The following is a 57,671-nucleotide window of genomic DNA, read 5'->3' on the forward strand; positions in this document are numbered from 1 at the left end:
AGGATAGTTTCACCGAAACCATCTTCAACTGCATCCAGAGCTACGTCGATTTCGTCGCCAACTTGGATTTCTAGCTCACCCTGAGCATTTTTGAATTGTTCTACTGGGATAGCAGATTCAGATTTCAGACCTGCGTCAACCAGAACAACGTCTTTATCGATGGCAACAACAGTACCACGGACGATAGAACCAGGACGGGTTTCAATATTCTGCAGGGATTCTTCAAAGAGTTGAGCAAAAGATTCTGTCATATTAATGATCTTCAAGAGTTTTAAATTAACGTCCATTCAGCTTCCGGCCAAATGGGGTTGTTTTACATACCCCACAACTTTCCTTGTCATAAGGTGATTACCATGTTAAGCGAAAAAATCAACATAGTATTAGATGCGTATACTATCTACATTATAAGCTAAAATACAGCCAATTATTAAGATAATTGCAGAATTTTTTTCGCGTAGGCTTGTGCTTTTTCAATGACTTCCTCAATTGACATACTTGTGGAGTCCAAAATCAAAGCATCCTTCGCGGCAACTAAAGGTGCAACCGAACGGTTACGATCACGATAGTCGCGTTCTTGTATTTCGGTTAAAAGTCGTTCAAAGTTAACATCAAACCCTTTTTCCTGCAACTGCTTCATGCGCCGATGAGCGCGCTCTTCTGCGGAAGCGTCAAGAAAAATTTTGACGGGAGCGTCAGGAAAAACAACGGTTCCCATATCACGACCATCTGCAATCAAACCAGGCATCGCTCTAAATGCGCGTTGCCGGCGTAATAGCGCTTCCCTTACACGCGGAAAAGCTGCTATTTGCGAGGCGGTTTTACCCACATCTTCCGTGCGAATTTGATTTGAAACATCTTCGCCTTCTAAAATCACTTTTAACTGGTTTTCTTCTGGCACAAAGCGTACATCTAGGTTTGCCGCTAAAGGTACTAACGCATCTTCAGACTGAATGTCTACATGATGATGTAAAGCCGCTAATGCGAGAACACGATAAATCGCACCAGAATCTAAGAGTTGCCATCCAAACTGGTTTGCCAGCGCTTGGCATAATGTACCTTTACCAGCACCACTTGGTCCATCAACGGTTATTACAGGGGCAATTGCCACCATAAAAGGTCTCCTTCTCTGCACGTGGTTTCACCACCTGCAATTAAAATCTGTAGTGGTATTATACCTACTCGACGATTTTGTGAAATAAGCAGGTTCTGATGAGTCGCAGAAAAATGGTTATGCAGATATATAAATGGCGGCTAATTATGGATACTGACTGACATTGCCTCAATGCAAAGTCAGTCAGTCGAATGATTAAAATTTAGCTCAGACGGGCTAATTGTTGGAAGTAATCTGGGAATGTTTTTGCCGTGCACCCTGGATCTAAAATCGTAACAGGGGTATCAGACAAGGCAACGAGCGAAAAACACATAGCAATTCGGTGATCGTTATAGGTTTCAATTTCAGCATGCTGTAATTGCGCTGGCGGAACAATACGGATGAAATCGTGCCCCTCTTCGACTTCAGCACCGACCTTACGCAGTTCAGTCGCCATAGCATACAGTCTATCCGTCTCTTTCACGCGCCAATTATAGATATTACGGATCACCGTTTCCCCTTGCGCAAACAGTGCCACAGTACCAATGGTCATCGCCGCATCTGGGATAGCGTTCATGTCCATATCGATTCCGTTTAACGTACCTCGTTGGCATTCAATAAAGTCATCCCCCCAACGAATTGTTGCCCCCATTTTCTCCAGTACATTGGCAAACTTGGTATCGCCTTGGAGACTATTACGACCAATACCTGTCACTCTGACAGTACCACCTTTAATAGCTGCCGCGGCAAGAAAATAGGATGCTGATGACGCATCACCTTCGACTAAGTATTCACCGGGTGATTGATACTGCTGTTGCCCTTTAATAACAAAGCGTTGATATTGGTGATTATCCACTTCAACGCCAAACGTTGCCATCAAAGCTAAGGTGATATCGATATAAGGTTTTGAAACCAATTCACCTGAGATAGTAATGATTGTCTCTTTCTCAGCCAACGGCGCGGCCATCAAAAGTGCGGTCAAAAATTGGCTAGAGACAGAGCCATCAACCGATATTTCACCACCAGAAAAACCACCACGTAAGCGAAGGGGTGGATAATTTTCTTGTTCTAGGTAATCAATCGTAGCGCCACCTTCACGTAAAGCATCAACTAAATGCCCTATTGGGCGCTCTTTCATGCGAGGCTCGCCTGTTAACACAATATTGTTATTCGCTAACGACAATGCTGCGGTCAATGGGCGCATTGCCGTACCCGCATTACCCAGAAAAATTTCCAGTTCGTCAGTATGGCATAACCGCCCACCGACTCCTTGAACACGGCAACGTGTTTTATCTTCAGACAATTGGTAATTAACACCAAGCTGGCTTAATGCATTCAGCATATGGCGAATATCATCACTATCCAGTAAGTTTGTCAGTAACGTTGTGCCATTAGCCATCGCCGCTAATAACAGCGCTCGGTTCGATACACTTTTAGACCCTGGCAGGTTGATCGTTCCGTTAATTGAAGAGATAGGTTGTAATGTCAGGGATTGCATAAAGCGCAGGTTCTCCAGTACTGTTTGCCTAATTATTTATTATCGTTTTCAAAAATGAAGATAGTTAAACCCGACCCAATGCGCGGATTGGGTCGGGAAGATGATTATGCGTGGCGACGTTCAAAGTCTGCCATGAAATCAACAAGTGCTTGGACACCGGCTAATGGCATCGCATTGTATATTGATGCACGCATCCCACCTGAAACGCGGTGACCTTTTAGTGACAATAGCCCTTGTGCTTTCGCTTCTTCAAGGAATTTGTCATCCAACGCAGGATTTTGCATTTGGAAAGGTACGTTCATCCAAGAACGGTTTTCGACCGCAACGCGGTTAATATAAAATTCACTATCATCGATTGCGTTATACAACAATTGTGATTTTTCATAGTTGCGTTTTGCCATTTCCTGCAAGCCGCCCTGCTCTTTCAACCACTTAAAGACCATGCCTGATAAATACCAAGCAAAAGTCGGCGGTGTATTAAACATCGAGTCATATTTTGCTAAGGTTGTATAATCAAATATTGAGGGTGTCTGCTTTGAAGCTTTGCCCAAGAGATCTTCACGGATAATAACAATGGTAAGACCCGCTGGACCAATATTCTTTTGTGCTCCTGCATAAATCACGCCATAACGGCTAATATCAATAGGTTTAGACAGAATCGAAGATGAATAGTCCGCAATGATCACTTTGTCTTTCGGGAAATCAGGTTCTTCATGGATAGCTAGGCCATCAATAGTTTCATTAGGGCAATAGTGAACATAAGCCGCATCTGAGCTTAATTGCCATTCGCTCATCGGTTTCACACCCACAACACCGTCTTTTTCTTGTTTGACTTGGATAATGTTAGGAGTGCAATATTTTTGTGCTTCTTCTGCCGCAGATTCCGCCCAATAGCCACCAACAATATAGTCTGCCGTGGTTTTATCGCCCAACAGATTCAGCGGTAATGCAGCGAAATGACCGCGAGCACCACCATGGCAAAATAGTACTTTATAATTTTGCGGAATATTTAATAAATCACGTAAATTTTGCTCTGCTTCCTCCGCTATCGCAATAAAATCCTTGCCGCGATGGCTAACTTCCATAACAGAAACGCCTAAGCCTTTCCAGTTACAAAATTCCTGTTCAGCACGACGCATGACTTCAACAGGTAGCATGGCAGGACCCGCACTGAAATTATAAACCTGACTCATTGATTTCACCCTATCTTCAATTTCAACAATGTTTGTTAAATTAACTCAGTAACTATGGTTGTATCATCACCTGTCACTTGCTGCAACGGTTATTGTCGAGTTGATGGGAAATACGATAAGTTGAATTTATTGATAAAAAAGAGAGGAATTTTGTTAATCCCGTCACAACAAATACCACCACAATATTATGAAGCGATAGTGGACGAATAAAAAATATAATCCCGATTATGGCCTGTTTTGCATAATCGGGGTTTGAAAATATTTTGCTCTAGCCAGTTAGGCAATAATGATACGGCTGATTAAGCAATAACCTTATTCACAATCTCTATTGCTTCTTGTTCAATTTGGCGTAAATGCTCTTCGCCACGGAAACTTTCACAATAGATTTTGTACGCTTCTTCCGTGCCGGATGGACGAGCGGCAAACCAACCATAATCGGTCATGATTTTTAGCCCGCCAATAGAAGCGCCATTACCCGGTGCCGTCGTTAAACGTTGAGTGATCTTATCGCCCGCTAAAGAGTCCGCAGTGACCATCTCTGGAGACAACTTACTGAGTTTCGCTTTTTGCTCATGGGTGGCTTTGGCTTGAATACGACTATAAATAGGCGCACCAAATTTTTCGGCGAGTTTGTTATAACGTTGCTGAGGGTTTTCCCCTGTCACCGCGGTAATTTCCGCCGCTAGCAAACATAAAATGATACCGTCTTTATCTGTCGACCAAGGTGTGCCATCAAATTTAAGGAAAGACGCTCCGGCACTCTCTTCGCCGCCGAAACCCAATTTTCCGTTAAACAAGCCATCGACGAACCATTTAAAACCAACGGGTACTTCGACAAGTTCACGTCCAATATCGGCAACAACACGGTCAATCATGGCACTTGAAACGAGTGTTTTCCCGACAGCGACCTCTTTCCCCCATTGTGGGCGATGCTGGAATAGGTAATCGATCGCAACCGCAAGGTAGTGGTTTGGATTCATTAACCCTGCTGGGGTGACGATACCATGACGGTCATAATCAGGGTCGTTGGCGAATGCTAAGTCAAACTTTTCTTTCATCCCTAATAGGCCAGCCATCGCCCAACGCGATGAGCAATCCATGCGGATCACGCCATCATGATCAAGCGGCATAAAACGGAATGTTTGATCTAATTGATCATTCACCAGTTCAAGATCTAATTGATAATATTCAGCAATCTTGCGCCAATATTCGATGCCAGAACCACCGAGTGGGTCGACACCTAATTTTAAACCTGCTTTTTGAATCGCCTTCATATCCACCACTTCACCCAGTGCGGCGACATAAGGCATGACTAAATCTTGTTCGGTGACATAACCACTGACCAGCGCATCTTCAAAAGAAATACGCTTAACACCCGTAAGGCCGTTTGCGAGTAATTGATTTGCTTGCTTTTCGATAACCGATGTTAAATCGGTATCAGCAGGGCCACCATTTGAGGGATTATATTTTATACCGCCATCTTCCGGTGGGTTATGAGAAGGTGTAATGACAATTCCATCCGCAACATCTTGATAAGATTGATTATAACTGATAATCGCATGGGATATGGCAGGCGTCGGAGTAAACCCGTTATCGGCTTGGATAACCACATTGACTTGGTTTGCAGCTAACACCTCAATAACCGTAATAAATGCCGCTTCAGACAACGCGTGGGTGTCTTTGCCGACAAAGCATGGCCCTGTTAGCCCTTGCTTTTTACGTAAATCAGCAACCGCTTGAGCAATAGCAAGAATATGATTTTCGTTGAAATTTTTCCTACTTGCACTGCCTCGATGCCCCGATGTTCCAAACTTCACTGCATGTTCAGGGTTACCGACTTGTGGTTTTAGTTGATAATATTGAGCGGTTAGTTGTGCAACATTAATCAAATCTTTCTGAAACGGAAGCTGCCCTGCGCGTTCATGTATTGTCACTTGTTATCTCCCAATGCACTGGTGCCCTATTTGTGACACCAGCGATGCCTCAATTTTTCGATTAGATAGTATTACAAACTTTCTCAATCACATTGGCAGGGAACTGCATTTCCTGCATGATTGCTTCAACCATGCTGCGTTTGCGATTGGTATTTGTGTTGGTGATCACCCAAAATGGCGTTCCCGGAATATGCCGTGGTTTTGACTGCTTACCTGCGGCTAACAGTGTTTGCTCATCGCCAGCAAAATAGACACGCGTACGACCATGCATTGACTCTGTCGCATTAGCAAAAACAGTGGCGTCTAAGCTATAGAGTGTCGATAAAATTAGCATAAAGCGGTCGATGGCTTTGCTTTTTTCTGCATAAGCATCAGAGAGTAAAAGCTCCCTCATCACCCTAACTGGATTTTGCGGCGTAATGGCTGTTTTTTTTGTCTCGACCGCCTGCTGCGGCGGCTGTTCGTTGCCGAGTTCTTTAACGACTTGTACTGGCTGACCGGACTTTAAATTTAACATACGGCGCAAAATATCCGATGCACTTTCACCGATATGCAGTGTGTGGCTGGCAATATAGCGGTAAAGCTCTTCATCAACTTCTATCGTTTTCATTTTTTCCCAGTACTTTTTTAACTAAAATTTGCGTTGGGATTATAAGATAGATTTCAAGAAAACAAAACAATTAAAATTTCAATAACTTAAAGTAAACAGCACACTAAGTTCAACGATATTTCAGTAAGTTATCATCTGATTGGTGGTTTTATGTTTAATCAGAAAAAAATACAATAATGAGAAGAATGAGACCTTAATATTCCATTTATTCTTTTATTGATAGCATTGAATAATTAATCGACCCGTTTGGATTTTGCTAATGTACATGCCATCATATCGTTAAAGAAGATAAATAAGCTGAAAATGAACTATGACAAACCTGCTAAACCATACTATTCATAAACCTGAAACTCCGGTATCGTCTACCCCTGTCGTGCTGATCCACGGATTATTTGGTGATCTCAATAATCTCGGTGTATTAGCCCGCGATTTACAAAAATATTTTGTCACCATCCAAATTGATGTCAGAAACCATGGCGACTCATTCCGTGCCACGACAATGGAATATCGCCAAATGGCACAAGATGTCATGACACTCTTACAATCCCTTGGATATGAAAACGCCATTTTGATTGGTCACTCCATGGGCGGGAAAATTGCGATGGCAGCAACCGAAATTGCCCCTCATTTCGTAGAAAAAGTTGTGGCTATTGATATGGCGCCTGTCGCTTATCAAGTTCGCCGCCACGATACCATTATTGCGGCTCTCGAAGCGGTGACCCTCGCTGGCGTCAAAAGCCGCCAAGACGCGACGGTTGTCATGCGCGAATACCTTGATGAAGAGAGTGTCATTCAGTTTTTACTCAAATCATTCCGCCAAGGCGAGTGGAAATTTAACCTGCCTGCCATCAAAGAAAACTATGAGTCTATTATTGGCTGGGAAACCGTTCCGGCTTGGGATAAACCTGTTCTATTAATCCCCGGAGGTAACTCCCCTTATGTGCAAGCCGAATATAGAGAAGAGATTGCCGCACAGTTCCCAAATGCGAAAGCATGGGTCGTCGCGGATGCAGGGCATTGGGTTCATGCAGAGAAACCAGATCATGTACTTAGAGCCATACACCGTTTCTTAGACTTGCCCGAATACCAATAAATTCAAGCTTTATTTATAATGAAGGGAATATATAACCCTTCATTATAAACCAAATAAGAACCAATAATATATAAGACAAACTTCAATACACTGATAACTATTATTTCTGTATTATCTCTGTGAAAACTATCCATGCTATTTCATCTATTATTGCTAACATTATTTTATCAGCAATAAATATCAACCATCCTATATGACAAGCAATAACCCAAAGGAATATTCACAGAAAAAATGGAAAGTGAAAATACTCAGTCAACACTCTACTTTATTGGCATCATCATTAAGTTAACAAGTGATATTAGTCAAAACGAGTTTAATACCATCACCGCAGAGAAAGAAAGTTTCCGTGATACATTAAAAGCGCTTCAAAACAAGCTTAATATAAAGTGTAAATATAAAAATCAAACCAATAAAAACATTAGTAAGATAGATTCTCCTTCTATTATTTATGATAATGATAACGTAGCTTATCTATTAGCTAATTTTAATCATGAGCAAGTTCTTATTCAGCGATTTGGTAACCATCCTCCAGAATTATGGAGTATGGATAAGTTTATCCAAATGTGGAGTGGTAAATGGCTACAGGTTAAAACCAAACAAAGCCAATTTGATATTACTTGGTTTAAAACAGAATTTTTGAAATATAAATATATTATCGCTAGCGTTTTATTATTTTCATTTATTTTGCAAATACTCGCATTAGTGACACCAATTATTATCCAAGTCATTATGGATAAAGTGTTAGTGCATAATAGTATGATGACATTGGATCTGCTGATCTTTGGTCTTATTATTGCCGCCATCCTTGAAGTGACGCTTAAAGGGCTGCGTGAGTATGTTTATAACCATACCGTTAACCGTATCGATATGACTTTAGGGTTAAAGTTGGTCAATCATTTACTACATCTGCCCCTTTCGTTTTTTAAAACTCGGCAAATTGGTGCAATCGTTACACGCGTTAAAGAGCTAGAGACTATTCGCGAATTTTTGACAGGAAGTTTTTTTACACTCTGTGTTGATGTGCTCTTTTTATTTGTTTTTCTTTATGTCATGAGCCTATTATCCTCAACCTTAATGTTGGTTTTTTTATGCTCAATTCCTTTCTATTTATTAGTTGCTTGGTGGCTGACGCCTAAAATTGAGGCCGCGGCCCATAAGCAATTTGCAAATATTGCCATCAACACCTCATTTTTAACCGAAAGTATTAATGGTATTGAAACAGCCAAAAGCCTCTCAATAGAGCCCAATTTTACTCGCCGCTGGGATCAGCAAACTTCTGATATGAGTCATACGACATTTGCGGCAGGCCAAATCAACTCCCGCTCTGAACATATTGTGATGGTGATTGAGAAATTAACCAGCGCCGTTATTTTGTGGATTGGTGCCTCTGAAGTCTTAGCCTTACAGCTTACTATTGGTCAATTTATTGCATTTCATATGATGGTCAATCATGCAAGCCAGCCTCTTGTTAAGTTGGTTAAGCTCTGGGGGGATTATATTAGAACCAAAGTTGCCATCGAAAAATTAGCGCAAATTATCAATTTGCCGACAGAGCAAACAAAACAAGCGGATAATAATACCTTAAAAGGCCATATCCATTTGCGTAATATCTCTTTTCGCTATCAACCTGACATGCCTTATATTCTCGATAATTTTAATTTATCGATTCAGGCTGGTGAAACATTAGGCATTGTTGGTACATCTGGCTCAGGGAAAAGTACTCTTGCACGTTTATTACTCCGATTATATACCCCTGAGAAAGGAACGATCCTATTAGATGGCACTCCTCTTTCATCGATGAATATTCATTCGCTCAGAAGGCAAATTGGTATCGTATTACAAGAGAACTTTCTTTTTAACCAAACCGTTTTCGATAATATTGCGCAAACTTATCCCAATGCGTCAATGGATGAAGTCATACATGCGGCCAAAATGGCGGGGGCCCATGATTTTATCTTAAAATTACCGATGGGTTATGACACCATATTATCCGAAGGAGGCGCATCACTGTCTGGGGGACAACGCCAAAGAATTGCTATTGCACGTACACTGCTCGCCGACCCTAAAATTATTATTTTTGACGAAGCCACCAGCGCATTAGATGATGAGTCTCAAGCTATTATTCAAAAAAATATGCAGCTTATTGCTCAGGGCAGAACGGTAATTACGATTGCTCATCGCCTTTCTACTATTCGTCATCACCAACGTATTATCGTGATGCAACAAGGCAAAATTGTTGAACAAGGAAGCCATCAACAATTACTTGAGCAAGGCCAGTTTTATCAACATTTATGGGCGTTACAGCAATCTTTTAAATAATGACACGGATGTTAGTTATGAAACAAACAGCAGCAACGACACGGTATAACCATTTTTTACCGTCACATTTAGCACTATTAAAAAGCCCGCCGTCTTACCTAGCCTTAACAACGGCCATCATTATCAGTATTGGCATTTTATTTGCGATTATTTGGTCATATATCGGTAAATTAGATATTCAAGCGACGACACAAGGCCGATTGGTCGTTTCCGGGCGAACACAAGTTATTCAAGCCTTTGAGCTTAGCCGCTTACAACATATTTATGTGGCTGATGGACAACACGTCAAACAAGGCGACCCATTATTAAGTGTTAATGTCTTAGGGATCAATCAAGATATTCATAATCTTAATTATCAAATTCATTTTCAACAAATTGAAAAATGGGTACATCATGCGTTATTAAATCAAATCTCCCCTGAGCTCACTCCGGAGTTTGCTAAATTATTACCTACAGAGCAGCAACGCCTTTTAGAAAGCTATCAAAGCTTAAAAAATGAATATGATGCGTTACTCAATGAGATTGATAATGAAATAACATTGAATAGAACTCATTATTCGGCAAGAGAGCGTGAATTAAAAGACGTTAATACTTTGATCATCAATATACAAAAACGCCTTGATGCCCATCGGGTATTAAATAATCAGCAACTGATTAGCCAAAAAGAGTTTTTGGAGCAAGAGCGTGAACTGTTAATGGCGAAAAAAGAGAAAACCTCAAAATTATCCGAGCTAGCGATCCTCAATAGTCAACATTCCGCACTACATGAAAAACGTCACCGACTACAGACACAGAAAACCCAAGAGTGGTATGAAAAATATCGTCAAGCTGAATTTAAATTAGTTTCAGCGGAGCAGGAATTACTAAAAAACCAAGAAAGAGAGCAGTTAAAAATTATTCGTTCCCCTGTAGATGGTACAGTACAACAACTCGCGACCTATACTTTAGGTGCCGTATTACAGCCAGCTCAACAATTGATGGTGGTTGTTCCCAATAATGACGTGCAATTAGCCGAAGTCAAAATTCTCAATAAAGACATTGGATTTATTCGTGAAGGCCAATTAGCAACGGTCAAAATAGATGCTTTCCCCTACACACGCTATGGCACTATCGATGGTGAAGTCATTTCGATTTCTAGAGATAGCACCCAAGACGAGCAATTAGGTTTGGTTTTTTTAGGACAAATAGGTTTAAAGAAAAAAAGCCTATTGGTTGAAGGCAATCACATCGAATTAACCCCCGGTTTATCGGTCACTGCCGAAATTAAAACCGAAAAACGTCGCGTCATCGATTATTTACTTAGCCCTATTCAAGAATATACCACCACCGCCATGAGGGAAAAATAATCCATGACTGCGACTGAAACAAATTATGGTTTAGAGGCTTTAGTGTGGGTGGCAAACCATTATCAAAAAAATGTCACTAAAGACCAATTAATGCATGCTATTGGCATGAGCTCTGATTCACCGACCGACTGGGAGCTTAGAGAATGTGCCCACATTATAGGCTATGAAAGTGAGCTTGATGATTTAGACAAACGGCAAATCGCTAACCTTCCCCTTCCTGCACTAATTCGTATTCACGATGTTTGGTGGGTGCTGGCAAACAATCATGAGGGGGCGTTAGTGTTAATTCACCCCACACAAGGTGAGCTTTGTCTGTGGCATGAACATAATACAGAGGTAAATAGCCGCTTTGCCGTGTTATTAATCAAAGAACAATTTGAAGCCGAGCAAAAAAGAAAGTTTGGTATTGGCTGGTTTATCCCTTCAATATTACGTCAGCGCGCCCAATTAAAGAATGTTTTTATCCTTGCAGCTGTCGTGCAACTTTTTGCCTTAGTTAGCCCATTATTATTTCAAAATGTCATTGATAAGGTACTTGTTGGACGTAGTTTAAATAGCCTTCATGTCTTGGCAATAGGCATTATTAGTATTGCCTTTGCAGAGCCGCTTTATAGTTTTCTTCGGAATAAAATTTTTAGCCATACCAGTACACAAATTGGCGCTGAATTATCAGGAAAACTCTATCGGCACCTAATGGCACTACCATTGGGCTATTTTAAGCGGCGCCCTACAGGAAAAATTATCGCTCGAATTCGTGAAATGGCCCATATCCGCCAGTTTTTAACTGGCTCTACCTTGATGCTATTTATCGATTTACTCTTTGTTAGCCTTTTTATTGCCATTTTGTTTACCTATAGCGCCATTATGTCATGGCTTCTCATTGGCTCTTTGGTCATCTTTTTTATTTTATGGATGATACTCGGCCCCATTATTCGGCAACAAACAGAGAAGTCCTATCAAGCCGATGAAAATGGGCTAACCTTCTTAACAGAGGCTGTCACAGGGATTGAAACGATTAAAACGACAGCAACTGAAACCTATTTTTATCGTCGCTGGCAAAAGTTACTCAGTAAACAACTTATTCAAGGTTTTAAAGTCACCTTGCGTAGTGAGGTCGCCTCACAGCTAATGGCTCTCGTCAGTAAAATTACCACAGCGCTGTTGCTTTGGGTGGGTGTCAAAGAGGTGATGAATGGGGGGATCACCCCCGGTGAATTGGTTGCCTACAATATGTTAAGCGCTCATGTCACTCAACCTGTACTTCGATTAGCGCAAATATGGCAAGATTTTCAGCATACCATTATCTCTCTTCGCCGTGTGGGGGATATTTTGGATGAGCCTATTGAAAATGAACGAAAAGGCATTGTCAGTTCGGCATCTATTCAAGGCCGTATTGAGTTCCAAAATATTCGTTTTCGTTATCAACCCGAAGCCCCAGAAGTGCTGAGCCATCTTTCATTATCCGTTAAAGCGGGAGAGTTTATCGGTATTACTGGGCCTTCAGGCTCTGGAAAAAGTACCTTAACGAAACTACTGCAACGGTTATATATTCCACAACATGGTCAAGTGATTGTCGATGGGATGGATCTTGCGGTTAGCGATACGGTTGCTCTGCGTCGCCGTATGAGTGTCGTACTTCAAGAAAGTATGTTGTTTGTCGGTACTATTGAAGAAAACATTCGTTTGAGTAAACCACAAGCCAATCATGATGACGTTGTGGAAGCGGCTAAACTTGCAGGCGCCTATGACTTTATTATGTCACTTCCTGAGCAGTTTAACTCCCCTCTGTCAGAGCGTGGACTGAATCTTTCGGGAGGGCAGCGCCAGCGCATCGCACTCGCTAGAGCGTTACTGACAAAACCGGATATTTTGATTTTGGATGAAGCTACCTCGGCATTAGACTACGAGTCCGAAGCCGCCATCATGGCGAATATGCCTTTAATCACACAAGGACGGACAGTGATCAGTATTGCGCACCGTTTGAATACTATCATGCATGCGGATCGCATTTGTGTAATTTGCGACGGTAAGGTGGCTGAAATGGATAACCATCAAAATTTGCTTCAGCAAAATGGGTTATATGCACATTTATGGCGGCAGCAAACTCAATAATAGTACCGTCAAAGCACCAGCATGCGCTCGGCTGGTGCTTTTTCCAACAAACAGCTCTTTTTTTTACTATCAATAACTTTCGCTCGACATGCGCTATGGTACAAGGGAGTCAGCTAGGGTATTATTGCGCGCTGGATTATTGGTATACGCCCTTTAGCAGTAAAAATATATGGCAAAAGAACAAACTGATCGCACCACCCTTGATTTGTTCGCTGAGGAACGCAGGCCTGGGCGACCTAAAACAAGTCCGCTGTCGCGGGATGAACAATTAAGAATCAACAAACGTAATCAACTTAAGCGTGATAAGGTCAAAGGACTACGCCGCGTTGAATTAAAACTTAATGAAGATGCTGTCACGATATTGAATCAATTGGCGAATGAAAAAAACATGAGCCGTAGTGAGTTGATAGAAGAGATGTTAATGTCACAGCTAGCGCTAGTCTATGAGCCTTCTGGTCAATAGTTTCGTCTTCATAAACCACACAAATTCGACAGATTTATTCACGCTTTTTCGCCAAAATAGGGTCAAAATTCTAGGTACTTTAGTTCAAATTTAGCCCTATCTGGCTTTAGTAAACCAGATTGGAAAAACAAGAGGTTATTCACTTTATGGCAGTCATAGGCATTTTCTTCGGTAGTGACACTGGTAATACAGAAAATATTGCCAAGATGATCCAAAAGAGATTAGGCAACGAGAACGCGGAAGTTCATGATATTGCAAAGTGCAGTAAAGAAGATATTGAAGCATTCGATATTCTGCTTCTCGGTATCCCAACTTGGTACTATGGTGAAGCCCAATGTGATTGGGATGACTTCTTCCCAACACTCGAAGAAATTGACTTTGAAGGTAAACTTGTTGCTTTATTCGGCTGTGGCGACCAAGAAGACTATGCGGAGTACTTCTGTGATGCGATGGGAACCATTCGCGATATTATCGAGCCACGCGGTGCAGTGATCGTCGGTCATTGGCCAACTGATGGCTACCATTTTGAAGCATCTAAAGGAATGGCGGATGATAACCACTTTATCGGCCTTGCTATTGATGAAGATCGCCAGCCGGAACTCACCGAAGAACGTGTTGATGCATGGGTACAGCAAATTTCAGAAGAGATGTCTTTGTCTGAAATTTTAGGCTAATCGACTAATTAGAAATAGGCTTATTAATACTATTATAATAATGCGACAAAGCATGGTTTCTATTTTTTATTTCCATGCCTATAATTGTAAATCAGTTTAGAAGACAACTGAATTTATGTTAAAAACGTCTCATTATTGTTAAATTTATGATTTAAGATACAGGACAAACCCGCATGACAGACAACAATAAAGCATTGAAGAATGCTGGACTCAAAGTCACTCTTCCAAGATTAAAAATATTGGAAGTACTTCAGGAGCCTGAGTGCCATCACGTCAGTGCGGAAGATCTCTACAAAAAGCTGATTGATATGGGCGAAGAGATCGGTCTGGCTACAGTTTACCGCGTATTAAACCAGTTTGATGATGCAGGTATCGTGACACGTCATAACTTTGAAGGCGGTAAATCCGTTTTTGAGCTGACTCAACAGCACCATCATGACCACTTAATCTGCCTAGACTGTGGAAAAGTCATCGAGTTCTCTGACAAATCCATCGAAGAGCGCCAGACCAATATCGCTGCACGCCACGGTATTAAACTATCTAACCACAGTTTGTATCTTTATGGTCACTGTGCTGATGGCGATTGCCGTGAAAATGCGGATGCACACGATCCAAAAGAGTAATTACCGTAAATCTTTGCCTTTAACTGACTATAGATAGTTTTTAAAAAGGCTGTGGGATTTGAGTCCAGTACTCACTGGGCTCTAGCCTTCCCCACTTCATATTAATGCCTTACTTATCCTGTTTTGAGATCTTTCAAGAACCTAACGAGTCCCCTTCAATCCTTTGTCAGCTGAGTAAAGATTAAGTCGTATGGTTGATAGGGTTCTGATACCCAAGCTCGGCGGGTAATAGAACGTGATTATTGTATGGTGACGATAAAACCGTGAGGGAGCCTCTTCATTCGCTCCCTCACCACATACCCGTTATTTTTGAGTCACGATTTCTACACGACTCGCCCTCGCCCCATCTGGACTTTTCGCTCTTATTTTGACGTTCCCATTGACTTTGGGTGGGTTATCCGCCGAATAAACCTGCCAGTTATCGCTATCTGCCAATGCATACTCGATAATTAAGCTAGGGTAACTGATATTCGCCAGTAGCACACCGTTTTCAATTTTTGCACCAGGAACAGGGATACGGTAGGCAACTCCGGCTCTATCTAAGCGGCGAAGCTCTTTTTGCCCTACGATAGTCGCAAAACGGTTCCAATCATCTGCTAATTTTTGCTGTGAAACATATTGGGTTTTACCACCAATATATTCACGCCCTGATTGATAATCATTTTCCCATTGCGCCTTATGCCACGCTCTTTCTGCCAGCGGCAAAATGCGAGGGAATAACATGTATTCGACCTTATCATCCGTTCTGACGGCTTCACTCCACAATTGCCCTGAAAGACCATATACGCCCGGCCAAGGCTTGTCGCTTTTCGCACTGAAAGGATTCCCATCTCTATCCACTGAGGTTTCAGCATTTTGAGGGAGGTTATTCGGGGCAAAAGCAAAGACTTTTTGTTCATCACTCGCGCGTGTTGCCCAGTAGTAACCACTTTCACTTGGGTTAACTTCATAAGGCATATCAAAATAGACATAGTCTGGGTTGGAGATAACCACTTGGTAGCCTTTGTTTGCCCAATCATTTGCCGAGTCAAAGCCTCCCCAATAGAGAGTATCCCAGAAATTAACGCGAACATTGTCAGTGGCGAAATCTTTCGCACTCGAAGCGTCTTTTAAACCATCCTGCCATGCTTGCATTGTTGTAACGCCTTTTTGTTGCAAACTTTTACTCACCTGTTTAGCAAAATGGCTGGAAAGATGGTCAAAATCGCTGACATCCCCTTGCTGAATTAAAGCCTGACATGCTTTCGATTTTGCCCATGGCTTATCTTCGCGCTGTTTATCAATAATACCTTTGCCCGGCTCAATAGGGCCGCGTTTATCTTGGAAGCCTGCACCTAAGCGAATATTTTTCGCCTCATCACCACCAAAATGCCATGTTTTCAGTGGAACACCTGCTTCATCGTGCATCTGCATCACTTCACTGACGACTTTATTGACAAAGTTCTGTGATGAATCTAAGCAAGGGTTTAAATAACTACGCTTATCATAAAACTGTACCGATGTGGTTATTGAAGTATCTGATGGGTCAACTAAGCGGTACTCATTTGCCCCTTGTTCATCGCCCGCCGCGCTTAACTTATTATAACGCGCCTCCATAGCAACAACGGCTGCACGTGCATGGGCTGGCATATCAATTTCAGGGATCACCTCAATGTTGCGATCTTTGGCATAACGTAAAATTTCAATATAGTCATCACGCGTGAAATAGCCGCTCCCCATATTATTATTGTCAGCCCCCGACCCGAGTTGCGGCAATAAACATTTTTGCTCAGTTAAATCATGGCAACGCTGACTTCCCACTTCCGTTAATTCAGGTAAACCGGGGATCTCTATCCGCCAGCCTTCATCATCGGTTAAATGAAAATGGAATTTATTTAATTTATAGCGTGACATCTGGTCAATTAATCGCATCACCACCTGTTTACTGTGGAAATTTCGTCCAACGTCTAAAAAGACCCCACGATATTCCATACGTGGTTTATCATTCACGACCATTGTTGCCACTTTCGGTGTGTCACTTTCAGTTACCGCTGACAATAATGAACCTACACCATAAAATAACCCTATACGGTCATAACCAATAATTTCGGCTCGTTGCGGTGTGATCACTAATTTGTAAGCACCACTCACTTGATCTTCAGTAGAAAATTGCTTAGGTGCGATTTTTCCTTCAATGGGGAACCCGTGACTATTTTGTTTTAGCTTGCTCAGTTGTAAGTGTTGTTCAATAACAGCTAACTCACCTTTCGTTAGCCCATTTAGTTGTAATTTAACGCCTTTACTCAGATCAACATCCTCTGACTGCAAACTGATATCAAATGGAGTAGGTAAGATTTGCCCTCGCAATTGCTGCTCAGATAACGGTTTCATCGCTAAGTTTTTTTGATAGCGGTTTTCTGGTGTCATTAATAGATTGTTATCGGCGTCGGTTCGTTTCCAATTTTTCAGTTCAAAGGGGGTAACAAAGGTTGTTGGATCTTGAGTATCAGTGCTCTTAAGGTTGCGTGGGGATGCATCTCCCGATGTCGCGTACCACCTAGGCATAAAGTCTGAATAACTAACCTGCCAATATTCTCCCGTTAGCGGTAATACCACTTTTTCGTGGGCTTTAATCCCTTTAAATTGCTCTGTTGGTGTAATTTTATGAAGGTCGCCTGTAATATGTGTGATCTTAAATTGCGGGTTATCTTGTTTTAGAATCTGTCTAATACTATGAAAATAAAGCGCCCAATCGTTGGATTCAATCGCAGTATCGCCATTTGTTAAGGTAATATCGACACGGTTACATGCAGCCCAATCGGCACCCAGTGCAGCACAGTGAGTACCATGCTCACCAGCTTGGTTATCAAGCACATTTATTTTCACATCTATATCACTTAATGCATCGACGACTTGAGCCGATGATTGTTCAGCATTTACTGCGGTAGAAAAAAGTGTTGCTGATATGAATAATGCTAAAGGACTTAAATAATTCTTTTTCATTGTGACCTCAATATTAAATTCAAAATCAACCACTGCTATTTTATTTTTTAATAGCAGTGACCGCGCTATTAAAAAATAGTAAATGGCATCATGACCATAAACTTAATATCTTTTTCATCTTGAAATATATTGCCGAACCCACCACCATAGCTTGGAATATCTGTATGGTTGTCATATTTAGTAAAATGTAATTTAAATAAGGTATCTTTCGCCTTACCTGTCTGAACGGTATATAAAATATCAACGTTCCAAGCCGTTTCTTTTAATTTTACATCTTGAGCATATTGTGTATTCGTGCTGGGTTTAGCATCCCATCCATAAATATATGATGTTCCTACTTTCCAACCAGCAAGATCCCATTTAGCTAAATCGTACATCACCCCCGCAAAGAGCGCTTTTTCATTATTCGCGTTATAATCGGAGCGCCCATCCCACCAAATATCTAATCGCCCATTTGATGTCGCATACCCCGGGGTCATACGCTGTAAAAAATAGCCCTGATTCCCCTTTGCCTTCACATAAGTGCCTTCTAATCGAAAATCAAACTGATCATAGGTATAGCCAAACGTCACGGCTTGCAAGAACGCCAGTCCATCGTAAACATCATTAATGCCACCATTGGTTACCTTATCTTTTGCTCCATAAAATTGATAAGACATCCGCAGGTCACGGGTAGCCACAGGAACAGCATAAGAGGCCTTAGCAAAGTACTGGTCCATATAGCCTTTTGCTTGCCCATAAGCCGCCTCTAAAACAAGGTTATTTTTAAAATCATATTTAAAACCAAGGGATTGCAAATAACTGATCCCTGTTTGGCCATCCGCTTCACGGAAGTTATACATATCGCGATACCAAGGCGCTTTATAACGGTCTGTCCACATATATGACAGACTCAAGGCCCCTTGTTGTGCGAAATCAAATACCCCACCGATTTCGAAACCCCGATAAGTTCCGGGCATATAGCTCCAGTGAGAAGCTAATAGTGTTTGTCCTGTTGGTTGGATATAACCGCCTCTGCCCCAAAACGGACCATATTGCATTTTAGCCGCTGCTTTATAAACGCTGACACCACTTCGATCACCGGTCCATTTTTCATCCCAACGCGTTTTTGCATCACTAAAACCAATTTCATTAGGCGCCGCTGGGCCACTATTGGATAATTCTATGGCTGTAAATGCGGCTAAATCTAAACCGATGACATCCTGAAAATAACCTGAAGAATAATCAAGGCTGGCATTCACGGTTGAATGTTTAAGGTTGTCGACATATTTCTTATATTTATCGCTTTCTGGATTTAACTCTTTCCTCGAACGGTCACGTTGCCAATAATACAAACCGCCTTTAAGGGTTGAATCATCTAAAAATTGCTCAGAAAAACTTATTGGTTGATAACTAATAGGAAGGAGTGCTATTCCTATTTTAAGCACGAGTATTCCCCTGCCACGATTGACATTTTTATTAACCATTCGATGTTTCCTCAGTTTTTTATATTATTTTTCAGTGATAAATTTCAGTAGCCGCCCATTAAGTAATGATTAGTTTTGATAAACAAAATACGAGTACCTACTTAGCCTATTTTTCGCAACGCGAATTATCAAGACTAAAAATATATTTATTCCTAAAATATGAGCCAAGACACATTAATTTTTCTATTCATTTACAGTACTAATTATTCGAGTTTATGGTGTTTCTCGAATTAATATCCTGAATTTAGGATAAAATGCAGGCAAAACACTATGGACAGAATGGGCATTTTGGACTTATTTCAACATAAAAAATAACTACATTTGAATGTAATCGTTTCATTCAAACTTGCTAAGTTGATTCATAACTGCTTTAGTTGATGAATAGTTTTTCACTCATAAACAGATCAAGTGAATGATTTTAGTGAGGGAAAATAAGGCGATTCAATAAGAGAAATAAGAGGGATCCGTCACACGTGAATATAGAGAAAAGTCAGCAGGAAGGTTGGCGTAAACTACTCACCGGTAAGAATCTCTGTTTAACACTTGCCTTATCGGGGGGGATTTGCCTCCATGCGATTAATGTTTATATCACCATTACCACATTACCTTCCGTTGTACGGGATATTGGCGGCATTAATTTCTATGCTTGGAATACCACACTGTTTATTCTGTCTTCGATTATTTTGTCCGCCCTTACCTCACGGATCCTCAATTATTTTGGCCCCAAAAAAAGTTATGGGCTGGCGACGTTGATTTTTCTTGTAGGATCCGTTATCTGCGCTATCACCCCCTCAATGCCAGTGATGCTCCTTGGCAGAGTGATCCAAGGGGCTGGTGGCGGGATTTTACTCACCTTATCTTACTCAATGGTACACATTGTATTTCCTCAACATTTATGGTCGAGAGTGTTAGCGATGATGTCGAGTATGTGGGGAATGGCAACATTACTAGGGCCAGCACTGGGTGGCGTATTTGCAGAGTACGATATATGGCGAGGAGCATTTTGGTGTCTGGTCGTAGTCGGTATCCCTTATTTATGGCTGACTTGGCGGATTTTGCCGGCAAAAAATCCCCATGAAAACTGCCCTCAACAGCCGATTCCATTACAGGCCCTTTTACTGCTTTCTTGCGCCGTGCTCGCCATCTCTCTAGGCAGTTTGAGTCAAGACAAATTTATCCCTATTGGAGGGATGTTTATTGCCGTTTTACTGTGTGCTCGATTAATGGTTATTGAGCGTCGTGGTCATAATACGCTTTTTCCTTCGGGAACATTTCGCTTTTCTGCACAATTAGCGCCTATTTACCTCACGATGGCATTGTTGGGTCTAAGTGTACAAACAGAGGTTTTTGTTCCCTATTTTTTACAGATATTGCATGGTGTGGCTCCCTTGTTATCAGGCTATTTAGCGGCCCTAGTCGGTGCGGGTTGGTCAAGTGCCGCCATTGCTTCCTCATCACTAAAGCCGACGGTTGCCGTGCGAATTATTCGTTTCGCTCCACTATTCACACTGGTAGGCCTAACCACTCTTGCATTGTTCATAACAAAAATTATTGCTATTGAAGCATTTCAGGTATGGATTATTTGTATTGGTCTATTTATCACTGGCGCAAGTATTGGTGCAGCATGGCCACATTTGCTCACGCGAGTATTGCAAGTCTCGGCTGGAAGTGAATCTCAAAAAGCGTCGTCGGCAATTACGACCTTACAGCTATTTTCCACTGCTTTTGGTGCCTCTTTGGCAGGTATGATCGCTAACCTTGCAGGGCTTTCTTCACCTGGAGGGATTGAAGGTGCACAATCGGCATCAATATGGCTCTTTATACTCTTTTCCTTAGTACCTTGCTTTGCGCTAATTACCGCTAATATTGTCGCCAATAGGGTGGATTTATCTGCGAAAAGCTGCGAATAGAGGGTCATTCCCCCTATTCGCTAATTTTAGTGTGGGTTAGTATTTTTCAAAAAGTGCCTGAATACGTTTAGGATCTTTGGTTTCAGTCAAGGCTAATTGAAGTAAAACACGTGCTTTTTGCGGGTTTAAGCGCTCTGAAGCTACAAAGCCATATAAGTTATCATCCACTTCAGCATTACGAGTGGTGTAGCCTGTTGGTACACGGCTGGCACGAACGACAACCACATCCTCTTTAGCGGCAGTGGCCAATGCATCAAAAACCGTTTTATACATGTTGCCATTCCCAACCCCCGCACTCACTATTCCCTCAACTCCCTCATCACGTAACGCTTTCACTGGGGCAGCAGAGGCATTAGCATAGTTATAGACAATGCCAACTTGAGGTAATTTGTCTAATTTACTGACATCAAAGGCTGCTTTATTATCTCTAGGCTCTGCTGGTTTATAAAAAGTCACTTTGCCATCATGGATAAAACCTTGTGGGCCTGCATTTACTGCCTCAAACGCTTGCACTTCGGTTGTGTTCATCTTAACGACATCACGCCCTTGGATCACTTTATCATTCATTGCCATTAAGACACCGCGATCCCCCGCTGATTTATCCGTCGCTACCACCACCGCATTATATAGGTTGAGAGGGCCATCAGCCCCCAGTGCAGTCGATGGTCTCATTGCGCCAACCAATACAATAGGTTTTTGACATGATGTTGTTAAATCGAGGAAAAAGGCAGTTTCTTCTAACGTGTCTGTACCATGAGTGATCACAAATCCATCTGTTTTATCACACTCTTGGTTGATTTTTTTCGCTAACGTTAACCAGACTTGGTCATTCATATCTTGGGAGCCAATATTGACCACTTGCTCGCCATTAAGATTCGCTATTTTTTTGATTTCAGGCACTGCATTGATGAGTGCATCAATACCGACCTTTCCGGCTTGGTAGCTTGAAGATGTTGCTGATTCACCACCTCCTGCTATCGTTCCTCCGGTGGCTAATACGGTAATATTTGGTAGTGCAAAAACGGATGTACTTGCCAATGAGAGCGCTGTCGCCAGTAATATTTTATGACTCTGTTTCATCCTATAACCTCTCTTTAAATAAACTACCGTTATTATGTGGATTTGAAACTGCATTTCCGTGATACCGATAATTATTTTAGGCAAAATAGTGGGGATTAGGATAATTTTGCGTGAGGTGTGTAACAAAAATCCGTATCATAGCCCCCTATAATTCTCCCTATTGATAAGTAACAAAATCATGAGCCAAACATTTATTCCTGGCAAAGATGCCGCCCTTGAAGTTTCCATCGATGCATTTCAAACAAAATTGAAAAAGCTCGGTTTTGATATTGAAGAAGCCTCATGGCTGAATCCTGTTCCTAATGTTTGGTCAGTCCATATTCGAGACAAAGCATGCCCTCTGTGCTTTACGAACGGCAAAGGCGCGAGCAAAAAGGCCGCTTTAGCTTCTGCACTCGGTGAATATTTCGAGCGTTTATCAACTAACTATTTCTTTGCCGATTTCTATTTAGGAAAATCGATCGCTGAAGGTGATTTTGTTCATTATCCCAATGAAAAATGGTTTCCTCTTACCGAAGACGATAGCTTACCGGAAGGTATTTTAGACACTCGCTTACGTGAATTTTACGATCCTGATAATGCCTTGGCAGGCAGTCAGTTGATCGATTTACAATCGGGTAATGAAGAGCGTGGTATCTGTGCACTGCCTTTTACTCGCCAATCCGATAACCAAACGGTTTATATTCCTATGAATATTGTCGGCAACTTATATGTCTCTAATGGTATGTCGGCAGGCAACACGGCAAATGAAGCGCGTGTTCAAGGCTTATCTGAAGTCTTTGAACGTTTTGTGAAAAACCGCATTATTGCTGAACGAATCAGCTTGCCTACCATCCCAAATGAGATCATGGCTCGCTATCCTAATGTGGTTGAAGCTGTTGTCACACTTGAAAAAGAAGGTTTCCCTATTTTCTGTTATGACGCCTCTCTTGGTGGTCAATTCCCAGTCATTTGCGTGGTGCTATTTAACCCACAAAATGGAACCTGTTTTGCCTCTTTTGGTGCCCACCCTGATTTTGGTGTTGCTTTAGAGCGTACCGTAACAGAACTCTTGCAAGGCCGTAGCCTTAAAGATCTTGATGTGTTTAATGCGCCGACATTCGATGATGAGGAAGTGGCTGAGCAGACTAACCTAGAGACCCATTTTATCGACTCTAGTGGTCTTATTAGCTGGGATCTCTTTAAAGACGATGCCGATTACCCTTTCGTCGATTGGAATTTTAAAGGCACAACACAAGAAGAATTTGCAACACTTATGGGCATTTTTAATCAGCTCGACGCCGAGGTTTATATTGCTGATTATCACCACTTAGGGGTTTATGCCTGCCGTATTTTAGTGCCGGGTATGTCTGATATTTATCCTGTCGAAGACTTGCATATTGCCAACAATGCGATGGGGGCACATTTACGTCATACCATTATCGCGCTGCCTGATAGCCAATGGGAAAAGCAAGATTATCTGGCATTAATAGCGCAATTGGACGATGAAGGCCTCGATGATTTCACGCGTGTACGAGAGCTACTTGGCCTTGCCGTAGGTAAAGATAATGGCTGGAGTAACTTGCGTATTGGTGAGTTAAAATCCATGCTGGCGCTAGCAGGTGGTGACCTAGATCAGGCATTAGCCTGGGTAGAATGGACACAAGACTTTAATAGCTCCGTTTTTACCGCTGAACGAGCTAACTATTATCGTTGTTTGCATACCCTGCTACTACTGAGCCAAGAAGAACAACGTGATGCGTCACAATATTATAGCGCTTTTGTCCGTATGTATGGGCAAGAGACCGTCGATGCGGCATCCGCTGCTATTGCTGGCGAATCTTGTTTCTATGGTTTGTGGTCCATCGATGATGAGTTAACTGCGCTTCCATCTCACCAAGCGCTACTTGCAGCCTATGAAAAACTGCAAAAAGCAAAACGTGAACATGCCTAATTGTTTTCTAAATCATCATTTTTAGATAGTGGCCTTCGGGCCATTATCTTTATATAAGTTAAATTAATTAAAATCACCACTCATTTTGCAATATTTAAATAACAAATCACCGGTTTTATTTACCTATATTCCCTGAGCAAAGTCAGAATATAAAAATTTTTAATAAAATTTAAAAAATATTTAATTTATAAAAATCAATTAGATAAATCGAAATTTAACCATTTTTCAACAATTTACGTCGATTTCTTACGATGGTTCATGATCCATATCAAATTTCTTAGTTATGCCGTTTGTTACTATGATTGCGTGCTATAATTAATCAACTTAGTAAGAGAGTGTTAGTATGAAAGCTGACAACCCTTTTAATCTTTTGCCTCCCGCTGTAATGGCTCAAGTTGCAGATGACTCTGGTGTTTACAAAGCCAATAAACATCCTGCAATAACATACTTGTCAGCATTCACTGCCGGTATCTTTATCTCAATCGCATTCGTTTTTTATATTACTGCGACCACTGGCGCACAAGCCGCTCCTTTTGGTTTTACGAAACTTATCGGTGGTGTCTGTTTCTCTCTTGGGTTGATGCTCGTGGTTATTTGCGGTGCAGATCTATTTACATCCACGGTGTTGACCATTGTGTCAAAAGCTACAGGGCGGATCACTTGGGGGCAAATGTTCCTAAATTGGTTTAACGTCTATGTTGGCAACCTTATCGGCGCGCTCTTCTTTGTTGCTTTGATTTGGTTTGCTGGTCAATATACCGCGGCAAATGGTCAATGGGGGCTTAATGTCCTACAAACCGCAGACCATAAACTGCACCATACATTTATTGAGGCTGTTTGTTTAGGTATTTTAGCTAACTTAATGGTTTGTCTCGCTGTTTGGATGAGCTATTCAGGTCGTAGCCTAGCCGATAAGCTTTTGGTGCTTGTGCTCCCTGTCGCCATGTTCGTTGCGAGTGGCTTTGAACATAGCATTGCAAACATGTTTATGATCCCATTAGGTATCATGATCAAAGAGTTTGCTCCAGCTGAATTCTGGACTCAAATTGGCGTTTCACCAGAACACTTTTCTCAACTCAGTGTTAGCAACTTTGTTACAGACAACCTAATACCCGTTACTATCGGCAATATCATTGGCGGCGCACTTTTAGTCGGCCTAATTTACTGGTTCATGCATTTACGTGGTGGTCAAAAACATTAATAGCCACTACTTTCACGAAAAGATTTATTAAGATCCTTAAAAGATCCATTGTTAAAAGGTAAAAGTATCATGTCAGAATTAAATGAAAAATTCGCTTTAGCATGGCAAGGTTTTAACCAAGGTAACTGGAAAGAAAACGTCGATGTGCGTGACTTCATCCAGAAAAACTACACTCCATATGAAGGTGATGAATCTTTCTTAGCAGGCTCTACCCCAGCAACAGATGCGCTGTGGGAAAAAGTCATGGAAGGAATCAAAATCGAAAACCGTACTCATGCCCCCGTTGATTTTGACACTGATGTTGCATCAACGATCACTTCCCATGATGCGGGTTACATCGCCAAAGATTTAGAACAAATCGTTGGTCTGCAAACTGATGCACCTCTAAAACGTGGACTTATCCCATTCGGTGGGATCAAAATGGTGGAAAATTCATGTAAAGCCTATGATCGCACTTTAGATCCTAGCCTGAAAAAAATCTTTACTGAATACCGCAAAACCCATAACCAAGGCGTTTTCGATGTTTACACTCCAGACATCCTAAAATGCCGTAAATCAGGTATCTTAACCGGTCTGCCTGACGCATATGGTCGTGGTCGTATCATCGGTGACTACCGTCGTGTTGCTCTGTACGGTATTGATTTCCTGATGAAAGACAAATTTAATCAGTTCACTTCACTGCAAGAAAGATTAGAGAACGGTGAAGACCTGCAAATGACCATTCAATTGCGCGAAGAAATTGCTGAACAGCACCGTGCATTAGGCCAAATCAAAGAAATGGCTGCAAAATATGGTTATGACATTTCAGGTCCTGCGACTAACGCTAAAGAAGCGGTTCAGTGGACTTACTTCGCTTACCTAGCGGCAGTGAAATCACAAAACGGCGCGGCAATGTCATTTGGTCGTGTTTCAACCTTCTTAGACATTTATATCCAACGTGACCTTGAAGCTGGTAAACTGACAGAGCAAGAAGCACAAGAGCTGATTGACCACTTAGTCATGAAGCTACGTATGGTTCGTTTCCTACGTACTCCTGAATACGATGAGCTGTTCTCTGGTGACCCAATTTGGGCAACAGAATCTCTGGCAGGTATGGGTCTTGATGGCCGTACACTGGTGACTAAAAACACCTTCCGTTTCTTAAATACACTGTATACCATGGGCCCTTCTCCAGAGCCTAACATGACTATCCTGTGGTCAGAGAAACTGCCAATTAGCTTCAAAAAATTCGCTGCAAAAGTCTCTATCGATACTTCATCAGTTCAGTATGAAAACGATGACTTAATGCGCCCAGATTTCAACAACGATGACTATGCTATCGCATGTTGCGTCAGCCCAATGGTAGTTGGTAAACAAATGCAGTTCTTTGGTGCTCGCGCTAACTTAGCGAAAACCATGCTGTATACCATCAATGGTGGTATTGATGAAAAACTGAAAATGCAAGTAGGTCCTAAACACGCTCCTATCATGGACGAAGTACTTGACTTCGATACTGTGATGGATCGTATGGATCACTTTATGGATTGGTTAGCAACTCAGTATGTCACTGCATTGAATATCATTCACTATATGCATGACAAATACAGCTATGAAGCGGCTCTGATGGCACTGCATGACCGTGACGTTTACCGCACAATGGCTTGTGGTATCGCAGGTCTATCTGTCGCTGCTGACTCACTGTCTGCAATTAAATATGCGAAAGTAAAACCAATTCGTGACGAAGACGGCATTGCAATTGACTTTGAAATCGAAGGTGAATACCCACAATTTGGTAACAACGACCCTCGCGTCGATGATATTGCTTGTGACTTAGTTGAACGTTTCATGAAGAAAATTCAGAAACTGCCGACTTACCGCAATGCAGTACCAACTCAATCTATCCTGACAATCACTTCTAACGTGGTTTATGGTAAGAAAACAGGTAACACACCAGATGGTCGTCGTGCTGGCGCACCATTCGGACCAGGTGCAAACCCAATGCACGGACGTGACCAAAAAGGTGCTGTGGCTTCACTGACTTCTGTCGCTAAACTGCCATTTGCTTACGCGAAAGATGGTATCTCTTATACCTTCTCTATCGTACCAAATGCATTAGGTAAAGATGATGAGGTTCGTAAAGCGAACTTAGCCGGTCTAATGGATGGTTACTTCCACCATGAAGCTTCTATCGAAGGCGGTCAGCACCTGAACGTCAACGTAATGAACCGTGAAATGCTGTTGGATGCGATGGAAAACCCAGAGAAGTATCCTCAGTTAACTATCCGTGTTTCTGGTTATGCAGTGCGCTTTAACTCACTGACTAAAGAACAACAGCAAGACGTTATTACTCGTACTTTCACAAGTTCAATGTAATAATTAGGTTAATAAGTCAATTAAAATAACTAAAAAGCCCCAGCCTTATGGGGCTTTTTTAGAACTAAACCTGAATACTTTAAGTCAATTACCCACTAATAACGATATATTTAAGTATAACAGGTATTTTTGGAGTTCCTGCTATGTCGACAACAACCAATATTATCCCAACCGCTGATTTAAGCACCACTGCGCCTCCTGCGACGCTGGGACGTATCCATTCCTTTGAATCTTGTGGTACTGTTGATGGCCCTGGTATTCGCTTTATTGTCTTTTTTCAAGGCTGCTTAATGCGCTGCTTATATTGTCATAACCGTGATACTTGGGACACCCATACCGGTAAGATGGTTACCGTCGAAGAGTTAATGAAAGAAGCTGTTACTTATCGGCACTTTATGAATGCCACAGGTGGTGGCGTAACGGCATCGGGCGGCGAAGCGATTTTACAAGCTGAATTTGTTCGTGATTGGTTCCGTGCATGTAAAGCGCAAAATATCCATACTTGCCTTGATACAAACGGCTTTGTACGTCGCTATGATCCCGTGATTGATGAGCTAATGGAGGTAACCGATCTCGTTATGCTCGATTTAAAACAGCTCAACGATGATATTCACCAAACATTGGTCGGCGTTTCTAATCACCGGACACTCGAGTTCGCTCGTTATCTTGCCAAACGTAACCAAAAAACTTGGGTGCGTTATGTCGTTGTTCCCGGCTGGAGTGATGATGACCACTCTGTTCATCTGCTCGGCGAATTTACCAAGGATATGAAAAACATCGAGAAAATCGAATTGCTCCCCTACCATGAGTTAGGCAAACATAAATGGGAAACCATGGGCGAGGAGTATAAACTCGATGGCGTTAAGCCCCCTTCAAAAGAGATCATGGAACGTGTCAAAAGCATCCTTGAAAGCTACGGCCACAAGGTCATGTATTAAACACCCTAATGGCTCTACACTCATGTAGAGCCATTATCATTTATTGTGTTTTAAACAGCATACCAATAGCTGAGGCAAACATGATCAAAGCGGTTCCTCGAAAAATCACTCTCTGCGATTTCGTACTCGATAAAAATTTACTTGCCTTCTTTGCACCAAAGATAAATATCATGCCAACTAAAAGTAATATTAATAACGTAGTTGGAACTAATACTGTGCTCCAAATCGTTATAGTCATTTCATTTAAAGAAATGACTAACGGTAATATTGCCATATAAAAAGCGATTGTTTTTGGATTACTTAATGTAATGGCAAGACCGGAAACACTCACAATAGCTAACTGCTTTTTTGATATAGCACCTACAGTATTTAATGGTTGGGCATCGTGGCGCCAAAAGACATAAGCTAACCAAAATAAATACAGTGCAGCAAACCAATAAATTAAATTAAAGATCGCGGCTAAGTGGTCAGCAACGAATACTAGGCCGAATATCGCAAAAGAGAGATAAATAATATCCCCTAAAATTAATCCACTCAGTAGTGCAAACCCCATTGTTACGCCACCCTTCAAGGTACGTGCGACGACTGCGGTCATTCCGGGCCCTGGAATAACGGCAGCAATCGCCAATGCACTCGCATAAGAGAGCAATTGTGTTATGCTTATCATATGATTAACCTACAGTAGAATGGCGAGATATAACGCTTATTTAAATAATGATAAATTACCGGTTAATTTATTGATGCTATTTTTATTCCCTACTAAACCAATAGCTGCTAATTGAATTTCTTGATCTAGAGTGTTAGTTAATTTTTGAGTGTAGTCATCATAACTTTTACAAGACTGAGCAATTAAACTAAAAGGTAATATATAAATATCTTCATGCTCTGCTATTTCTTTTTGAATTTGCTTTATTCGCTCAGGCGAGCTTTTTAATATAGGTAATGATGCACTGATTACCCCAGGATAATAAATATTATCTGCACTCATTAAATCATTCCCTATTAATTGGGTAATTTTGTTGCCTATCCCTACACCAATGATACTTGCAGCATTCATAGCAAGCCCTAATGCTAGATCTTGATTGACGATGATGGCACAACGATGAATAGATGCATCAAATTGCATAAAATCCCCTTTTCATAATTTTTGATAACATAAGGTTCTTCTGGTCGTGAACTGTAACAATTATGTCATCAATAAATAGAAATTTGCTGCCTATCTTATCTGTAGTAAAGTAGCTAAAAGAAGAAAATTACCTATTTATAAATATATTCCGAAAGGAAATACCCGCTATGGCAATAGATAAGACAGAAATCAAGATTCTTAAACTCCTTCAAGACGATGCACGTATTACAAATCAAGTACTCGCTGATAAAGTCGGTATGTCAGCATCCCCTTGCTGGCGACGCGTCCGTAAATTAGAAGACGATGATGTGATCCAAGGCTATCGAGCTATTCTTAACCGCAAAAAAATTGGTTTAGGTGTTATGGTTTTTGTGCGTGTCACTATCGACAGCCATAGTGAAACGGAAGCAAAGAAATTTGAACAAGAAGTCAGTGAGTTAGAAAATGTTGTTTCATGCTACAGCATCGGGGGAGATGCCGACTTTTTATTGCAAGTGGTTTCCCATGATTTAGATTCCTATGCCGATTTCGCGATGTCTGTGATCCGACGGCTTCCTGGTATTAAAGAAATGCAAAGTATGTTCGTGCTTAAAGAGATCAAACCCTTAGTTTCTTATCCTGTAACAACCGTTAATAGTGAAGCATAATAACCAGCAACGTATCAGTGGGTTGTAAAAAAAACGCCACTAATAAGTGGCGTTTTCTGTTTTAGTTAATTTAACTTGATTAACCGATGTACTCTAGGCCTTTCATATATGGGCGCAATACTTCTGGTACTTCAATACGACCATCTGCTAATTGGTAATTCTCCAATACAGCAACCAACGTACGACCAACAGCAAGACCAGAACCATTCAGTGTATGCACCAACTGTGTTTTCTTGTCACCTTTACTGCGGAAACGTGCTTGCATACGGCGAGCTTGGAAATCCCACATATTTGAGCACGAAGAAATCTCACGGTAGGTATTCTGAGCTGGTAACCAAACTTCCAAGTCATAGGTTTTACGTGAACCAAAACCAATATCACCAGTGCAAAGGATCACTTTACGATAGGGTAATTTCAGTAATTGCAGCACTTTCTCCGCGTGACCGGTTAGCTCTTCCAATGCTTCCATCGATTTCTCAGGATGCACTATTTGTACCAATTCGACTTTATCAAATTGGTGCATACGGATAAGCCCACGCGTGTCACGGCCATAAGAACCCGCTTCTGAACGGAAGCATGGTGTATGCGCTGTCATTTTTAGCGGTAATGCATCTTCATCAAGGATTTCATCACGTACTAAGTTGGTGACCGGCACTTCTGCTGTTGGGATCAATGCATAAGTACTTTCCGCTTCTTCTTCAAGCGGCTTAGTATGGAACAGATCTTCACCAAATTTAGGTAATTGACCAGTGCCATAAAGCGTATCATGGTTAACCAAATACGGTACATACAGCTCTTGATAGCCATGCTGTTCAGTATGCAAATCCAGCATAAACTGAGCCAGTGCACGGTGTAGACGAGCAATTTGCCCTTTCATCACCACAAAACGCGCGCCTGTCAGTTTAACGGCCGCAGGGAAATCTAGACCACCAGCGAGTTCGCCAAGGCTAACATGATCTTTAACTTCAAAGTCATATTGGCGTGGTTCACCCCAACGGGCAACCTCAACGTTATCTGAATCATCTTTCCCATCAGGAACAGCATCATCAGGCATATTCGGGATACTTAATGCAATATCACGGATCTCTTGTTGCAGCTTATCTAATGCTAACTTAGCAGCATCTAATTTTTCGCCTAACTGGTTCACTTCCTGACGTAAAGGCTCGATATCTTCACCACGCGCCTTAGCTGCACCAATGGATTTCGATCGCGAATTACGCTCTGCCTGCAGGGATTCAGTTTCAACTTGCAAAACTTTGCGGCGTTCTTCTAATTCACGCAGCTTTTCCACATCAAGGGTAAAACCCCTGCGAGCCAGTTTTTCAGCAACCGCGTCTAGCTCCGTACGCAGTAAATTGGGATCGAGCATGCTTATCCTGTGATTATTGTTAGTCAATATTGAAAGGGAGTATAACACATTCCGGCATTATACTCGTTACACCATCAAGCCGCCTATTGTGAAGGCGACCTAAATAATTTTATAAAAAATATTTCTTATAACCTTACCGCATTGCCCACATTAGCGATAGCGTTTTGTTGGGCTATTTTGATCCTGTTGCGCTAACCAGTTTAATTTTTCTGCTATTTTCGCTTCTAAACCACGATTCGTTGGGTGGTAATATTGGGTATGTTGCATTTCAGGTGGGAAATAAACCTCACCGGCTGCATAAGCATTTTCTTCGTCATGAGCATAGCGATACTCTTTCCCCGCCCCTAATTCTTTCAACAGTTTTGTCGGTGCATTACGTAAATGGGCAGGTACATCATAATCAGGCTGCATTTGCGCATCCGCTAACGCGGCTTTATAAGCCGTGTAAACTGCATTACTTTTTGGTGCACATGCCAAGTAAACAATAGCTTGAGCAATCGCACGCTCACCTTCCGCAGGACCAACCCGAGTGAAGCAATCCCATGCGGAAATAGCGACCTGCATTGCTCGCGGGTCGGCATTCCCTACATCTTCAGATGCGATAGCCAGCAAGCGCCGAGCCACATAAAGTGGATCACCACCTGCGGTAATAATCCGCGCATACCAATATAAAGCAGCATCGGGAGCCGAGCCTCGTACTGATTTATGCAAGGCAGAGATTAAATCGTAATAACGATCACCTTTATTATCAAAGCGCGCTGTACGTTCACCGCTGACTTCTTTTAGTAATTCAGCCGTTAAAATACGCTGACCATGGCTATCGGTTTCCGCCATATCCGCCATCATCTCTAAAAGATTGAGGGAGCGACGCGCATCACCATTAACCAACTCGGCAATTAATTGACGAGTGGTATCGGGTAAAATCACATTTTGCCCGCCTAAGCCTCGCTTGGGATCCTCCATGGCTTGCTGCAACACATCTTCAATATCGCTTACCGTTAAAGATTTCAGTAGATAGACCCGTGCACGCGACAATAATGCGGAATTGAGTTCAAACGAAGGATTTTCTGTGGTTGCGCCGATAAAAGTAATGGTGCCATCTTCAATGTGTGGTAAAAACGCATCTTGCTGACTTTTATTAAAACGATGCACTTCATCAACAAATAAAATAGTCCTACGACCCGCATCTCGATTTTGGCGAGCTTTCTCTATCGCTTCACGGATCTCTTTAATACCGGACGTAACGGCAGAAATACGTTCAATATCTGCCTGTGCATAGTGACCAATAATTTCGGCTAATGTGGTTTTGCCTGTTCCTGGTGGCCCCCACAAAATCATTGAATGTAAATGACCTGCTTTTATTGCCCTAGGTAATGGTTTACCTTCAGCAAGCAAATGTTTTTGACCTATATACTGTTCAAGCACCTCTGGGCGCATACGCGCTGCCAGAGGTTGAAATTCATTTTGTGAAAAATCGAGTGATAGGTTGCCCACTATTTCCTCTTATTTACCACCTGAGCGTTGGTCATCCAATGTGACCCCTTCCGGCACAGTGAATGTAAACTTACGCTTATCGACATTACCATTTTTTTGTTCTTTCAATTGGTAAGCACTTGTTTGCCCATCTTGCTCAACGGCTGAAAACTTCTCAATGGTGCCTTCTGGAGAAACCGTAATTGAAAAACGTTTTAATGTGCCATTACTCAACTTGGGTTTTAAGTCGAATGTATTACCTTGCTGAATAATAGAATACTGTTTCCAATCTCTTGGGTTATTACGTGTAATCAATAAAAATGGGGTATCTTGAGTCGCATCCGCTAAGTTAGTGACAGTGACTTGCTCAACAAACGGGTTATAAAACCATAAATTTTTGCCATCAGACACTAAAACACTTTCATCAGGTGACGTCATATTCCAATTGAATAAATTAGGGCGCTGAAGCCATAATTCCCCCACACCTTCTTGTACGAGGTCACCTTCTGGGCTGGTGACTTTTTGAGAGAAGCTAGCGTGGAAGCTATTGACCTTATTCAGGCGATCCTGAAGGTCTTGGCTGGCATCTGCCAGTACTGAGCCGATATGTAAACTTAGGGCCAACGCCCCCAATAACATCATTTTTTTCATCGAACAAAGACCTTTTATTGATACCTTAATAGGCGCTATGCCTTTATTATTGCTCTCGCAACTCATCGACAACAAGGTTAGTAATCAGCTTGCCGTGGGGAAAGCACTTCGCGATTTCCATTATGTCCCGGCTCACTGACAATCCCTTGCGTTTCCATTTGCTCAACAATTCGCGCAGCGCGGTTATAACCAATGCGGAACTGACGTTGAACACCTGAAATAGAAACGCGTTGTTTCTCTACAACAAACTCGACGGCTTGATCAAACAGAGGATCCAACTCTTCCTCTGCGCTATCATAACCGCCCCCTTCATTTTCATCGCTGCATTTGGTAATGCTATCAATATATTCTGGGCGACCGCGGGCTTTCCAATCATTCACCACCGCGTGCACTTCTTGGTCACGGACAAATGCCCCATGGACACGAACAGGAATCGATGAGTTAGGTGGTAAATACAGCATATCCCCCATTCCCAATAATGACTCTGCGCCACCTTGATCGAGGATAGTCCGAGAGTCAATTTTACTTGATACTGTAAAGGCAATACGCGTAGGTATGTTTGCTTTAATTAAACCTGTAATGATATCCACTGACGGGCGCTGGGTTGCCAATACTAGGTGGATACCTGCTGCACGTGCTTTTTGCGCTAGGCGAGCAATCAACTCTTCAACTTTTTTCCCTGCCGTCATCATCAAGTCAGCAAATTCATCAACCATGACGACAATATAGGGTTCTTTTTTCAGCATTGGATGCTCAGTTTCCATGCTGTCACTCGGTTTCCAGTGTGGGTCAGGTATAGGTCGCCCCATCTCTTCGGCAGCTTTAATTTTATCGTTGTAGCCAGCAAGGTTACGTACGCCAAGCGCCGACATTAAGCGATAGCGACGTTCCATTTCATTGACGCACCAACGCAATGCGTTAGCAGCATCTTTCATGTCAGTCACGACTTCTGTCAGCAAATGTGGAATGCCTTCATAAATAGACAGTTCCAACATTTTCGGGTCGATCATGATAAAACGGACATCTTCAGGTTTCGATTTATACAAAATACTGAGGATCATCGCGTTGACCCCTACCGATTTACCTGAGCCTGTTGTCCCCGCAACGAGTAAGTGTGGCATTTTCGCCAAATCCGCAATAACCGGATCGCCTTCGATATCTTTACCCAACACCATTGTTAACGGTGATGCACTATGCCTAAATTCGTCACAGTCCAGTACTTCTCTTAAATAGACTGTTTGGCGTTTTTCGTTCGGTAATTCAAGCCCCACATATGGCTTGCCGGGGATCACTTCAACAACCCTCACCGCTGTGGTAGAAAGTGAACGGGCAAGGTCTCTCGATAAAGTGGAGATCCGCGCCGCTTTTACCCCCGGTGCCAAATCTAGCTCGAATCGAGTGATCACCGGCCCCGGAGAGAAGCCAACCACTTCCGCTTTCACCCGATAGTCATTTAAGCGAGCTTCAATCAACCGTGCTGTCTGCTCTAATTTAAACATGTCAACAGGCTCTTCTTGCGTTGGTGGCGTAGTTAACAAATCCAAAGAAGGCATAGGCGTCGTTGGTTTTGGCAATGGTTGATCATTACGTACCAAGAACGGATGGAACAGGCTGTCTTGCTGCGGCTCCGGTTGTTGTGGCTGCGGTTGTGGTTGTTGTGGTTGTTGCTGCTGCGGTTGTGGTTGTTGCAGCGGAGCAAAAGTGTGCGACTGATTAGCAGAGATATCCGGTGTTGGAGCGACATGTTTTGTCACCTCATTTACTTGAGGTGTATTATTTGTATTCTCCACGCTCGTTGCACTAAATGACGGCATAAATAAAGGATCTGCAGGCTCTTCATTAACCAAATCATTAACTGGCGAAAATTCATCTAATACCGAAATATGTTCACTCAGATCGAATTTAGGTTCAACTTTATAACCCGCATTCTCATCATCATCTTGCGCTGAGAAGGTATTTTTAGACTGGCTAAAGTGATGAGTATTTTGCTCAGTTTGTTCAACAGAAGCGGGCGCAGAAGACCAACGATGCTCTATTTCAGGTTGAGTATAATGAACCACTTTTTCTGGCGTTGGCGTCACTTCAGCCTGATGAGATATTGGTGACTCAGTCTCATCATGATGCTCAATATCACTGCCGTACCGTTCGCGCTGTTGCTGCAAAAATTGCTCACGGAGCCTATTTTCTTGTTCTTCATCTTGTTGTGGTTCATTCTCTGACGCAGCAGACCATTGTTGATAAATCTGCTCACGTTGCAAAGCTTCTTCTTTACGGCGCTGAAGTTCAGCATCACGTTGAGAAGGAATGCGAATGCCATATAGCTCCCGACGGGTTGGTAACCGAACAGGATTTGGGCGAGGCAATTCAGGCTCCATATTTTGTTTAACCTGAGCGTGGCGCTCAAGAGCCGCAACGGAAATACCAGCGGCTGCCAATGCAGCGGGATCGGCTAGCCTATCTGTTACTGATCGCCCACTTGCCTGTGAAACCGCCTCACTGATAGAAGGAGCTGGCATCGATACATTTTGCTGCCCTGTTAGGTTTGCTAATGATGGATTATCAGTATGTTCTGTCGGTGTCGTTGCAGCAGGTTGTGCCTCTGCCCCCCAACGCTCATGTGTATGATGATTGGCAGGTTGGTTAACCACACCATTCTCTGGAGATACATTATGGCTTTCAGGTTGGTAGCCTGTTGGCTCCGCGACTTGTGCCTGAGGCTCACTGGTTTTGAATTGGAAATCCCTATCATATACAACAGGTTGATAATCATCCGGCACTTCAAAATGATAAGCTTCTTGCGGCTCAGAAGCTGAAAACGCAAGGGGTTCTTCAACTTCATCAATAGGTTGATTGGCAGCCAAAGGAGCCGCTTCTTCTGTGGGTTGAACCTCTTCGGTTTCTACTGCGGCTAATTCACTAATTGAGGGAGCGGAGAACAAAACATCGTCACTGTCTACATTATCAATCGCTTGGCGCTCTGCCTCCTGCGCCCGCTGTAACGCATCTTCTGTTTCTTCAACATCATACGCATCATAATCATCGCCGCGCGCACGATTAGTCATTAATGTGATAGGAATTAATACCGCCGCACCAATTTTTTCGGCAATCGTCAACCATGACCAGCCCGTAAACAGTGTAAAGCTAATTGCCCATAAAAAGAGCAATGCCAGTGTTGCACCTAAAGAATTAAACCATGGCATGATCGCATTACTAAACACACTGCCAATCACCCCACCGGACGCGAAATTCGGTAAGTCGTCAAAGTTAAGCGCAGCAAGACCGCATGATGAGAGGATCAGCGCTAACCCACCAATTAAGCGCAATGACAACGAAAAGAAGTCAATATAACGACGTTGGCTTTCATAATGGTAAATCGCCCAACAACCGAGTAGCAGTAGAGGTGGAATTGCAAATGCTAAAATCCCAAAAGCCGAAAAGAGAATATCCGCACTCCAAGAGCCAACACTTCCCCCCAAATTTTTAACCGGTGCATTCCATGTGGTTTGCGACCAGCTTGGATCTGAAGGATTGAAACTCATTAATGCCACCATTAAGAAAATGGCACTTAAACAAATGGCAAGCAAAATGACTTCGAGTAGCCGTCTTCCACTACTGAGTTTTTTTAATCGAACGTGTTTGTCTTCTGTATATTCTTGGCTCATTACTGTTTCTTTACTGACTGATGATGTCACCCATGCCGAAACGAACTCACTTGAATTCGCAATGATGATAAGCACATATTGAAAGCCATTCTAACACCAATCACCTTCTTGTGCGTGACTTGTTGCCTCTCAGGCAAACTAAACGACTGTAGACACAGCAAGATGCAGTATTTCATCTTACAGTTGAGGATTCAATTTCTATTTTACGTTAAAAATCTTAATTATTTATGGCTTTAATATCAATAGATTAAAACGAAGAGTTACAGCTATTTAGCCTATTTTCAGAAAAAATCATATCGACGCTGTGCCTTTAATCGGAAACAGAGTCAAAAAAGCGCTAAGAGAGATAAAATATTGGCCTCTAAAACGGAACAACGCTGAGTAAACTCAGCGTTGAAACTGCAGTGCGACAACCATAAATGATGTTGTGCAGAAATGAGACTATACAAGCCTATTAGCGTGTTTTAATAACCAAGCGGTTACTTTGCTTCACTTCTTCCATAACGACGTACGTACGAGTATCGTTCACACCCGGTAGACGTAGAAGAGTCTCACCAAGCAGTTTACGGTAAGCGGACATATCTGGCACACGCGTTTTCAACAGATAATCGAAATCACCAGAAACTAAGTGACATTCTTGGATCTCTTCAAGCTTTTGAACCGCTGTGTTGAATTGCTCAAACACATCTGGTGCACCACGGTTTAGTGTAATTTCAACGAACACCAAGAGTGAAGCATCTAAGTAGTGAGGATTCAAAAGTGCTGTATAGCCAGAAATAAACCCTTGTCTTTCCAGACGACGCACACGCTCCAAACATGGCGTTGGTGACAAACCAACACGCTTAGACAGTTCTACGTTTGAGATACGCCCATCTTTCTGTAGTTCGTTAAGTATATTCCTATCAATACGGTCAAGGTCTTTTCCTGGACGCTTTTTATTATCAATCATCTCTTTATCTCTCTTTCTCTAATTGTTATTTTCCACACCTATAAAACAGCACCATCCTCGCTCATACTTTATTTATTTAGGTATTCGTGTTCAGGAGCAAATTTTATGCGCAATGCTGAAATCGACGTGAACAGAACCCCTGTTCACAATGATCACCTGTTTGTTAAGTTATAAGTGCTGTAAAGTTAACTTTCCGGCAAGAACAAAAACACACCATTTGCATTGGTCTACTAGATAATTAACTCTTACATAGATGTTTTCGCAAATGCACAGCCGATTGTCAAAGCAAATGAATAAAAATCAGTACAAGATTTCGATTTTTTTTCTATTTAAACGTTTCGCTGTCCGGATTCAGGAATATTCCTAAAAATCCTACCACGTGACATAAGCATACTTGCCATACTAAATTTTCACTTTAATCACTATTATCTATCGCAAAAATAGCTCAGCTATAATTTACTTAGTATTTAAATCACTTTTTTTAGCTTGCCAATTCTCCTACAATCCCATTATCGCTATTTTTATACTGAAAATGAGGTATTCATGAGCACAGCCATACATCGCAAGCTAATCATTTTGGGTTCTGGCCCAGCAGGATACACAGCGGCAGTTTATGCTGCACGCGCAAACTTAAGTCCAGCTCTGATTACTGGCGTGGAAAAAGGCGGTCAGTTAACCACTACGACTGAGGTTGAGAACTGGCCGGGTGACCCTGAAGGCTTGACTGGTCCAGGTTTGATGGATCGCATGTATGAACACGCGACCAAATTCCAAACAGAAATTATCTCAGATCATATTAATAAGGTTGATCTTAAGCAGCGCCCTTTCCGTCTTTTTGGCGATGAAAACGAATATACCTGTGATGCCCTGATTATTGCGACAGGTGCATCGGCGCGTTATATCGGCTTACCTTCTGAAGAAGCCTTTAAAGGCCGTGGCGTTTCTGCTTGTGCAACTTGTGACGGCTTCTTCTATCGTAATCAAAAAGTGGTTGTTGTCGGCGGAGGTAATACTGCGGTTGAAGAAGCCCTTTATCTATCCAACATTGCCTCAGAAGTCCATTTGGTTCACCGTCGTGATAGCTTCCGCGCAGAAAAAATCCTAGTTGATCGCCTAATGGATAAAGTGAAGAACGGCAATATTACGCTGCATACCGACCGTACACTTGATGAAGTACTCGGTGACGATATGGGCGTGACAGGCGTCCGTTTGCGTAATACCAAAACCGATGAAACTGAAGAATTAGAGGTGATGGGGGCATTTATCGCGATTGGTCACAGCCCAAATACCGCTATCTTTGATGGCCAGCTAGATTTAGAAAATGGCTATATCAAAGTGCAATCCGGTACACATGGTAATGCAACGCAAACCTCTATCCCAGGAGTCTTTGCCGCAGGTGATGTAATGGATCATATTTATCGTCAAGCAATTACATCAGCAGGTACAGGCTGTATGGCTGCCCTAGACGCAGAACGCTACTTAGATGGTTTAGCGGATAAAAAATAGTATAACCACATCCATCCTGATCATTTTAGGCACCTCAAATAGGTGCCTTTTTTGCCCCCTCTTTATAGGATAAGTTCCTTTTTTTTCAGAGTAAGTTCATAGGGGAGTTTCCTCCATCAATCTACAATAATCAAATTATTGATACATTATTTTTGACAATTCGCGCTAGGAAATATTATGGGTCAACAAATACAACGAGAAGCTATCAGCCGCTATGCCTACCTTTTTGTCGCTCTACTTGCTATTATCCAATCGACCTTGATTGTATTGTCAACGGACTCTTCATTCTCGTTCATCTATAATTTAAGCGCCCCATATACCTACCTTCCTTTTATGGTCGCAATTTTTGTACCTTCTGCTGTCAGTTACTTAATTACGAATGCCAAATCAGCTATTTTCTATACTAATATCTTGATCATTGCTGTATTAACAGTCTGGATCACGCTATGGGATGCAAAGAACTTAGAATTAAGTTACAGTCAACCTCAATTTACTGCCTTTGCTACCTTAATTGTTCTTTTTTTCTTTTTGCTACCTTGGTTGCAGACACGTCAGTTAGTGGGTAGATGGCATATTGATTATAGCCACTTACTCGATTTTTATATTAAAAATACGCTATTAATGATTATTGCCACCGTCATTGGTGGGCTTCTGGTTATTTTACTTTATCTCGCCAGTTTTTTATTTACGATTGTCAATCTCTCTACTCTTAGTCAGCTTATTGATAACAATTTTACTTTATATTCAGGTTTCATTTTAGGATTTAATATTGGGCTGGTTTTTTTACGCTCAATATTTGAGTTTCGCTTTAGCCAATTTATCCATTATATCGCCCGCTTTTTCCTGATAATACTCCATCTTATTGCTGCCATATTTGTCGGTGGTTTTTTATTTTCATTTGTGATGAAACTATCGATATTAGAGGTGGGGGCTAGCGCAATACTGTGGTTCTTGGCTTTAAATATCATTTTAATTAATTTGACCTATGGGAATGGACACCACCAATACCAACGTTTTACATGGCTAAACACCTTAACGCTGTCTAGTATCATTTTATTGAATTTTTTCTCACTTTTTTCACTTTACGGCATTTTAGTGCGTGTCAACCAATACAGTTGGAGTGTCTCTCGCCTCTATGCCTTTAGCATCGCACTCTTTTTCACCGTCATTATTTTCGCCTACAGCTTTGCTATTATTCGCCGAAGAACGCTTTGGGCAAAATCTTTAGGTACCATAAACAAAGTAGGGATTGTAGGGCTAATGGCTGCCATCCTTATGATTAATAGTCCGATTGCTGATTTTAACCGTATTACCGCAAACAGCATATTAGCCAGTATCGAAAATGGTAAAATTGACGTTAACCCTCGGCTCGCTTTTGCCTTAAAAGAACTCGGGCCCAAAGGCCAACAAGCTATCGAAAGGCTCAAATTAAATCCCAATTACACCGCTCTACTCTATACAGATATCGATATTGGTAATGAAAAAATGAGTAAATCCCCCAAAGAGGCCATAATTATCGCAAAAAATAGTGCCGAATTGCCGGAAAGTTGGTGGTCCCAAACACGCGAATCGAGCTGCATCAATAATTATCATCCACCTCATTGCCTAGGTTTTATGGCAGATATCAATAAAGATGGACAAAACGAGGTTATCATATGCCGTGCTTCCCCTAAGAGTGATTCTTTAGCCTGTACTATTTGGCAATATCAAATTACTGATTGGAAATTGATTGATCACCAAATCAGTCATTATGATTCGGTGGCACAGCGAGATAACGCATGGGATAAATTATTAAATGGTCAATTTAAATTAGTGCCTAAAGAATGGCTACAAGTGGTACCAGAGCAATAATATTTATGCGTGATAAATGGCTTTACTCATTTATGTAAAGCCATTCGTTGTTATGAACCTACAGCTTATCCCTTGTATGCTAAATGCCACACATCTTGTAAACTCACCGACATCGCTCTAACAGGTTTAACTACCTTATTGATTTTAGTTTTGCATGGATGACAATTATCATTTACCTTTATAAAACATATTGATAACAATCATCTGTGCTATTTTAATAACACACTTTTATTATGCAACATATCGCGAATAAGCTGCTATGATAGGTAAAAACTCCGTTAAGCTTTAATCCATTGGCTTATTTTAGCTAGCGGCACACTCTCAATATAAAACTATACCTGCACACTGATCATTATGGATAAAACAAGACAGACTGAATTGGTACGTTGGTTGAAACAGCATAGTACATCCGCAAAACGTTGGCTGCGTATATCTATGCTATTAGGCGTTGTTAGTGGTCTGCTGATTATCGCACAAGCGTGGTTCTTGGCGGTAATATTGCAAGCTCTGATTATGGAACACACTCCTCGAGAGCAACTTCTGACCCCTTTTATCCTACTCCTTGCCGTATTTGTGCTACGCGCACTCCTAACGGTTATTAGAGAGCGAGTGGGCTTTCGTTGTGGTCAAGTTGTACGCCAAGAAGTACGCAACATGGTCTTAAATAAGCTACAAGCGCTAGGCCCTGTATGGGTAAAAGGTAAACCAGCCGGTAGCTGGGCGACTATCGTTCTAGAGCAGATAGAAGATATGCAAGAGTACTATTCGCGCTATCTACCACAAATGTATCTTGCTGGTATCATCCCTATTATGATCTTGATTGCCATCTTCCCATTTAACTGGGCCGCCGCCTTAATCTTGTTTGCAACCGCCCCATTGATCCCCATTTTTATGGCCTTAGTGGGACTCGGTGCCGCAGATGCTAACCGACGTAACTTTGTTGCTTTAGGTCGCCTCAGCGGTAGTTTTCTCGACCGGTTACGCGGCTTAGATACATTACGACTGTTTTTCCGTGAAAAAGCAGAAGTGCAACAAATTCGTGAATCTACCGAAGACTTTCGCTCAAGAACCATGGAAGTCCTTAGAATGGCTTTCCTCTCCTCTGGTGTGCTTGAGTTTTTCGCCTCAATTTCAATCGCTATCGTAGCCGTCTATTTCGGTTTTTCCTATCTTGGCGAATTAAATTTTGGAAGCTATGGGTTACCAGTCACCATGTTTGCCGGTTTTCTGGCATTAATTTTATCGCCTGAGTTTTTCCAACCTCTACGTGATTTAGGCACCTATTATCATGCCAAAGCTCAAGCGGTAGGCGCAGCAGAAAGTTTGGTGACATTATTAGAAAGCGATGGCGAACAAAAAACAGAAACTGGGGATAAGACACCGCAAGATAAACCCATTCAAATTGAAGCAAATAAGTTAGAAATCTATTCCCACGACGGTCAACGTCTTGTCGGTCCTCTCGATTTTACTATCGAGCCACAACAGCGTATCGCTGTTGTCGGGCAAAGTGGTGCCGGGAAAAGCTCTTTACTCAATCTTTTGTTAGGTTTTCTTCCCTATAAAGGCTCGATTAAAATTAATGGGGATGAGCTAAAAGAGCTTTGCCCAGATAAATGGCGTGCATTAATTGGCTGGGTGGGTCAAAACCCTCATTTACCAGAACAAACGCTTATCGAGAATATCTGCTTAGGTAAACCGACTGCTTCAGAGGCTGAAATACAACAAGCCATTGATGATGCCTATGTTTCCGAGTTTCTCCCTATGCTACCTGATGGCTTAAATACACGCCTTGGCGACTATGCTGCCAGGCTATCCGTTGGGCAAGCTCAACGTGTTGCTGTCGCGCGTACACTCTTAAAGCCATCGCGTATTTTATTACTGGATGAACCAGCTGCTAGCCTTGATGCGCACAGTGAAAAACGGGTCATGCATACTCTTAATCAACTAGCTCAACAGCAAACGACAATTATGGTCACCCACTTACTCGAAGAAACGGTTAATTACGACCAAATTTGGGTGATGGCAAATGGTCAAATCATTCAGCGTGGTCATTATGCACAATTGAGCCAATCGGAAGGGCCGTTTGCCCGCTTGTTGGCTCACCGTAGTGAGGAGCTTTGATAATGCGAGTTCTATTACCTTTTTTGGCTCTCTATCGCCGACACTGGTTTTTGATCCTGCTCGGCATGATCTTAGCCATCGTGACTTTACTTGCCAGTATTGGGCTACTTACTCTATCAGGGTGGTTCCTCGCTGGGGCGGCAATTGCAGGTTTTCCGGGGCTTTATTATTTTAATTATATGCTGCCTGCTGCTGGTGTCCGTGGTGCCGCTATTTTCCGGACCGCAGGTCGCTACGCCGAACGACTGGTTAGCCATGATGCCACATTCCGAGTTTTGGCCCATTTACGTGTGTTCGCCTTTAGTAAAATATTACCGCTCTCACCGGGGGGGATCAGCCGCTTCCGCCAAGGGGAAATTCTTAACCGCCTTGTGGCGGATGTCGAAACCCTCGATCACCTATATTTACGTGTTTTATCGCCGATTTTTGCTGCTTTTGTCGTGATCTTTGTCCTGATTTTTGGGTTGAGCTTCCTTGACCCTCGCCTAGCGTGGACACTCGGTTGTATTATGCTGTTTTTATTATTTACCTTACCGTTTGTCTTTTATCGTGCAGGTAAGCCCATCGGACAAGAGCTGACTTACTTACGTGCCCATTACCGCACTGTCCTGACATCCGCTTTACAAGGGCAAGCGGAACTGACTTTGTTTGGAGCGCTTCCCCGTTTTCGCCAAACATTGGCAAATATTGAAAGCCAATGGCAAGGGCGCCAACAACAGCAAGCCAATCTAACAGGGGTATCTCAAGCCATTATTCTATTTGCCTCTGGTTTTACTGCTACTTTGTTGTTGTGGATGGCGGCAGATCATGTGGGGGGGAATACTAACCCAGGAGCACTCATTGCTTTATTTGTCTTCTGTGCACTGGCCGCTTTTGAAGCCTTAGGCCCTGTCGCCGTTGCCTTTCAGCATATGGGGCAAGTGATTGCTTCTGCTGAACGTGTTTCTCAGCTAATTGATGCCAAACCAGAGGTAACATTCCCTGACAACGGTTTATCCCTTCCCCAATTGGAAAGCCTTGTTGTCGACAATATTTCATTTACTTACCCCGAGCAACCTTTCGCGGTTTTAAAACAGGTTTCGCTTTCACTGCTACCGGGGCAACACATCGCCTTATTAGGTAAAACAGGTTGTGGGAAATCAACACTTTTGCAATTACTCACTCGAGCATGGGATGTTGATAGTGGTATGATCAAAATTAATGGTCAAAATATTAGTGACTATAGTGAACAAGCACTGCGTTCGCTCATGTCAGTCGTTCCACAACGGGTACACATTTTTAGTGATACCTTGCGTAATAACCTACTGCTCGCTAACGATAAGGCAACCGACAAACAGCTCATTGAGGTGTTAGACCAAGTTGGTCTTGGTAATTTGTTGGAAAATGAGCAAAAACTTAACGCTTGGATGGGTGAAGGTGGTCGACAATTATCGGGTGGAGAGCAGCGCCGCTTAGGGATCGCTCGAGCGCTATTACATAATACGCCATTAATTTTAATGGATGAGCCAACCGAAGGGCTTGATGCACAAACAGAGCAGCAGATCCTTGCCCTGTTAAAAGAGAAATGTGCCGATAAGGCACTAATTGTGATCACCCATCGCATGCAAGGTATCGAGCAAATGGATACTATTTGCGTGATGGATAACGGTGAAATTGTTGAGCAAGGCTCACATCAGGCGCTTTTAGATTTAAAAGGCCGCTATTTTCAGTTTCGCCAGCGCCATTTACAACAGCAGGCCCTGTGAGGCACATCATGTACCAGCTCGATGATGACTCCTATCTGTTCCCGCCCGTCCATGAAGCGATGCGGGAACCTAATGGCCTGTTAGCTATTGGTGGCGATTTAGCGCCAGATCGGCTGAAGGCTGCCTACTATGATGGCATTTTCCCTTGGTTTAACCCGGGCGAAATGCCATTATGGTGGTCACCCGATCCTAGAGCGGTTTTAATGGTTGGCGAATTGCACATTAGCCGTTCGATGAAAAAGTTATTGAGAAAGCAAAAGTATCGCGTCACTGTCAACCATGCCTTCAAAGATGTCATCGCAGCTTGTGCGATACGTGACGAAGGAACATGGATTTTACCTGAGGTGCGTGAGGGGTATCAGGCACTTCATGAGCAGGGGATCGCTCATTCTATTGAGGCGTGGTATGGTGAAGAACTGGTTGGCGGCCTGTATGGCGTGAACATGGGGCACCTATTTTGTGGGGAATCTATGTTCAGTCGGATGAATGATGCCTCCAAATTTGCTTTTATTACATTTTATTTTCATTTTTTGCGCTATAATGGGCAGCTTTTTGATTGTCAGGTACTTAACCACCATACCGCCTCATTAGGCGCAAAAGAAATATCCCGTCGGGATTTTTTACATATTCTTTATCGGTGGCGTAACAAAGCGATTGATCCCGCCTGCTGGTTACCGCAATCGATTGAAATACCGCCATTATTCGAATAGCGAATTTTGGCTTTACGTTATTTTATGCCCATACTGTTCAAGAAAAATCGCTTTAAAATGCAACATTTCTTTACTTAGTGAGGGTTTTTGGGCATTATCTTGCCCGTTAAAAATCATGGTTATTAGACTTAGAGGATTAGATGGCCAAAGAAGACAATATTGAAATGCAGGGCACAGTACTGGATACCCTGCCAAACACAATGTTTCGTGTTGAACTGGAAAATGGTCACGTTGTGACTGCCCATATTTCTGGAAAAATGCGTAAAAACTATATCCGCATCCTGACAGGCGACAAGGTAACTGTAGAGTTAACTCCGTACGACCTGAGCAAAGGCCGTATCATTTTCCGTAGCCGCTGATTCTATCTCTTCAGGCAAGGCCTGATACAGCCACAGGTGCACAAGACACCTGTGGTCTATTTGTTGTCAGAATACCGCATCCTCCGGAGAGGCCTTGTGCACGCTACTGAAGCTATATGTCAGTGTGTTACTTTTATTATCAAGCCCGATACGTACTGAGCCGCCATTAGTTAACGAACCAAACAGTAGCTCATTTGCTAATGGTTTTTTCAGGTTATCCTGGATCACACGTGCCATAGGTCGGGCTCCCATCGCCTTATCATAGCCTTTTTCACACAACCAGCGGCGAGCCTCTTGGCTAACTTCAATCGAAACACCTTTCTCATCAAGTTGCGCTTGTAGCTCGACAATGAATTTATCCACCACCTGTATGATGATATCCATGGATAATGAATTAAACCAAATAATGCCATCAAGACGGTTACGGAACTCAGGCGAGAAGACTTTCTTAATTTCAGACATCGCATCCGTACTGTTGTCTTGCTCTGCAAAGCCAATTGAGCGGCGCTGTGTTTCTTGAACCCCTGCATTGGTTGTCATGACAACAATCACATTACGGAAATCGGCTTTGCGCCCATTATTGTCTGTCAGTGTGCCGTGATCCATAACTTGTAGAAGGATATTAAACACATCGGGATGCGCCTTTTCAATTTCATCAAGCAGCACAACAGAATGTGGATGTTTAATCACCGCATCCGTCAAAAGCCCGCCTTGATCAAACCCTACATACCCAGGAGGTGCACCAATTAAGCGGCTCACGGTATGCCGTTCCATATATTCAGACATATCAAAGCGCAATAATTTTATATCCAATGCCTTAGCGAGTTGGACTGTGACTTCCGTTTTACCTACCCCAGTAGGGCCTGCAAATAAGAAGGAGCCTACCGGTTTATGATCTTGGCCTAACCCCGCTCGACTCATTTTAATAGCTTCTGTTAATGCGGTGATCGCATCATCTTGCCCAAACACTAGCATTTTCAGGCGCGAATCTAACGTTTTTAAGCGCTCTTTATCGCTCGAAGAGACGGTTTTTTCTGGGATACGTGCGATACGCGCAACCACAGATTCAATCTCAGGCACACCAATGGTTTTCCGACGTTTGCTAGGTGCAACCAAACGTGTCCGAGCGCCTGCTTCATCGATAACATCAATCGCTTTGTCTGGCAGATGCCTATCCGTGATGTATTTAACCGACAAATCAACCGCGGCTTGAATGGCTTTTGCCGTATAACGAACATCATGGTGTGATTCGTATTTCGGTTTTAATCCATTAATGATACGTACCGTTTCTTCGGTTGTTGGCTCTACAATATCAATTTTCTGGAAGCGGCGTGCCAACGCCCTATCTTTTTCGAAAATATTACTAAACTCTTGATAAGTCGTTGAACCAATAACACGGATACGGCCACCTGATAACAATGGCTTAATTAAATTTGCCGCATCAACTTGACCACCAGACGCTGCACCAGCCCCAATAATCGTGTGAATTTCATCGATAAATAGAATGCTTTTACTGTCTTTTTCCAGCATTTTTAGCAGTGATTTAAACCGTTTTTCGAAATCACCTCGGTATTTAGTGCCTGCTAATAAAGAACCAATATCTAATGAATAGATAGTGCAGCCGTTCATGACCTCGGGGACATCCCCTTGCTCAATGCGCCATGCTAGCCCTTCCGCTATCGCTGTTTTACCAACGCCAGATTCTCCCACCAGCAATGGGTTGTTTTTGCGACGGCGGCAAAGAACTTGGATCGTTCTCTCTAGCTCTGCCTGACGCCCTACCAGCGGGTCAATTTTGCCTTGTTTAGCCAGTTGATTCAGATTGGTTGTGAAATTATCCATATGATCATCAGAAACAGGCTGTTCTTCATGATTGACGTTGCTGTTTGGCGTATCTTGCTCGGATGATGCCGAAGCTTCCCCTTTAATCGTGCCGTGGGAGATAAAATTGACAACATCTAAACGGCTTACATCATGTTTACGCAATAAATAAGCTGCCTGTGACTCCTGCTCACTGAATATTGCGACCAGTACATTCGCGCCACTTACTTCATTGCGACCCGATGATTGAACATGGAAGACCGCACGTTGCAGAACGCGTTGAAAACTTAATGTTGGCTGAGTATCGCGATTATCATTTTCAGGCAACAGTGGCGTCGTTTGCGCAATAAAGTGCTCAAGCTCTTGTCGCAGAACAACAAGGTCAACTTTACAGGCATCCAATGCTTCACGTGCTGACGCATTACTCAATAATGCCAGCAACAGGTGCTCCACTGTCATAAATTCATGTCGATTATCTTTCGCTTTTGCAAATGCGACGTTTAGACTCAGCTCCAGTTCTTGATTGAGCATAAGCACCTCCCAAAATTGATATTAGCGAGTTCACACTTTTTCTATTGTGCACAACAAAGGGTACTCATGTTCGCGCGCATAGCTGTTAACTTGTGCCGCTTTTGTTTCCGCAACCTCTGCCGTAAAGATACCGCAAACCCCTTTCCCCTGAAAATGGACATCTAACATTATCTGTGTAGCGCGTTCTTCATCAAAAGAAAAGTATTTTTGCAACACTTCAACAACAAAATCCATTGGAGTGTAATCATCGTTATTTAATATAACCTTATACATCGAAGGGGGCTGTAAAACTTGCTCCACTTCATCTTTAAAAACAACATCTGTTTTAAATGTACCAAGAAAATCGCTCATTACTTGTCGTGCTCGGAGTTAAGATTTATTAAGCATAGCCTTTATTATCAATGATTTCTATTAATCAAGATAACAATAAAACATAAATAAAATCATTTGTTTTATCAATTGCTGTTTCCGCTTAATAACAGTGTAACACGCAACCTAACGCAACTCATATGGCCTAAATTTTGTGATCTGCTTCAAAATTAATAAACTGGAGAGCGTTAGCCATATCAAATTTTTATCACTTCGCCAAAAATCAGCAAATTGATCGCTTGACGTCCGAAGGCAATTCACTACAGTATGATTTGCAGACAGTCAATATGTGTAATTATACTTAGTCGATGCATAGTGGTTATGCATTTATGTCAAACACAACTTGTAAATACGAAGGACGATGTATGGAGACAGGTACAGTTAAATGGTTCAACAACGCCAAAGGCTTTGGTTTCATCTGCCCAGAAAATGGGGGCGAAGATATTTTCGCTCATTATTCTTGTATACAAATGGAAGGTTACAGGACATTAAAAGCTGGTCAGAAAGTCAATTTTAGTATTAATACTGGCCCAAAAGGGAACCATGCCAACCTCATCATTCCGATTGAAAGCAGTACGTTGAATCATACAAGTGCAGAGGCAACGCCTCAAGAATAACCCCCGTGTAATAGAGCACAGTTAATTACTTTTCATTTAGCAATAACTGGTTTGCATGATTGGTCGTTAACTGTGTCTATTTTTTAATATCAATCTTTTGATATCAATGGGGACGGCCGTGGGTTTGTAAAAAAGAGACATCACCATAAAGTGATTTAAGCAGTGCGAATTGCTCTTCATCATAGAATTGGCAATTACCGCTACCAAATGCCTTCGCAACTTCAATCATAAACTTCACCGATGCGGCAATATCCACTTCATGACTAGCGCCTGTTGAACAACCCGGCACAATTGTCTGCGTACAAATAGCCACACCAACAACAGGGGCTGTTGTTGAGACTGCTGGCTGCATAATACTATTGATGTGATGTAATCCGTTGCCGTAAGGCGTGATATCTTGTACCGCGAGCGGGAACGTCACCGCATTCTGCCCACTGCTCCACTCCATCAAATGAAGTAAGTCCTCAGAAACAGGCAAGATATAGCCATCTTTTACCGTTGGTGACAAGGCATAACCTTTATGGTTGATCAGCCTATTTCCCTTTGTCGTGTCCACAGATAAAATAGCATCCGCTTCTGGGATGGCCTCATTTTCATTCATCGTCTCATCGTTGAGTGGTGAGTCCATAAAATCAACGGGGCTATGAGGACGTGTTGGCGCTGTTGGGCAAATATGCGTCGTAATGATCACATCCCCCATGAGGACATCACCCTTTTCTCTCATCTCGGCAAGTTTTAATGCCGTCGCAATGGCAGCAATAGCGCCATCAGCATCAGAAACCAGCCCAATACGAGATGGGCGCGCTCCGATACCCCCTAAACGCCCAATAATCCCCAATGTTGGGGCATGGTTACCTTGGCGTTTACCATGAGTACCTGGGATCACGATACGCACAAAATCACTTTGCCCTTTTCCATCTCGCACTGTTTTTGATGATGCTTCAATGGTAGTAAAGTTTTTAAACAAAGCGACAATATCATCCCCATTAACAACGGCGCTATCGATTAACTCGTAAGCACACAGGGTCTGCTTTAAACTCATATATTTCCCTTGTTATGCACTACTTTTCAGCTTATTTCTCTCGATCTCACCACTCTCCTTTAATGGTTGGTGTATAACCGTCAAAAATTAGCCTATTTCCTGGTGAAGGCGCATACACGCACAATAAATATAATATTTTTATTTTATGATTCACTACTACGTTTTAACCAATAAGGGTCACCTACCATACTGCCAAGGTAGGATGCCTTATGACATATTTTTGTCGCTAATTGCGCCAATAATTCAGAGGTAATTTGCGATGCAGGTAAACTCAAACATAAGGCATAGAGTGTACCTTGCGCAGGGTCATACACTGTACTTGAGACAGAGGCGACCCCCGGAACGGACTCATTAATTGAAAATGCCCAGCCTCGTTCCTCAATTTGATTTAACTCTTGGCGTAGCTTGTCTTGCTTTTCTTGCGGCTCTTGGCAAATGATCACTTCACGTTCACTCAAAGAGTAACGAGCTAATAACGCTTTACCTGTAGAAGTTCCCGCTATAGGCAATTTTGTTCCCGGCTGAGTGATCACTTGAAGCATGCTATTACCAATACGTGCATGCACGACTCTTACCTTATCTTTGTCTCTTAAAGAGACATAAGTGGTGAACCCCGTTTCTTTGGTCAGTTCATCGAGTGATTCAAGTGCCATATCAATCAACGGGTTCATACCCCGAGCACGATGCGCTAACTCCATAATGATCAGCCCCGGACGATAAATGGGCGCATCATTTTTCTTTTCGAGCAAACCATGCTCTGCCATCTGTTTTAATAAACGTGATGCTGAGCTTTTTGGCATTCCCAATTCATTCACTAACGTTGTCACCGTCAGTTCATCGCCAGAGCGAAGAAACAACCGATATACATCGACAACACTTGAGAGAATACTCATAACTCACCTGTAACCTGAGAATTCTGCACCAACGCCTCATAGCTTTGTGGTTTTCTATCTCTTAAATAAGGAATGTTCAAACGCGTATGAGCCTGAACACGAAAATCAACCTCACCAATGAGCAACGTTTCACCATCACAACTGGCTTCACTTAACACTTGCCCACGAGGCCCTACAATCTTACTACCGCCAAATAAATGAAGATCTTCCTCATTCCCCCAACGGTTAACTGCTAATAAGTGGCTACCATTCTCCAAAGCGCGGCACGCGGTATTGATATCCCACATATCCTTATCTTGAATACGCCATGCAGAAGGCACGAGCAGCAATTCAGCACCATTTAAGGTTAAGATACGAGCCACCTCAGGAAACCCCATGTCGTAACAGATCATCACACCAATCTTACCGAATGGAGTATCAAATACCGGATAGCTATTACCACTGCTAAACCATTGTTTTTCAATGCCAAATGCGTGGACCTTACGGTAGACCCCGCTGACACTTTCACAACCTGGATTCCACACCCCAACAGCGTTATAAACCTCGCCTAAGTAGCTTCCACGTTCAGCAAAGCCACTAACAATAGTGAGATCCAATTGCGTCGCTAGTGCGCTAAACAAGCGATAAGTTTCGCTGCCTTCATCATCGCTGAGATCCCATAGTTGGGTCGCAAGCAAATCGCCTCGATAGCCTGTTGTAGCGAGTTCAGGAAAACAGATTAATTTGGCACCTTGCTCCGCAGCTTGATGGCAGAATGCGGCCATCCGCCCTAAATTATGCTGCTTTTGACCAAGTAAAGAGTTAAATTGCGCAAGAGCAACTTTAACGCTGCTATGATCCATTGCTCTCATCCTTAATCTAAATGGTTAACTTTACGAAATTGCAGCGTATCGACACCTTTTATTCGAGCTTGCAGCAGCATCATCATCCAATAAAGGACTCCGCTAACTAGCAAAGAGTTAAGCGCTGGCACACCAAAATCAGTATCCCAAGGGCCTAATGCCGAGCTTAGCCAACCGACAACAACAGCAATAGCCCAAACAACCAACGTAATGGGATTAACTGCCTCACACAGAGTTGGAAGTTCACCCGCTGCTCTGGTTGTATCTAACTCACGCCGATCACGCTTTAATAAATAATAATCAACCACCATGATCCCCGCCACAGGTGGGATTGCTATACCTAAATAAATCAGAAAACCCACAAAATTATCTAAAATACCGAGCATCGAGGCGATCGTACCCAAAATGCCGATAACCCACGTTAGATAACGACGGTCAAACCGTTTTTTGAAGATGGCATTCAATAAAGTCGATAAACCTAGTGATGAAGAGTAGAGGTTAATATCATTCATTTTGATAGTGGAGAAGATAACGATCGATGCTCCAACCAACCCAGTTAACGTCAACATCAGGTCAAAGACTTCATTGGTACGCAGGGCAAGTGCCATCAACACTGAAATCATATTGACTAACAGCTCACCAAAAAAAGTCCCGATAAGGGTCATCCAAAAAACCTCTTTCGGGCTTTTCATGAAACGACTAATATCGGGCGTTGTGATAGCTGAAATAATAAACCCACCAGCAACCATCGTAATGGCTGCTGGTAGAGTCATAAAAGCCCCCGCAGGTTCAGTGCGATTAATAAGCGCTCCGATATCTTGCCCAGAAAGCAAGCTATAGGTTGCCCAAGCTAATGCGAGTAAAAATAGCGGCGTTGATATATTTGCGGTAATAGATAAAAAGCGATACCCATATACCGTAATAATCGTCACCGCGATACCTGTAATAAGCGACCAAGTCCCTGGTGTTAGCACATTCGTCGCTTTATACATTCCATCCGCAAAGAAGCCATTTTGTACGCCAAACCAGCCCATCAGTGAAATCGCAATTGCGCCACCAATTAAAGCAGAGCCTAACTTACCAAATCCAGACCACCTTGATAGTAGACTGATTGACATTCCTTCACGGCACGCAGCTGCACCTAAAGCCCAGCTAACAACTTGTAAAATCACTGAACCTAACATTGTGGCCCAAAACGCTTGCCAAAACGTCAGTCCATAACCCAATGCTGCACCTAACATCACCTGAGATACACAGGCTAGTGAGCCAATTCGGATTATAAGAACTTCGTAGAATGGCCTGCGAGCACTGAAGGGCACCCGAGCCAGAGAATAATCTTCACCTGTTTTATTCGCCATTTAGTATTCCTGCTGTGTGGATCTTTGCTATTAAGTTTATTGGCTTTATTTTATTTGTTCCATTTTATGGAACTAGGTTTCATTTATTCTACGAGACAAATGATATCCATGTTCGATACCAAATCGCAAGTAGAATTTAACTTTTTACATAGCTTTTTGTGTATGTAGATATAACTATAACGGGAAAACTAAAGGCTGGGGAGATAAATTGATATAAAAATAAGGATGTTGAAGTACCTCTGACCATTACAGAGGTACTTGAAAAAATACAGATAGATCTCTTACTACTCTCTTGCTAATGCATCAATAGGGTTTAATCTTGCTGCACTTCGCGCGGGTAAGAATCCAAAAATGATACCAATTGCTGTCGAACAGATAAATGCACTGATCAGCGCCATAGGTTGAAAAACGAAAGTCCAGCCGGGCAACGCCATTTGTGCCATGACACTAATGCCATAGGAAAGCCCAATCCCCATTAACCCACCAATCAAGCAGACCAGTACCGCTTCAATCAAAAATTGCTGCATCACATCACTTGTGCGCGCACCAACCGCCATACGGATACCAATTTCTCGGGTCCTCTCAGTAACGGAAACTAACATGATGTTCATCACGCCTATACCACCAACCACCAGCGAAATAACAGCGACCAAGGTTAGAAACAGTTGCATGGTACGAGTGGTTTTCTCCGCTGTTTTCACAAGCGTATCAATATTGTAAGTAAAAACGTCCTTCTTACCGTGTCGCAATGTCAATAAGCGGGTGATCTGTTGCTCCGCTGTTTTGGCATCAACCCCCTCTTTAACCCTTACGACAATACTATCCAAGTAAGGTCGATTTAAGATTTTGCTATTTACCGTCGTATCCGGCAGCCACACTGACAGCGAATTACTTGAACCAAAAATTGATTTTTGCTCCGCGAGAACACCGATCACGGTAGCTGGCATATTCCCAATCAAGATGGTTTCCCCTACCACTTGCTTTTGGTTAGGAAAAAAGCGACGTTTTGTGTTCGCATCAATCACAACCACTTGCGCCCTACGCTCTACCATGTCTGCAGTAAAGTTCATCCCTTCGGAAAACTTTTCAGCGTAGACCTGAAAATAATCACGCCCAACCCCTAATAGCTGGGCTGAAGCATCTAAATTCCCCTTACGCAATCGAGTTGATTTAGATAACTCCCCCGATACGGCTTGCACATAAGGTTGCTTGGCAATGGCGTCAACATCGGATGGCTTTAAAGATTGCCGATTCTCTGCATCATCACTACCAAAATCCTCCCCAGGGTAAACCGAAATGGTATTCGTGCCGATTGATTTTATATCATTGAGAACCATGCTTTGAGCGGCATCACCGATCACCATAATAGAGACGACTGACGCAATACCGATGATAATGCCTAACATGGTGAGTAGTGTGCGCATTTTATTAACCACCATGGCGCGCCAAGCCATTAACAGTGCTTCGCTAAACCGTCCATAGATTTGCCCTAACGACATTTTCCTAGGTGATGTTTTCTCCAATGAAGGTACGTTTGGAGCTTTAGCAGAGCCTGAGTCACTAATAATTTCGCCATCTTTAATTTCAATAATGCGTTCAGCCTGCTGAGCGACTTTGGGGTCATGGGTAACAATAATAACGGTGTGCCCCTGCGCACATAATTCTTTGAGGATTTTCATTACCTCTTCACCAGAGTGGCTATCAAGGGCACCAGTTGGCTCATCAGCAAGGATAACTTGACCACCATTCATCAACGCACGCGCGATACTTACCCGCTGTTGTTGCCCTCCCGATAACTGACTTGGTCGATATTCTGTTCGTTCACCAAGCCCGAGTTTCGCTAATAATTCAATGGCTTTTTTACGGCGTTGAGTCTTACCTGCCCCCGCGTAAATGGCGGGAACTTCAACATTTTGCTCAGCCGTTAAATGGCTAAGTAGATGGTAGCGCTGGAAAATAAAGCCAAAGTGTTCACGGCGTAACTCAGCTAGCTGATCGTTATCAAGCTGAGAAATATTTTGCTGAGCAACAAAGTATTCCCCTGAGCTAGGTTTATCCAAACAGCCGATGATATTCATTAAAGTTGATTTCCCCGAGCCAGATGCACCAATAATGGCCACCATTTCCCCTGCATCAACAGTTAATGAAATATTTTTCAATACCGTAATTTCTGTTTCACCAGCAGGATAACGTCGCGTGATCCCTCTAAGTTCTAATAAGGCTGACATATTAACTCTCCGCGTTACGGCCGGTGATCACCTGTTCGCCTTCTTTTAGTCCATCAGTGACTTCAACATATACATCATTACGGCTACCGATTTTTATTTGCCGTTTTTCAGCCTGTTCTCCCTGCAACACTTCTACCTCATAAATTTGCGGGGAAACTTCATCCCCTAAAGCAGAGAGCGGTAAAAGTAATACATTTTTATGCGATTCAAGATCAATTTTGACCTGTGCCGTCATTTGTAATTTCAGTAAATGCTGGGGGTTGGGCACTTCAAAACGTGCATAATAAAAAATAGCATCGTTGATTTTTTCAGGAGTCGGTAAAATATCTTTCAATACCCCTGAGAAGCGTTTATCTGGCGCGCCCAATACAGTAAATGACGCTGCCTGACCCGGTTTAAGATGAATAACATCCGCCTCTGACACTTCAGCTTTAACTAACATTGTATTCAAATCAGCTAATGTCAGAATGGTTGGCGCTTCCTGAGCCGCTATCACTGTTTGACCTTGTAATGTTTTGATAAACGTGACAATACCATCCATTGGCGCGGTAATTTGCGTATATTTCAAGTTTGTTTTTGCCGTATCTAAGGTCGCTTGGTTGCGCTTAATTTGCGCCTGATATGTTGCCACCTGCGCCTTTTTCACAGCGACATCCGTTTGCGCTTTATCTAAATCTTGTTTTGAGACGGCTTGGAGCTTAGATAAACTCAATTGGCGTTGATAAGTCACTTCAGCTAAGCGTAACTCTGCTTTCGCTAACGCCAAATGTGATTCCAGCTCATGGATCGTTTCTTGAGATTCTGTCACGTCGTTTTGTGCTTTTTGTGGATCAATGACCGCCAGCAAATCACCTTTTTTGACTTTATCTCCCTCTTGAACATACAGAGTTTGTAGCTGCCCACTGACCTGTGCACCGACATCAACTTTGCGCACAGCATCCAGTTTACCTGTTGCTTGAACTTGTTTATTGAGATCACCTCGGG

The 57,671-nt window shown here is 42.5% G+C and carries 43 protein-coding genes and 2 pseudogenes (2 of these 45 cut by a window edge); 20 read left to right on the forward strand and 25 right to left on the reverse strand.

Annotated elements, in window-relative coordinates; translation table 11 throughout:
* From rpsA to seqA, 6 genes are all read right to left on the reverse strand, one after another.
* A protein-coding gene (gene rpsA / locus PR675_RS00725; protein ID WP_014657928.1) for a 30S ribosomal protein S1 crosses the window boundary here: on the reverse strand, window positions 1-251 show its beginning. The gene continues 1,423 nt to the left of window position 1, outside the view; the window shows 251 of its 1,674 coding nt (coding positions 1-251); the start codon lies at window positions 249-251; its stop codon lies beyond the left edge, outside the window.
* Between the two features lie 176 nt (window positions 252-427).
* Complete coding sequence (gene cmk / locus PR675_RS00730; RefSeq protein WP_004918139.1) at window positions 428-1,111, reverse strand: (d)CMP kinase; 684 nt, start codon at window positions 1,109-1,111, stop codon at window positions 428-430.
* Between the two features lie 202 nt (window positions 1,112-1,313).
* Window positions 1,314-2,588, reverse strand: coding sequence for a 3-phosphoshikimate 1-carboxyvinyltransferase (gene aroA / locus PR675_RS00735; RefSeq protein ID WP_004918138.1), 1,275 nt, complete (start codon window positions 2,586-2,588; stop codon window positions 1,314-1,316).
* A gap of 104 nt (window positions 2,589-2,692) precedes the next feature.
* Window positions 2,693-3,781 (reverse strand): 3-phosphoserine/phosphohydroxythreonine transaminase, encoded by a 1,089-nt coding sequence (gene serC / locus PR675_RS00740; RefSeq protein ID WP_004918137.1) that lies wholly within the window; start codon window positions 3,779-3,781, stop codon window positions 2,693-2,695.
* 299 nt (window positions 3,782-4,080) lie between these two features.
* Window positions 4,081-5,715, reverse strand: coding sequence for a phosphoglucomutase (alpha-D-glucose-1,6-bisphosphate-dependent) (pgm, locus tag PR675_RS00745; RefSeq protein WP_036943608.1), 1,635 nt, complete (start codon window positions 5,713-5,715; stop codon window positions 4,081-4,083).
* Window positions 5,716-5,776: 61 nt separating this feature from the next.
* A complete protein-coding gene (gene seqA, locus PR675_RS00750; RefSeq protein WP_004918133.1) occupies window positions 5,777-6,325 on the reverse strand; it encodes a replication initiation negative regulator SeqA in 549 nt (182 codons plus the stop codon).
* Between the two features lie 310 nt (window positions 6,326-6,635).
* Between seqA and ybfF the strand changes: the two genes are divergently transcribed.
* The 7 genes from ybfF to fur all read left to right on the forward strand — a co-directional run bounded on the left by ybfF (window position 6,636) and on the right by fur (window position 14,955).
* Window positions 6,636-7,418 carry an esterase gene (ybfF, locus tag PR675_RS00755; RefSeq protein WP_060560698.1) on the forward strand — a complete coding sequence of 261 codons (783 nt, stop codon included), beginning with the start codon at window positions 6,636-6,638 and terminating at the stop codon, window positions 7,416-7,418.
* Window positions 7,419-7,649: 231 nt separating this feature from the next.
* Window positions 7,650-9,737: a peptidase domain-containing ABC transporter gene (locus PR675_RS00760; protein ID WP_060560697.1), complete on the forward strand. Its 2,088-nt coding sequence runs from the start codon at window positions 7,650-7,652 to the stop codon at window positions 9,735-9,737.
* Window positions 9,738-9,754: 17 nt separating this feature from the next.
* Window positions 9,755-11,083 (forward strand): HlyD family type I secretion periplasmic adaptor subunit, encoded by a 1,329-nt coding sequence (locus tag PR675_RS00765; protein ID WP_040132960.1) that lies wholly within the window; start codon window positions 9,755-9,757, stop codon window positions 11,081-11,083.
* A 3-nt stretch (window positions 11,084-11,086) separates the two neighbouring features.
* Window positions 11,087-13,195: a type I secretion system permease/ATPase gene (locus PR675_RS00770; protein WP_060560696.1), complete on the forward strand. Its 2,109-nt coding sequence runs from the start codon at window positions 11,087-11,089 to the stop codon at window positions 13,193-13,195.
* A 169-nt stretch (window positions 13,196-13,364) separates the two neighbouring features.
* Window positions 13,365-13,658, forward strand: coding sequence for a LexA regulated protein (gene ybfE / locus PR675_RS00775; protein ID WP_004918124.1), 294 nt, complete (start codon window positions 13,365-13,367; stop codon window positions 13,656-13,658).
* Between the two features lie 146 nt (window positions 13,659-13,804).
* On the forward strand, window positions 13,805-14,332 hold the full coding sequence (gene fldA / locus PR675_RS00780) for a flavodoxin FldA (protein ID WP_014657842.1): 528 nt from the start codon (window positions 13,805-13,807) through the stop codon (window positions 14,330-14,332).
* A gap of 173 nt (window positions 14,333-14,505) precedes the next feature.
* A complete protein-coding gene (gene fur, locus PR675_RS00785) occupies window positions 14,506-14,955 on the forward strand; it encodes a ferric iron uptake transcriptional regulator (RefSeq protein WP_004918120.1) in 450 nt (149 codons plus the stop codon).
* 303 nt (window positions 14,956-15,258) lie between these two features.
* On the opposite strand, the gene PR675_RS00790 is transcribed toward fur, so the two are convergent.
* Both PR675_RS00790 and chiP read right to left on the reverse strand, forming a co-directional pair.
* Entirely contained in the window at window positions 15,259-17,937 is a 2,679-nt protein-coding gene (locus PR675_RS00790) for a beta-N-acetylhexosaminidase (protein ID WP_040132958.1), read from the reverse strand.
* A 68-nt stretch (window positions 17,938-18,005) separates the two neighbouring features.
* The gene (gene chiP, locus PR675_RS00795; RefSeq protein ID WP_004918116.1) at window positions 18,006-19,403 is read right to left on the reverse strand and encodes a chitoporin ChiP; all 1,398 of its coding nucleotides are present in this window, start codon (window positions 19,401-19,403) and stop codon (window positions 18,006-18,008) included.
* A 473-nt stretch (window positions 19,404-19,876) separates the two neighbouring features.
* On the opposite strand from chiP, the gene PR675_RS00800 reads away from it, so the two are divergent.
* Window positions 19,877-21,313: an MFS transporter gene (locus PR675_RS00800; RefSeq protein ID WP_272582651.1), complete on the forward strand. Its 1,437-nt coding sequence runs from the start codon at window positions 19,877-19,879 to the stop codon at window positions 21,311-21,313.
* A gap of 36 nt (window positions 21,314-21,349) precedes the next feature.
* On the opposite strand, the gene ansB is transcribed toward PR675_RS00800, so the two are convergent.
* Window positions 21,350-22,393 (reverse strand): L-asparaginase 2, encoded by a 1,044-nt coding sequence (ansB, locus tag PR675_RS00805; protein WP_014657840.1) that lies wholly within the window; start codon window positions 22,391-22,393, stop codon window positions 21,350-21,352.
* Window positions 22,394-22,571: 178 nt separating this feature from the next.
* On the opposite strand from ansB, the gene ycaO reads away from it, so the two are divergent.
* The 4 genes from ycaO to pflA all read left to right on the forward strand — a co-directional run bounded on the left by ycaO (window position 22,572) and on the right by pflA (window position 28,817).
* On the forward strand, window positions 22,572-24,326 hold the full coding sequence (ycaO, locus tag PR675_RS00810) for a 30S ribosomal protein S12 methylthiotransferase accessory factor YcaO (protein WP_060560693.1): 1,755 nt from the start codon (window positions 22,572-22,574) through the stop codon (window positions 24,324-24,326).
* 343 nt (window positions 24,327-24,669) lie between these two features.
* Window positions 24,670-25,527: a formate transporter FocA gene (gene focA / locus PR675_RS00815; protein ID WP_004918108.1), complete on the forward strand. Its 858-nt coding sequence runs from the start codon at window positions 24,670-24,672 to the stop codon at window positions 25,525-25,527.
* A 69-nt stretch (window positions 25,528-25,596) separates the two neighbouring features.
* Window positions 25,597-27,879, forward strand: coding sequence for a formate C-acetyltransferase (gene pflB / locus PR675_RS00820; RefSeq protein WP_004918106.1), 2,283 nt, complete (start codon window positions 25,597-25,599; stop codon window positions 27,877-27,879).
* A 143-nt stretch (window positions 27,880-28,022) separates the two neighbouring features.
* Window positions 28,023-28,817: a pyruvate formate lyase 1-activating protein gene (gene pflA / locus PR675_RS00825; protein ID WP_014657838.1), complete on the forward strand. Its 795-nt coding sequence runs from the start codon at window positions 28,023-28,025 to the stop codon at window positions 28,815-28,817.
* A gap of 40 nt (window positions 28,818-28,857) precedes the next feature.
* On the opposite strand, the gene PR675_RS00830 is transcribed toward pflA, so the two are convergent.
* Complete coding sequence (locus PR675_RS00830) at window positions 28,858-29,484, reverse strand: LysE family translocator (RefSeq protein ID WP_014657837.1); 627 nt, start codon at window positions 29,482-29,484, stop codon at window positions 28,858-28,860.
* Window positions 29,485-29,520: 36 nt separating this feature from the next.
* Window positions 29,521-29,943 (reverse strand): DUF2000 domain-containing protein, encoded by a 423-nt coding sequence (locus tag PR675_RS00835; protein WP_004918101.1) that lies wholly within the window; start codon window positions 29,941-29,943, stop codon window positions 29,521-29,523.
* Between the two features lie 167 nt (window positions 29,944-30,110).
* Between PR675_RS00835 and PR675_RS00840 the strand changes: the two genes are divergently transcribed.
* The gene (locus PR675_RS00840; protein ID WP_004918098.1) at window positions 30,111-30,590 is read left to right on the forward strand and encodes an Lrp/AsnC family transcriptional regulator; all 480 of its coding nucleotides are present in this window, start codon (window positions 30,111-30,113) and stop codon (window positions 30,588-30,590) included.
* A 79-nt stretch (window positions 30,591-30,669) separates the two neighbouring features.
* Here PR675_RS00840 and serS read toward each other — a convergent pair whose 3' ends face one another.
* The 6 genes and pseudogenes from serS to lrp all read right to left on the reverse strand — a co-directional run bounded on the left by serS (window position 30,670) and on the right by lrp (window position 38,694).
* On the reverse strand, window positions 30,670-31,959 hold the full coding sequence (gene serS / locus PR675_RS00845) for a serine--tRNA ligase (RefSeq protein ID WP_040132956.1): 1,290 nt from the start codon (window positions 31,957-31,959) through the stop codon (window positions 30,670-30,672).
* 150 nt (window positions 31,960-32,109) lie between these two features.
* A complete protein-coding gene (locus PR675_RS00850) occupies window positions 32,110-33,453 on the reverse strand; it encodes a replication-associated recombination protein A (RefSeq protein ID WP_004918094.1) in 1,344 nt (447 codons plus the stop codon).
* Window positions 33,454-33,462: 9 nt separating this feature from the next.
* Window positions 33,463-34,083 (reverse strand): outer membrane lipoprotein chaperone LolA, encoded by a 621-nt coding sequence (gene lolA, locus PR675_RS00855; RefSeq protein ID WP_014657836.1) that lies wholly within the window; start codon window positions 34,081-34,083, stop codon window positions 33,463-33,465.
* A 77-nt stretch (window positions 34,084-34,160) separates the two neighbouring features.
* Window positions 34,161-36,890 (reverse strand): annotated as a pseudogene (locus tag PR675_RS00860) (DNA translocase FtsK); the annotation flags it as partial.
* A gap of 342 nt (window positions 36,891-37,232) precedes the next feature.
* Window positions 37,233-37,745, reverse strand: a pseudogene (locus PR675_RS20950) (DNA translocase FtsK 4TM domain-containing protein); the annotation flags it as partial.
* Window positions 37,746-38,199: 454 nt separating this feature from the next.
* Window positions 38,200-38,694: a leucine-responsive transcriptional regulator Lrp gene (gene lrp / locus PR675_RS00865; protein ID WP_004918089.1), complete on the reverse strand. Its 495-nt coding sequence runs from the start codon at window positions 38,692-38,694 to the stop codon at window positions 38,200-38,202.
* A gap of 543 nt (window positions 38,695-39,237) precedes the next feature.
* On the opposite strand from lrp, the gene trxB reads away from it, so the two are divergent.
* From trxB to infA, 6 genes are all read left to right on the forward strand, one after another.
* The gene (gene trxB / locus PR675_RS00870; protein ID WP_004918087.1) at window positions 39,238-40,200 is read left to right on the forward strand and encodes a thioredoxin-disulfide reductase; all 963 of its coding nucleotides are present in this window, start codon (window positions 39,238-39,240) and stop codon (window positions 40,198-40,200) included.
* 177 nt (window positions 40,201-40,377) lie between these two features.
* Window positions 40,378-42,051 carry a DUF7057 domain-containing protein gene (locus PR675_RS00875; RefSeq protein ID WP_060560691.1) on the forward strand — a complete coding sequence of 558 codons (1,674 nt, stop codon included), beginning with the start codon at window positions 40,378-40,380 and terminating at the stop codon, window positions 42,049-42,051.
* Window positions 42,052-42,405: 354 nt separating this feature from the next.
* On the forward strand, window positions 42,406-44,172 hold the full coding sequence (gene cydD / locus PR675_RS00880) for a heme ABC transporter permease/ATP-binding protein CydD (RefSeq protein ID WP_014657832.1): 1,767 nt from the start codon (window positions 42,406-42,408) through the stop codon (window positions 44,170-44,172).
* Window positions 44,173-44,174: 2 nt separating this feature from the next.
* On the forward strand, window positions 44,175-45,917 hold the full coding sequence (gene cydC / locus PR675_RS00885; RefSeq protein WP_060560690.1) for a heme ABC transporter ATP-binding protein/permease CydC: 1,743 nt from the start codon (window positions 44,175-44,177) through the stop codon (window positions 45,915-45,917).
* An 8-nt stretch (window positions 45,918-45,925) separates the two neighbouring features.
* The gene (gene aat, locus PR675_RS00890; protein WP_004918075.1) at window positions 45,926-46,627 is read left to right on the forward strand and encodes a leucyl/phenylalanyl-tRNA--protein transferase; all 702 of its coding nucleotides are present in this window, start codon (window positions 45,926-45,928) and stop codon (window positions 46,625-46,627) included.
* Between the two features lie 140 nt (window positions 46,628-46,767).
* Complete coding sequence (gene infA, locus PR675_RS00895) at window positions 46,768-46,986, forward strand: translation initiation factor IF-1 (protein ID WP_004244560.1); 219 nt, start codon at window positions 46,768-46,770, stop codon at window positions 46,984-46,986.
* Window positions 46,987-47,052: 66 nt separating this feature from the next.
* Here the strand turns inward: infA and clpA are convergent, their stop codons facing one another.
* On the reverse strand, window positions 47,053-49,338 hold the full coding sequence (gene clpA, locus PR675_RS00900; protein WP_004918072.1) for an ATP-dependent Clp protease ATP-binding subunit ClpA: 2,286 nt from the start codon (window positions 49,336-49,338) through the stop codon (window positions 47,053-47,055).
* A gap of 30 nt (window positions 49,339-49,368) precedes the next feature.
* The gene (clpS, locus tag PR675_RS00905) at window positions 49,369-49,689 is read right to left on the reverse strand and encodes an ATP-dependent Clp protease adapter ClpS (protein ID WP_004918070.1); all 321 of its coding nucleotides are present in this window, start codon (window positions 49,687-49,689) and stop codon (window positions 49,369-49,371) included.
* Window positions 49,690-50,072: 383 nt separating this feature from the next.
* Between clpS and cspD the strand changes: the two genes are divergently transcribed.
* A complete protein-coding gene (gene cspD / locus PR675_RS00910) occupies window positions 50,073-50,324 on the forward strand; it encodes a cold shock domain-containing protein CspD (RefSeq protein ID WP_004918068.1) in 252 nt (83 codons plus the stop codon).
* A gap of 103 nt (window positions 50,325-50,427) precedes the next feature.
* Here cspD and PR675_RS00915 read toward each other — a convergent pair whose 3' ends face one another.
* The 6 genes from PR675_RS00915 to macA form a co-directional block, all read right to left on the reverse strand.
* A complete protein-coding gene (locus tag PR675_RS00915) occupies window positions 50,428-51,366 on the reverse strand; it encodes a DUF1177 domain-containing protein (protein ID WP_014657829.1) in 939 nt (312 codons plus the stop codon).
* Between the two features lie 143 nt (window positions 51,367-51,509).
* Complete coding sequence (locus tag PR675_RS00920) at window positions 51,510-52,259, reverse strand: IclR family transcriptional regulator (protein WP_004918066.1); 750 nt, start codon at window positions 52,257-52,259, stop codon at window positions 51,510-51,512.
* Entirely contained in the window at window positions 52,256-53,101 is an 846-nt protein-coding gene (locus tag PR675_RS00925) for a nitrilase-related carbon-nitrogen hydrolase (protein WP_060560689.1), read from the reverse strand. The genes PR675_RS00920 and PR675_RS00925 overlap by 4 nt, the downstream gene beginning before the upstream one ends.
* 11 nt (window positions 53,102-53,112) lie before the next feature.
* On the reverse strand, window positions 53,113-54,459 hold the full coding sequence (locus tag PR675_RS00930) for a purine-cytosine permease family protein (protein ID WP_014657827.1): 1,347 nt from the start codon (window positions 54,457-54,459) through the stop codon (window positions 53,113-53,115).
* Window positions 54,460-54,743: 284 nt separating this feature from the next.
* Window positions 54,744-56,687 (reverse strand): macrolide ABC transporter ATP-binding protein/permease MacB, encoded by a 1,944-nt coding sequence (macB, locus tag PR675_RS00935; protein ID WP_004918063.1) that lies wholly within the window; start codon window positions 56,685-56,687, stop codon window positions 54,744-54,746.
* Window position 56,688: 1 nt separating this feature from the next.
* On the reverse strand, window positions 56,689-57,671 hold the 3' portion of the coding sequence (gene macA / locus PR675_RS00940; RefSeq protein WP_004918062.1) for a macrolide transporter subunit MacA. Its footprint extends 121 nt past the window's final position; only the last 983 of its 1,104 coding nucleotides appear in the window; the start codon falls outside the window, past its right edge; its stop codon occupies window positions 56,689-56,691.

The sequence above is a fragment of the Providencia sp. PROV261 genome, assembly GCF_028477945.1.
In the GTDB taxonomy this organism is placed as follows: domain Bacteria; phylum Pseudomonadota; class Gammaproteobacteria; order Enterobacterales; family Enterobacteriaceae; genus Providencia; species Providencia stuartii.

What these genes read in the sequence shown, in the direction of transcription:
- cmk (WP_004918139.1), bottom strand. Translation starts at nt 1,111, where the DNA reads ATGGTGGCAATTGCCCCTGTAATAACCGTTGATGGACCAAGTGGTGCT.
- aroA (WP_004918138.1), bottom strand. Translation starts at nt 2,588, where the DNA reads ATGCAATCCCTGACATTACAACCTATCTCTTCAATTAACGGAACGATC.
- serC (WP_004918137.1), bottom strand. Translation starts at nt 3,781, where the DNA reads ATGAGTCAGGTTTATAATTTCAGTGCGGGTCCTGCCATGCTACCTGTT.
- seqA (WP_004918133.1), bottom strand. Translation starts at nt 6,325, where the DNA reads ATGAAAACGATAGAAGTTGATGAAGAGCTTTACCGCTATATTGCCAGC.
- ybfF (WP_060560698.1), top strand. Translation starts at nt 6,636, where the DNA reads ATGACAAACCTGCTAAACCATACTATTCATAAACCTGAAACTCCGGTA.
- PR675_RS00760 (WP_060560697.1), top strand. Translation starts at nt 7,650, where the DNA reads ATGGAAAGTGAAAATACTCAGTCAACACTCTACTTTATTGGCATCATC.
- PR675_RS00765 (WP_040132960.1), top strand. Translation starts at nt 9,755, where the DNA reads ATGAAACAAACAGCAGCAACGACACGGTATAACCATTTTTTACCGTCA.
- PR675_RS00770 (WP_060560696.1), top strand. Translation starts at nt 11,087, where the DNA reads ATGACTGCGACTGAAACAAATTATGGTTTAGAGGCTTTAGTGTGGGTG.
- ybfE (WP_004918124.1), top strand. Translation starts at nt 13,365, where the DNA reads ATGGCAAAAGAACAAACTGATCGCACCACCCTTGATTTGTTCGCTGAG.
- fldA (WP_014657842.1), top strand. Translation starts at nt 13,805, where the DNA reads ATGGCAGTCATAGGCATTTTCTTCGGTAGTGACACTGGTAATACAGAA.
- fur (WP_004918120.1), top strand. Translation starts at nt 14,506, where the DNA reads ATGACAGACAACAATAAAGCATTGAAGAATGCTGGACTCAAAGTCACT.
- PR675_RS00790 (WP_040132958.1), bottom strand. Translation starts at nt 17,937, where the DNA reads ATGAAAAAGAATTATTTAAGTCCTTTAGCATTATTCATATCAGCAACA.
- chiP (WP_004918116.1), bottom strand. Translation starts at nt 19,403, where the DNA reads ATGGTTAATAAAAATGTCAATCGTGGCAGGGGAATACTCGTGCTTAAA.
- ansB (WP_014657840.1), bottom strand. Translation starts at nt 22,393, where the DNA reads ATGAAACAGAGTCATAAAATATTACTGGCGACAGCGCTCTCATTGGCA.
- ycaO (WP_060560693.1), top strand. Translation starts at nt 22,572, where the DNA reads ATGAGCCAAACATTTATTCCTGGCAAAGATGCCGCCCTTGAAGTTTCC.
- focA (WP_004918108.1), top strand. Translation starts at nt 24,670, where the DNA reads ATGAAAGCTGACAACCCTTTTAATCTTTTGCCTCCCGCTGTAATGGCT.
- pflB (WP_004918106.1), top strand. Translation starts at nt 25,597, where the DNA reads ATGTCAGAATTAAATGAAAAATTCGCTTTAGCATGGCAAGGTTTTAAC.
- pflA (WP_014657838.1), top strand. Translation starts at nt 28,023, where the DNA reads ATGTCGACAACAACCAATATTATCCCAACCGCTGATTTAAGCACCACT.
- PR675_RS00830 (WP_014657837.1), bottom strand. Translation starts at nt 29,484, where the DNA reads ATGATAAGCATAACACAATTGCTCTCTTATGCGAGTGCATTGGCGATT.
- PR675_RS00835 (WP_004918101.1), bottom strand. Translation starts at nt 29,943, where the DNA reads ATGCAATTTGATGCATCTATTCATCGTTGTGCCATCATCGTCAATCAA.
- PR675_RS00840 (WP_004918098.1), top strand. Translation starts at nt 30,111, where the DNA reads ATGGCAATAGATAAGACAGAAATCAAGATTCTTAAACTCCTTCAAGAC.
- serS (WP_040132956.1), bottom strand. Translation starts at nt 31,959, where the DNA reads ATGCTCGATCCCAATTTACTGCGTACGGAGCTAGACGCGGTTGCTGAA.
- lolA (WP_014657836.1), bottom strand. Translation starts at nt 34,083, where the DNA reads ATGAAAAAAATGATGTTATTGGGGGCGTTGGCCCTAAGTTTACATATC.
- lrp (WP_004918089.1), bottom strand. Translation starts at nt 38,694, where the DNA reads ATGATTGATAATAAAAAGCGTCCAGGAAAAGACCTTGACCGTATTGAT.
- trxB (WP_004918087.1), top strand. Translation starts at nt 39,238, where the DNA reads ATGAGCACAGCCATACATCGCAAGCTAATCATTTTGGGTTCTGGCCCA.
- PR675_RS00875 (WP_060560691.1), top strand. Translation starts at nt 40,378, where the DNA reads ATGGGTCAACAAATACAACGAGAAGCTATCAGCCGCTATGCCTACCTT.
- cydD (WP_014657832.1), top strand. Translation starts at nt 42,406, where the DNA reads ATGGATAAAACAAGACAGACTGAATTGGTACGTTGGTTGAAACAGCAT.
- cydC (WP_060560690.1), top strand. Translation starts at nt 44,175, where the DNA reads ATGCGAGTTCTATTACCTTTTTTGGCTCTCTATCGCCGACACTGGTTT.
- aat (WP_004918075.1), top strand. Translation starts at nt 45,926, where the DNA reads ATGTACCAGCTCGATGATGACTCCTATCTGTTCCCGCCCGTCCATGAA.
- infA (WP_004244560.1), top strand. Translation starts at nt 46,768, where the DNA reads ATGGCCAAAGAAGACAATATTGAAATGCAGGGCACAGTACTGGATACC.
- clpA (WP_004918072.1), bottom strand. Translation starts at nt 49,338, where the DNA reads ATGCTCAATCAAGAACTGGAGCTGAGTCTAAACGTCGCATTTGCAAAA.
- clpS (WP_004918070.1), bottom strand. Translation starts at nt 49,689, where the DNA reads ATGAGCGATTTTCTTGGTACATTTAAAACAGATGTTGTTTTTAAAGAT.
- cspD (WP_004918068.1), top strand. Translation starts at nt 50,073, where the DNA reads ATGGAGACAGGTACAGTTAAATGGTTCAACAACGCCAAAGGCTTTGGT.
- PR675_RS00915 (WP_014657829.1), bottom strand. Translation starts at nt 51,366, where the DNA reads ATGAGTTTAAAGCAGACCCTGTGTGCTTACGAGTTAATCGATAGCGCC.
- PR675_RS00920 (WP_004918066.1), bottom strand. Translation starts at nt 52,259, where the DNA reads ATGAGTATTCTCTCAAGTGTTGTCGATGTATATCGGTTGTTTCTTCGC.
- PR675_RS00925 (WP_060560689.1), bottom strand. Translation starts at nt 53,101, where the DNA reads ATGGATCATAGCAGCGTTAAAGTTGCTCTTGCGCAATTTAACTCTTTA.
- PR675_RS00930 (WP_014657827.1), bottom strand. Translation starts at nt 54,459, where the DNA reads ATGGCGAATAAAACAGGTGAAGATTATTCTCTGGCTCGGGTGCCCTTC.
- macB (WP_004918063.1), bottom strand. Translation starts at nt 56,687, where the DNA reads ATGTCAGCCTTATTAGAACTTAGAGGGATCACGCGACGTTATCCTGCT.